Raw genomic sequence first — 54,204 nt, 5'->3', positions numbered from 1 at the left:
GACCTTCCCGTTCGAGTCGAAGCTCATGTCATCAGTCATGTTCATGTAACCGACTCCGGTAGAAAAACCCTCGGCTCCGCGGGAGGGGGCGCCCGGCGCGGCGAATACCGTCGAAGGCTCGCTACTTCCCTTCGAACTCGGGATCGCGGTCCTGCTGGAAGGCCGCGAGGCCCTCCCACACGTCGTCGGTGGTGAACAGCTGGCCGAAGGCGGAGGCCTCGTACTCCAGGCCGGCGTCGGTGTCGTCGCGGCCGGCGAGCATCGCGCGCTTGGTGAGCTTCTGGGCGATTGGCGGGCCAGCGGCGAGGTCGCGGGCGAGTTCCCACTTGCGGTCGTCGTACTCGTCGGGGGCGACGACCTCGTTGACGAAGCCGTAGTCGTACATCGTCTCGGGGTCGTAGTCGTTCTTGGCGGTGAAGATGATCTCCTTCGCGCGGCCCTCGCCGACGACGTGTTTCAGGCGCTGGGTGCCGCCCCAGCCGGGCAGGAGGCCGAGGTTGTGCTCGGGCTGGCCGAACTGGCCGCTCTCGCTGGATATCCGCATATCCGCCGCGGTGGCGAGTTCCATCCCGCCGCCGAGGCAGTAGCCGTCGATCGCGGCGACGACCGGCATCCCCACCTCCTCCAGGCGGCCGAAGACGCGCTGGCCCTTCCGGGACATCTCGGTGGCGTCGAGGCCGCTCTCGGGCGCGGCGCTGGCGGCGTCGAACCCGGCGGAGAACGCGCGGTCACCCGCGCCTTCGAGGAGTACCGTCCGGATCTCGTCGTCGCCCTCGAACTGGTCGACGGCGGCGTCGAGTTCGTCTAGCATCTGGACGGTGATCGTGTTCATCCGCGCCGGGCGGTCGAGCTGGATGTGGCCGACCGCGCCGTCGGTCTCGACGACGATCTGCTCGTACTCGACGGTCTCGCCCTCGTCGTCGCCGCCGTAGAAGCCGCCCTCGTCGGCGGCCGCGCGGAGGCCGTCGGAGACCTCGTAGCGGGCGGCGCCGGTCTCCTCGTGGAGGTCTTCGAGGGTCTCGACGAGGTCGTCCAGGCCGTAGGCGTCGGCGCGCTTGCCGGGGCCCTCGGGGAAGCCCGCGCCGAGCATCATCGCCTCGTCGATGTCGGAGACGGGCGCCACGTCGTTCTCGACGAGCTTGCCGACCTCGTTGGCCATGACGGCCAGCAGTCGGGCCTCCACGCCGTCGCGGCCCTCGTCGGCGGGGATTTCGACGCCCCCGTCCTCGTAGTCGTAGAAGCCCCGGCCGGTCTTCTTGCCGAGTTCCTCGGCCTCGACCTTCTCCTCCAGGAGCGGGCAGGGCTCGTAGGCGTCGCCGAGCACCTCGTGGAGGTACTCGAGGACGTGCAGGGTCACGTCGTGGCCGACCTGGTCGCCGAGTTCGAACGCGCCCATGGGCAGGCCCATGTCGAAGGAGGTGGTGGAGTCGACCTCCGCGACGGTGGCCACGTCGTCGTGGACGAGCCAGCAGGCCTCGTTCATCTGCGGGACGAGGACGCGGTTGACGATGAACCCCGGCGAGTCCTTGCGGACCCGGACGGGCGTCTTTTCGAAGGCCTCGGCGAGTTGCTCGATGGCGTCGAGCGTCTCGTCGGCGGTGTGGTCGCCGCGGATGACCTCGACCAGCGCCATCCGGACCGGCGGGTTGAAGAAGTGCATCCCGCAGAACTGCTCCGGTCGCTCCGTCACCTCCGACAGTTCGGTGACCGAGAGGCTGGAGGTGTTCGTCGCGAAGATGGCCTCGTCGGGCGCGTACTCCTCCAGTTCCCCGTACACGTCCTTCTTCACGTCCACCCGCTCGGGGACGGCCTCGATGACCACGTCGGCCTCGGCGACGGCGGCCTCGAAGTCCACGAGCGGTTCGACGCGGTCGAGTGCGGCGTCGGCCTCGTCCTCGGAGATCTGGCCGCTCTCCGCGAGTTTACCCAGCGACCACTCGATGTTCTCGTAGCCGTCCTCGACGAACTCCTCTTTGATGTCGCGCATCGTCACGTCGTAGCCCGCCAGCGCCGCGACCTCGGCGATCCCGTGGCCCATGTTGCCGGCGCCGAGTACCGCGACCTGCTCGATGTCCTCGAAGTTCATGACGTGTGCATCCTCGCTCGGCTCCCGTTTCAAGGTTTCTCTCGGCCGTAAACGCTCGGCGAGTTGATCGTTGATTACGAAGCGTTATGTGTGCGAGACGATGACAACCGAGGTATGGACTTCGCACTCACAGACGAGCAAGAGCAGGTCCGCGACGAAGTCCGGCGGTTCGCGGAGAACGAGATCCGGCCGGTCGCCACCGAGTACGACACCGAGGAGAAGTTCCCCCACGACCTCGTCGAGGAGGCCGCGGAACTGGGACTCGTGGGCGCCAACGTCCCGCTGGAGTACGGCGGCGTCGGCTACGACTACCTGACCAACATCGTCATCGTCGAGGAGCTGTTCGCCGCCGACCCGGGGATCGGCCTGTCCATCTCGTCGGCGGCGTTCGGCGCCGACGCCCTGGTCGAGTTCGGCACCGAGGAGCAGAAGGAGGAGTACCTCCGGCCGGTCGCGGAGGGCGAGGCCATCATGGGTTCGGCCATCAGCGAACCCGACGTGGGCTCGGACGTGTCCAGCGTCTCCACGAGCGCCGAGAAAGACGGCGACGAGTGGGTCATCGACGGCAACAAGATGTGGATCACGAACGGCTCCGTCGGCGACTTCTTCGTCGTCCTCTGCGAGACCGACCCCGACGCCGAGGGCCGCTACAATGGCTTCTCGCAGATCATCGTCGAATCGGACCGCGACGGCTTCGAGGCCGAGAAGATCACCGGGAAGCTCGGGATCCGCGCCTCCGACACCGCCGAGTTGCTGTTCGACGGCGTGCGCGTCCCCGAGGAGAACCTGCTCGGGACTCGCGGCGCGGGCTTCCTGCAACTGATGCAGTTCTTCGACGAGACGCGGACGGCGGTGGCCGCGCAGGGCGTCGGCATCGCTCGCGGCGCCGCCGAGCGCGCGCTCGACTACGCCCAGGAGCGCGAGCAGTTCGACCGGCCCATCAGCGAGTTCCAGGCCATCCAGCACAAGCTCGCGGACATGCACACCAAGACGGAGGCCGCGCGCCAGCTCACCTACAAGTCGGCCTGGAGCGTCGACCACGCCGACGACCGGCTCACGAAGCTCGCCTCGATGGCCAAGGAGTACGCCTCCCGGATCGCCGTCGACGTGGCCGACGAGGCCGTCCAGATCCACGGCGGCGCCGGCTACGTCAACGACTTCGACGTCGAGCGGTTCTACCGCGACGCCAAGATCACCCAGATCTACGAGGGCACCACCGAGATACAGAAGAACATCATCGCCCGCGAACTGCTCGGGAAGGGGATGGTCTGACCACCCAGCCGCCTCGGTTCCTGCCCGGGGAATCTTCTGGACGGCGCGCGCTGTCGAGCGTGCCCGCCTCCTGGCGGGCCGCTCGAAACAGTCGCGCGAGGGATGAGTAACGCAGGAGCTTGCGACGAGTAACGCAATCGGCTGGGGAGGCTCGTGGCTGTCTGCGGTGCTGTGCGGGGCGGGTGCGGTCCCTGGTGGACTGAAAGGGCGAGGCGCGCTCGCGCCGATAGTCGCCTGAGCGGGCTCTATCCGCGCGGGCGGTGCCGAGAGCGCGGATATCCCGCTCAGCGACCGCGAGCGCGCCGAGGGCTTTCACCGCCTGCTATCGAGTGTGGTAGAGGTCGGATAATTTAAGCCGCTGGCAGAGCGACACCGAAACATGGACTTCGGGCGCTCGCGCTCGTCCGGTCGCACGGCACACGACCAGCCGAACAGTGTTCGGCGTTGCCGTTGTTGAGCGCCCGCTCTTTCTCCGACGCATCGACCAGTTAGACCCACCGACCACGACACGGACCGACCACGACACGGACCAGACAATGTTCGACAGACTCCGCGAGGACGTACGCACAGCCCGCGAGACCGACCCCGCCGCCAAGAGCTCCGCCGAGGTACTGCTCTACGCCGGCCTCCACGCCGTCTGGGCCTACCGGCTGGCCCACTGGCTGTGGACCCACGGCTTCCACTTCACCGCGCGCCTCCTCTCACAGGTCACCCGATTCTTCACGGGCGTGGAGATCCACCCGGGCGCAGACCTCGGCCGCCGGGTCTTCATCGACCACGGGATGGGCGTCGTCATCGGGGAGACGGCGGAGGTGGGCGACGACGTGGCGATGTACCACGGCGTCACGCTCGGCGGGGACGACCCGCGGCCCGTCAAGCGCCACCCGACCGTCGGCGACGGCGTGACGCTGGGCGCGAACTCGACGCTCGTGGGCGACATCACGGTCGGCGACGACGCGACCGTCGGCGCCGGCGCCGTCGTCGTCGAGGACGTGCCGCCCGGCGCGACCGTCGTCGGCAACCCCGCCGAAGTCGTCGACGGGGGCGACGCCGAGTCGGAGACGGAATCCGCGACGGCACCGGACCACACCGAAGGAAGCAGCGCCGATCCCACCGCCGACGAACCGGCGAACGACGAGACGGCGACGCCCCCGGACCCGCCGGCCTGCTGCGGCGCGGCGGGCGCGAGCTGAGGGGCCGAGGACGGAACTGTCCGACCGACCGGCCCGACCGCGCCGCGGTCCTCCGAAACCCCCATGCCGTCCCGGCACCGAACACCTGAGCGATGACAGCGGACCCAATCGAGGAACTCGCCGCGGACGACGTGCTCGGGCCGGTCGTCGACGAGCACGGCCCCGTCGCGCTGGAGCCGGCCGACGATCTCTACGAGCGGCTGGTCGTCTCGCTGATCCGCCAGCAGGTGTCGATGGACGCCGCCGCGGCCATCCGCGAGCGGCTGTTCGACGCCGTCGAGGTCACGCCCGAATCTCTCGTCGAAGCCGACCACGCCGCCCTCCACGAGGCCGGCCTCTCCGAGGCGAAGGCCGACTACGTCAAAAGCGCCGCGAGCGCCTTCCTCACGCGCGAGTGGGACCGCGACACCTTCGCCGAGATGAGCGACGAGGCGGTCAAAGCGGAACTGACCGACATCCACGGCATCGGCCCGTGGACTGCCGATATGTTACTGATGTTTGGACTAGCCCGCGAGGACGTGTTCCCCGTCGGCGACCTGGGCATCCGCAAGGGGATGGACCGGCTGTTCGACGACGAGATGACCCGCACCGAGATGACCGACGCCGCCGAGCGCTGGAAGCCTTACCGGAGCTACGCCAGCCTCTACCTGTGGCGCGCCGTGGAGGGATGAGTCGTGGGCGACGACCCCAGCAGCGACGACTCCGGGAATGAGCCACTGGAGGCGCGCGTCGAACGACTCCACGCCGAACTCGAAGCGACCGAGGAGCGGCCGGTCGACCGGACGGCGAGCCGGTGGATCGGCGAGGCCCAGGCGGTCGCCGGCGACGCGGCAGACCTCGCCACCGAGGCCACGGACTCGACCGCCGACAAGTCGGCCGAGTCGACCGTCCGCGAGCGCGTCGGCCACGTCGCCGACCTGCTCGACAACGTCGAGGGGACCGGCGATCCGGGCGCCGACGAGCGCGTCGCGACGGCGAAGTCGCTCGCCGATGATATCGTAGCGGACGACGGCGAAAACTGAGAGCGGGCGAACGGCGGCGCTCGACTACTCCTCGGACTCGACTTCGGGGTCGGACTCGCGGTCGGCCTGCCGTGACACGTCGACCTGGTAGTCGCCGAGGATGTCGCGGCCGAGGATGACGGGGTAGTTCATGTGGCTGCGGTCCTCGACGCTGGCGGTGACGGTGTGGCGTGTGCCGCCGACGCCGACGACCACGTCGACGAGCGGCCGGCTCTTCGAGCTCTTCGACGACCCCGAGCGGACCTTCGTGATCGACTTGATCGGGCCGGCGCCGATGTTGGCCGCGAGCTGCGTGTCGATGCTCGTCCGCGCGGCGCCCGTGTCGGACTTCGCGACGACGGTCTCCGAACCGCTCGTCCCGATTATCTGGACCTCCTCGGTGTAGCCGATGACGACCTCCTCGTTCGGGCGGCTCGCGACCGGCGCCGGCTTGCACGCGGGCACCGAGTCGTCGAGCACGTTCGACAGCTCCGCGACCCGGTCGTCGTCGACGCTCCCGCCGGCCCGCTCGATGGCGAGTCGCGCGATGTGCGGCGCGGGGCTCTTCCCGGTCGCCTCGAACAGGCCCTTGAACCCCGCGGTCGGGTTGACTTCGAGGACGTACCAGCCGTCGGCGCCCTCCATGAGGTCGACCCCGGCGTAGTCGAGGCCGACCGCGTCGATGGCCCGCTCGGCCGTCTCGAGGACCTCGTCGGGGACGTCGCCGGCCGCGTCCTCGACGCGACCGCCCAGCGCCACGTTGGTCCGCCACTCGTTTTCGGGCGCGTAGCGGAACATCGACCCGACCACCTCGCCGTCGACGACGTAGACCCGCAGGTCGCGGGTCGGCGCGTCGCCCCGGTCGAGGAGCTTCTGGAGGAACGCGTAGCGGTCGCCGACGCGGGCGTTCACCTGGTCGCCGGCCCCGACCTTCCAGGTGCCGCCGCCGTTCGTCCCGATGGCGGTCTTGAAGACGGCCTCCTCGCCGAACGCCTCGCGCTCGGCGTTCAGGCGGTCCGTCGAGAGGGCGAGCAGCGCGTCGGGGACGCGGACGTCCGCGTCGGTCAGCGCCACCGCGGAGGCGACCTTGTGCATCGACGTGAGCGTCTCCGCGGGCTCGTTGAGGACCGGGACGATCTGTTCGAGCGTGTTCGCGAGCCCCAGCTCCTCGCAGGGTTCGCCCGACTTCGAGAGCAGCAGACGGTTCGCGATGACGTCGACGTCGGGTTCGAGGACCACCTCGTCGCCGTCGATCCGCACGACCGTGTTCTCCCGGCGCAGCCACTCGGGGTCGTGGCCCAGCGCCTCCACCGCGTTGAGTATCGCCTTGGTCTCCTTGCTGTTGTGCAGGCTCAACACCCCCACCGAAACGGCGTCAGAAGTCGCCATGCCGATCCGGTCGGCCGGACGGCCGAAAGTACTAACGGTCGCGAATCGCCGGCGAGGGACGTTTCTGACGGCGATCCGGAAAGAAGGGCGTCGGACATCGAACGCGAACGGGCGCTCACCCGAGCGGTTCTCCGCCGGGCGGAGCCCGCGGGTCGCCACACGTTTCAACCCCCGGGCGTAGAGGTGCGTATGGACGAGGCCGAACCGTTCACCTACGACGGCGGGCGGGTCGACCCGGGTGAGCGGGCCAACGTGCGCTACACGGTCAGCGAGACCTATCTCGGCGACCCCGTCAGGATCCCCGTCACCGTCGTCGTCGGCGAGCGGGCGGGACCGACGGCCTTTCTCAGCGCCGCTGCCCACGGGGACGAACTCAACGGCGTCGAGGTCGTCCGCGAAGTGGCCCACGAGTGGGACCTGTCGGACCTCCGGGGGACGCTCGTCTGTCTCCCCGTGCTGAACGTCCCCGGCTTCATCGCCCAGGAGCGCTACCTCCCGGTCTACGACCGCGACCTCAACCGCTCGTTCCCCGGGAAGGCGGGCTCGACCAGCGCCAAGCGGATGGCCCGGCGCATCTTCGACAACTTCGTCGCGCCCTGCGACTTCGGGCTCGACCTGCACACCTCCACCCGCGGCCGGACGAATATGCTCCACGTCCGCGCCGACATGGCCGACTCGTCGGTCGCCCGCGTCGCGAAGGCGTTCGCCTCCAACGTCATCATCGACGGCCAGGGCGCCGAGGGGACGCTCCGCCGGGAGGCCAGCGAGCGCGACACCTCGACGGTCACCGTCGAGATGGGCGAGGCCCACCGCTTCCAGCGGGAGTTCATCGACCGGGCCCTGGTCGGCGTCGAGAGCGTCCTCGCCGAGTTCGGCCTCCTGCCGACCGAACGGGTGCGCTGGCCCGGCTGGCGGATGGTCGTCGAGGGCTCCGGCGAGAAGACGTGGCTGCGGGCCGACGCCGGCGGCCTCGTCGACATGCACGCCGCCCGCGGGGGCGTCGTCCGCGAGGGCGAGACCATCTGCACCATCGCCAACCCGTTCAAGACCGAGCGGACCCACGTCGAGGCGCCGTTCACGGGCCTGCTCGTCGGCATCCTCGAGAACCCGGTCGTCTACCCGGGCAACCCGCTCTGTCACCTCGTCAAGCTCGACGACGACACGCTCGACGCCATCGAGCGCGACGACGGACCGACGACGCCCAGGGACCCGGTGCCCGACTCCGCCGCAGAGTGAGGAGCCGCGTGGGGTTCCGCGGGAGGGGATCCGCCGGCGACCGGCGGCCGCGCGCGAGCGGGCGACGCCGGCCCGCGGGCGCGACCCCTGACAGCCGGTTGGTACGTCCGCGCGGAGACCCGGCGAAAATCCCCGAAACACCCACCGAACCCGGCCGCCTGTGGACGCGCGTGAACGTGTTCGGCGGTCGAGACGGGGCGGTGTAGAAACTACTATACCCCCTGCTACCATTGCGCCCGTTGTATGAGCGGAACGTACGACCGCGGAGCGGTCGAGGATTTCGGCCGGTGGCGGGAGTTCCAGCCGGGCATGTGGGCCTGGATCTTCCACAAGTTCACCGGCTGGGTGCTCGTCGGCTACCTCTTTACGCACATCGCGGTGCTGAGCACCGCCACCGCCGGCGACCCGACGGTGTACACGAACACGCTCCAGGGACTCGAGGAACTGCTGATCGTCCGCGTGCTGGAGGTCGGCCTCCTGTCGGTGGCCGTCTTCCACATCCTCAACGGCGTTCGCCTGCTGTTCGTCGACCTCGGGTTCGGGCTGGAGAACCAGGACAAGAGCTTCTACGCGTCGCTCGTCGTGACGGCGGCCATCGTCGTCGCGAGCGTGCCGACGTTCCTCGCGGGGGTGTAACACATGGCACAGCACTACTCGTCGTTCGAGCGCGGCGGCATCAAGTGGCTCTTCCAGCGGCTGACTGCGGTCTTCCTGATCGGCGTGCTCGCCTTCCACTTCTTCCTCCTGCACTTCGTCAACCACGCCGCCGAGATCACCTTCGCCGGCACCCAGGCGCGGATGAGCCAGGTCGGCTACTTCGCGACGATGTGGCTGTTCCTCGTCACCGCGACCTTCCACGGCGTCAACGGCGTCTACAACGCCCTCGTCAACCAGGGCCTGAGCGGCACCCGCAAGACGGCAGTCGGGGCCGTTTTGACGCTGGCGAGCATAGCACTGATCGTTCAGGGAACCCGCGTGGCACTCGCGATGACCAACCTACTATGAGCACGCAAATCGAGCAAGAGCAGACCGAGGAGCAGACCGAGGCCGAGGCCGAAGCGACCGAACCGGCCGAGCAGTCCCCCCAGGAGCGCCGCCTCTCCGAGAAGAAGGCCCGCGCCGAGGCCCGCGAACGCGAACAGCAGGCCCGCGAGGAGGTCAGGGAGGCCGACGAGACCGTCCGGATCAAGGTGTTCCGCTACGACCCCGAGGTCGAGGGCAAGGAGGAGCCGCGGTTCGACGACTTCTCCGTCCCCTTCTTCAAGGGGATGACCGTCCTCGACGCGCTGATCTACGCGCGGGACCACTACGACTCGTCGCTGACCTTCCGCCACTCCTGCCGGCAGGCGGTCTGCGGGTCGGACGCGCTCTTCGTCAACGGCCAGCAGCGACTGGGCTGCAAGACACAGATGGCGGATCTGGACGACCCGGTCCGCATCGAGCCGCTCCCCCACCAGGACGTGGTCAAGGACCTCGTCGTGGACATGGAGCACTTCTACGAGCAGATGCACGCCGTCGAGCCGTACTTCCAGCCCGACGAGCTGCCGGAGGGCGAGCGCGAGGAACAGCGTCAGAGCCCCGAGAACCGCGAGAAGGTCAAGATGTCGACGCGGTGTATCTGGTGTGGCGCCTGCATGTCCTCGTGTAACATCGCCGCGGGCGACAACGAGTACCTCGGCCCGGCGGCCATCAACAAGGCCTACCGGTTCGCGATGGACGAGCGGGAGGGCGAGATCCAGAAGGAGGACCGTCTGGAGATCATCGAGCAGGAACACGGCGTCTGGCGCTGTCAGACCCAGTTCTCCTGCACGGAGGTCTGTCCGAAGGACATCCCGCTGACCGAGCACATCCAGGAACTCAAGCGCGAAGCGGTCAAGTCGAACCTCAAATTCTGGTAACCATGCACGAACACGACGTACTCGTCGTCGGCGCGGGCGGCGCGGGCCTGCGCGCGGCGATCGCGGCGCACGAAGCGGGAGCGGACGTGGCGATGGTCACGAAGCTCCACCCCGTCCGGAGCCACACCGGGGCGGCCGAGGGCGGCATCAACGCCGCGCTCCACCCCGAGGACTCCTGGGAACTGCACGCCTACGACACGATGAAGGGGTCGGACTACCTCGGGGACGCCCCCGCGGTCGAGACCTTCGCCCAGGACGCCCCGGACGAGGTCATCCAGCTCGAACACTGGGGGATGCCCTTCTCCCGCGAGGAGGACGGCACCGTCTCCCAGCGGCCGTTCGGCGGCCTCTCCCACCCCCGCACCACCTACGCCGGCGCCGAGACCGGCCACCACCTGCTGCACACGATGTACGAGCAGGTCGTCAAGCGGGGCATCACCGTCTACGAGGAACAGCAGGTTCTCGACCTCGCAGTGACGGATCACGACGACGTGGAGGACCGCGAGTGTCACGGCGTCGTCGCCTACGACATCGCCAGCGGCGAGATCGAGGGCTACCGCGCCACCGACGGCGTCATCCTCGCCACCGGCGGCCCCGGCCAGGTCTTCGACCACACCACCAACGCCGTCGCCAACACCGGCGACGGCTACGCGATGGCCTACCGCGCCGGCGTCCCGCTGGAGGACATGGAGTTCGTCCAGTTCCACCCCACCACGCTCCCCTCGACCGGGGTGCTCATCTCCGAGGGGGTCCGCGGCGAGGGCGGTATCCTCTACAACGAGGACGAGGAGCGGTTCATGTTCGAGCACGGCTACGCGAACAACGAGGGCGAACTCGCCTCCCGCGACGTGGTCTCGCGGGCGGAGCTCACCGAGGTCAACGAGGGCCGCGGCATCGAGGACGAGTACGTCCACCTCGACATGCGCCACCTCGGCGAGGAGCGCATCCTCGACCGCCTGGAGAACATCCTCCACCTCGCGGAGGACTTCGAGGGCGTCGACGGCCTCGACGAGCCGATGCCGGTCAAGCCCGGCCAGCACTACCAGATGGGCGGCGTCGAGGTCGACGAGAACGGGCAGACCTGCATCGACGGCCTCTACGCGGCCGGCGAGACGGCCTGTGTCTCCCTGCACGGCGCCAACCGCCTCGGCGGCAACGCCCTGCCCGAACTGCTCGTGTTCGGCGCCCGCGCCGGCAAGCACGCCGCGGGCGGCGACATGAAGGAGCCGGAGATCGAGACCGGTCCGAGCGCCGAGAGCGAGGCGGGCGACCTGCCCGACGACGTCGAGTTCGGCGCCGTCGGCGCCGGCGACAGTGCCGTCGCGGCCGACGGCGCGGCGGTCGACGCACAGAGCGTCGTCGAGGCGGAGGTCGAGCGCCAGCGCGAGCGCGTCGAGCGCCTCCTCGAGGAGGACGGGATCAACCACGCCCACGTCCGCGACGACATCCAGGAGACGATGACGGCCAACGTCAACGTCTTCCGCCGCGAGGACAACCTCAAGGAGGCCTTAGAGGACATCCGCGAGGCCCGCGAGCGCTACCAGCACGTCGCGGCCTCCGACCCCTCGCGCACCTACAACACCGACCTGATGCACACGATGGAGACCCGCAACATCATCGACATCGCGGAGGCCATCACGGTCGGCGCCCTCGCCCGCGAGGAGTTCCGCGGCGCCCACTGGCGCGAGCAGTACCAGGAGCGCCGGGACGACGAGTGGCTCAAACACACCATGCTCGCCTGGAACGAGGGCAGCCCCGAACTCTACTACAAGCCCGTCCTCCTGGAAGGCGAGAAGGAGTACGAACCGAAGGAACGCTCCTACTGACTCGCGGACTGTCCGCCCCGCCCGAGTTTTCTCGCTTCGCTCCGCACGAAACTACGGCCTCTTCGACCGCGTCCGCATCCCTCAGCTACGCCCGGAGCGACGCCCACGCGTCCCTCGGGACCGTCGATCGGTGAGAAGGAGACGATCACGTGAGAGGACACGGCCCGCCCTGCGAGAAGTCACGTTCCGAACCCCGAACGGTCGCCGCTCAGGATTCGTCGTCCGCTTCGGCGTCCTCGGCATCGTCCGCTTCCGTCTCGGCATCGTCGTCGCTGTCGTCGACGATCCAGTCCTCGCGGACGCGCTTGGTTCCGGAGTCGGTCTCGATGATGAGGATGTTGTAGTCCTCGGTACCGGTCTTGACGCCGGTGACGGTTCCGCTGTCGGTGCCGTAGACCGAGGAGTCGGGGCCGGCCACGTGGAAGGTGACCTCCTCGCCGCGCTCGACGGGTACGTCTCCGAACCCGACGGGCGAGCGGGGGACCGACTGCGCGCCGCCGCCGCGGTACAGCGGCTGAGTCTGCCCGGACCCGTCGTCGGACGCGGCCGCGTCGACAGCGGCGTCCTCGTCGGCTTCGCCGAGGCGACGGCCGAAGCCACAGCGCTTGGTCTCCTCGACGACCACCTGGTCGATCGTCAGCGTCGGGTGGGACTGCTGCCACTCCGCGAGCGCCGTCTCCATCCGCTCGGCCGTCAGGTCGTCGCGCGCCGACACGTCCAGCTCGAACGACCGCACCGACCGCTCGCCAGTCCGCGACTCGACGACCAGTTGAGCCTCGAAGACGCTCGCCGATCTGTTCTTCGCCTGTCTCTCGTACTCGAACTCTGATCCATCGACAGTTATCGTTGGCATATCGGTGGCTCGACTATTCGTATATTGGTGAGACGCAAGTGATATATCTTTTCCAAGTCGTTTGGTAGAATCGAACGGGCGATAGTATCGAGTGACAGTCCGGGGCGACCGATGGGAAATCCGTCACTACCGGGATACACGTAGATATAGCGGGAGGAGAGCGACCGAAAGTTGTTTTACCGCGTTCTCGCTGAGTGATGGCATGACGTACACCGTTGCCGTCATCGGAACGGGACCGGACCCGGAGAACCCGACGGTCGAGGGGTTCGCGATGGGGTATCGACACGCAGAGTCGTTCGAGAACGACGAGCGCTGCGAGGTGGTCGCCTGCGCCGACATCGTTCCGGAGAACGCCGAGGCGTTCGGGCGCACCTTCGATCTCCCCGACGAGAACGTCTTCGAGGAGTACGAGGCGATGCTCGGGGCGGTCGAACCGGACATCGTGACGGTCGCCGTCCCGCCGGCGATCCACGAGGACGTGGTCGTCGACTGCGCCCGCAGCGGCGTCGTCTCGGCGATCCACGCCGAGAAACCGATGGCCCACACGTGGGGGTCGGCCCGGCGGATGGCCGACGCCTGCTGGCGCCGCGACGTGCAGCTGACGTTCAACCGACAGCGACGCTTCGGCGAACCGTTCAGAGAGGCGAAACGGCTGATCGACGGCGGCGAAATCGGCGAACTGCGACGCGTCGAGACGACCTGGAGCGATCTGTACGACACCGGCGCCCACACGATCGACCTGACGGGGATGTTCGCCGGCGAGGCCGAACCCGAGTGGGTCATCGCCCAGATCGACTACCGCGAGGAAGACGTCCGCTTCGGCATGCACCAGGAGAACCAGGCCTGGGCGCTCTGGGAGTACGAGACCGGCGTCCAGGGCGTGATCTCCGGCGGGAAAGGGAGCGACTTCGCCGCCGCTGCCCACGTGATCCGCGGCACCGAGGGCGAGATCCGCATCGACAGCGACACCGGGAATATGCTGGAGATCCGGCGAGCCGGTGATGGGGCCTGGGAAGAGGTCGATGTCGACGGCGAGGATCTCCACGGCGCCAACGCCGACGGCCGGGAGTACGGCAGCGAGTACATCGACCGCGCGGCCAGCGAGGTCGTCGACGCGCTGGCGGAGGGACGGGAGTCCGAACTCGGCGCGAAGAACGGCCTGAAGACGGCCGAGATCATCTTCGGCGCCTACGAGTCGGCCCGCAAGCGCGGCCGGGTCGACTTCCCGCTCGACGCCGAGGACAACGCCTTCGAGGCGCTGGTCGAAGCGGGCGAGCTGGGGTACGTCCCCGAGGACGTGACGGACGGGTAGGAGTGACGGCGACCGGGGGAAGATCCGACCGCGCGCTTTCGTCCGTCAGAACAGCACGTACAGCATGAGGTAGACGACGACGCCCAGCGTGAACGAAACCAGCCACAGCGCCGCGGCGACGCGGCCGACGGTCGGGTGACGCGTCTCGCGCAACTCGGGCACCGAGTGGGTCAGCGCCAGCAGGAGGACGTAGATGACCAGCGGGACGCAGACGATGGCGAGGACGATGTGGACGGCGAGGATTCCGGGGTAGATCACGCCCTCCACGAGCGGCGGCCCGGAGAAGTCACTCGGCCCGAGCAGGGCCACCCGATAGAGGTAGGCGACGAGGAAGAGGGCGAACAGGCCGGTCGTCGACAGCATCGCCGCGCGGTGGCGGGCCACGTCGCCCCGGCGGATCGCCCGCCAGCCGACGGCGATGGTCCCGACCGCCGTCGCGCTCACGACGGCGTTGACGTGCGGGATCGCCGCCAAGACGGCGTCCGGTGCCCGCGGTAGCAGGCCCTGCGGGATCGCCTGCAACGCCGCTGCGAAGACGAGCGCGAGCGCGATGACCGAGAGGACGCCCGAGACCGCCGGGACGTGCTCGCTGACGTTCATCGGCCGGAACTGGGGACTCGACCGTCAACCCAGTTGCGCTTCCGGACGACGTGGCGTCGCTCACTCGGCGGGAGTCGAACTCGCGTGCCCCTCAAGGCCAGAGCCCGCGTGCCTCGTGGGCCTCGGCGATCCGCGAGAGCGCGACCGCGTAGGCGGCGTCGCGCCAGGTGCCGTCGCTCGCCTCGAACTCGTCGGCGACGGCCTCGAACGCGGCGAGCATCTCCGTCTCCAGCTCCTCGCTGACGCGCTCGGCCGACCACGACCGGCGGTTGATGTCCTGGAGCCACTCGAAGTAGCTGACCGTCACGCCGCCGGCGTTCGCGAGGATGTCCGGGACGACCGGGACCCCGCGGTCGGCGAGGATTTCGTCCGCGGCGAACGACACCGGGCCGTTCGCGCCCTCGACGACGATGTCCGCGCGGACCTCCGAAACGTTCGTCTCCGTGATGGCGTTGCCGACGGCCGCGGGGACGAGCACGTCCACGTCCAGCCCGAGCAGTTCCTCGTTCGTGACGGTGCGGTCGGCGTGGGCGGCGACGGCCTCGGGCTGTTCCTCGTGGGAGGGGATCGAGCGGGTGTCGAGCCCGTCGGGGTCGTAGGCGGCGCCGGTCACGTCGCTGACGGCGACGACCGTCGCCCCCCAGTCGTCGAGCAGGCGGGCGGCGTTCGCGCCGACGCTCCCGAACCCCTGGACCGCGACCGTCGCCTCCGAGAGCGGCGCGTCGTAGTACTCCGCGACCTCGCGGGTCACGATGGCGACGCTCCGGCCCGGCGCTTCGGCGCGGCCCTCGCTGCCGCCGATGACCGGCGGCTTCCCGGTGACGACCCCCGGGATCGTCTCGGCCTCCTGCATGCTGTAGGCGTCCATCATCCACGACATCGTCTCGGCGTCGGTCCCCATGTCCGGCGCGGGGATGTCCGTCGTCGGCCCGATGACGTCGCGGATCTCGTCGGTGAACCGCCGGGTGAGCCGCTCGCGCTCGTCGTCGCTCAGCTCCTTCGGGTCGACGACGACGCCGCCCTTGGCGCCGCCGAACGGGATGTCCATCACCGCGCACTTCCAGGTCATCCACATCGCGAGGCCGATCGACTCCTCGCGGGAGACCTCGGGGTGGTACCGCAGGCCGCCCTTGTACGGCCCGCGGACGCTGTCGTGTTGGGCTCGGAACCCGCGGAACACCTCGACGCTCCCGTCGTCGCGCTCGATGGGGACGGTCACCTCGTGGACCGCGTCCGGGTGGAGGAACCGCTCGACGACGTTCGGGTCCACGTCGACCAGCGAGGCCGCCCGCCGCAGCTGGCGGCGGGCCGTCGCCAGCGCCGAGGCCGGTTCGTCGGTCGGGGACTCGATACCGTCGGCTGTCGACTGGGTCGGTGTGTCGGAAGACATAATGAGTCCGTTACTCCAGCGACATCGCGCGGTTCTGGAACCCGCCGTCACAGTCCGGGCACTCCCCGGGATGGGAGTCCGCCCGCACGATGTTCCCGCAGACGAGACACTCGTAGGTCGATTTCGTCTCCGCGTCGTCGGCGATGTCCTGGTGGTGGGGCACGACGGATCCAACGGCTCGGACTAATATAGTATTAAGTATTTAGGGTATATTATGGCATATTAATACGCGTCATACCGAGCCGCGGCGTCGCGTCCGGTGAGCCGATCCGTCGAAAAAACGCTGTCGCGGGGCGTCAGTCCGCCCGCGTCCTCACTGGAAGGTGCGGCCGACCTGCTGCTCGTCGGGTTCGGGCTCGGCCGTGTCGAACCGCTCCTCGATCTCCTCGTAGCGCTCGCGGGTCTCCTCGTCGACGCTGGGGGAGACCTCGCCGAGGGCCTGCTCGAAGTGGTCCATCGTGACCTTCACGTTGCCGACCGAGTCGTCGATCTCCTCGGGGTCGACGCTGGCGATGAACTCGCGGGTCGCGGCCATCGACGCCTCGCGGGCGACCGCCTCGATGTCCGCGCCGACGTAGCCCTCCGTGCGGGCTGCCAGGTCGTCGAGGTCGACGCCCTCGGCCAACGGCTTGTTCCGCGTGTGGACCTCGAAGATCTTGCGGCGGGCCTCCTCGTCGGGGACGGGCACGTGGACGTGCCTGTCCAGGCGACCGGGCCGCAGCAGGGCCGAGTCGATGAGGTCCGGACGGTTCGTCGTCGCGATGACGACCACGTCCTCCAGCTCTTCGAGGCCGTCCAGCTCCGTCAGCAACTGGGAGACGACGCGCTCGCCGACGCCCGAGTCGGTCGTCGACCCGCCGCGTTCGCCGGCGATGGAGTCGATCTCGTCGAAGAACACCACGGTGGGTGCGTTCGCACGAGCCTTCTCGAAGACCTCGCGGACGCCCTTCTCGGACTCGCCCACGAACTTGTTCAGCAGTTCGGGGCCCTTGATCGAGATGAAGTTCGACTGGGCCTCGTTGGCGATGGCCTTGGCGAGCAGGGTCTTCCCCGTGCCCGGCGGGCCGTACATCAGGACGCCCTTCGCGGCGTCCATGTCCATGGCCTCGAACACCTCGGGGTAGTCCAGCGGCCACTGGATCGTCTCGCGGAGCCGCTCCTTGGTGTCTTCGAGCCCGCCGACCTCGTCCCAGGTCACGTCGGGGACCTCGACGAACACCTCGCGCAGCGCCGACGGCTCGATGCCCTTCAGCGCCTGCTTGAAGTCGTCCTCCGTGACCTCCAGGTGTTCGAGCACCTCGGCGTCGATCTCGTCCGATTCGAGGTCGAGTTCGGGCCTGATGCGCCGGAGCGCGTTCATCGCCGACTCCTTGGCCAGCGATTCGAGGTCCGCGCCGACGAAGCCGTGCGTGCTCTCGGCGTACTGCTCCAGGTCGATGCCGTCGACGAGGGGCATCCCGCGGGTGTGGACCTGCAGGATCTCCTTGCGACCGTTCTTGTCGGGGACGCCGATCTCGATCTCGCGGTCGAAGCGACCGCCGCGCCGGAGTGCGGGGTCGACGGCGTCGACGCGGTTGGTCGCGCCGATGACGATGACCTGCCCGCGCGACTCCAGCCCGTCCATCAGCGAGAGCAGTTGCGCGACGACGCGGCGTTCCACGTCGCCCTGCGTCTCGCCGCGCTTGGGCGCGATGGAGTCGATCTCGTCGATGAAGACGATGGCCGGGGAGTTCTCCTCGGCCTCGTCGAAGACCTCGCGGAGCTGCTCCTCGCTCTCCCCGTAGTACTTCGACATGATCTCCGGCCCGGAGATGTCGGTGAAGTACGCGTCGATCTCGTTGGCGACCGCCTTGGCCATCAGCGTCTTGCCGGTGCCGGGCGGGCCGTGGAGCAGGACGCCCTTCGGCGGCTCGATGCCGAGCGTCTCGAACAGCTCGGGGTGGCGCATCGGCAGTTCGATCATCTCGCGGACCTGCTCCAGCTCGTCGTCCAGGCCGCCGATGTCCTCGTAGGTGATGTCGGGCGCGCCGCCCTCGGGGGCGCCGGCCGCGTCGCCGGTGATCTGCTCGGCGGGCTGTTCCGCCACGTCGACCTCCGTCGAGTCGGTCACGACGACGGTCCCGGACGGCTCGGTGCCGGCGATCTTCAGCGGGATCTTCTGTCCGCTCATCGACGAGAGCGGGCCGAGCCCGAAGCTGACGGGCACGGTCTGTCCCTCGGTGACGGCCTGGCCGCTGAGGTTGTTGCGGATCATCGGACCGACGTTGCCGCGGACCCGGAGGTTCTGCGGGAGGGCGACGCTGACCCGGCTGGCCGGGTTCACGTCGGCCTTCTCGACGTCGACGTTGTCGTCGATGCCCACGTCGGCCTCCTGGCGGAGGCGGCCGTCGATGCGGATGACGCCGCGGCCCTCGTCCTCGGGGTAGCCCGGCCAGACCCGCGCGACCGCGCGGGAGCCGTCGCCGCCCTCGATGACGATGTAGTCGCCGTTCTCCAGGTCGAGCTCCGACATCGCCGCGCGGTCGATGGCGGCGAGGCCGCGGCCCGCGTCCTTCTGCTTGAGGGGCTTGACGGTGAGTCTCATGCGTTCACCTCGATAGTGAGCACGCCGTTGCGGATAAACGCTCGCGCGTCACCCGAAAGCTCCAGGTCGTACTGCTCGCCGTCGACGACGACGATGACGGTCTCGTCGAGCACGTCCACGGACGCGTCCCGACCGGGGCCGAGGTCCGCCGCCAGCACCGTCTCGTCGTCGCCGTACTCGTACCGACGCAGACCGACGTCGTCGGCCAGCTGTTGGGTTCCGGTCATACTAACTCAGAGTTAGCGCGATAAGTACTTAAATCTATCGCTAAACTACCCCGCACGTGGGGGGTATCAGCACGAACGGTAGAATTGCGGTTCACACTGACACCCGCCCGAGGGGTCGCGCCCGGACGGTCCGCCGACCGGCCCCGACGGCTTTGGTCGGGGCGGCCGAACGGGACGGCATGGAGACCGTTCGCCACGACGGCCGGGAGACGGCCTACCGGATCGCGGGCTGCGATGCCGACGCCGACACGACGGCCGGGTCCGCGTCGACGGGGGAGTCGGCGGGGAGCGCCGAAGTCCTGTACGTCCACGGCAGCGGCGCGACCCACCGGCTGTGGGCCGCCCAGTACGGCCCCGACGGTCCCGCTCGCCCGGCGGCCGCGCTCGACCTGAGCGGCCACGGCGATTCCGACGACGTAGCCACCGACCCCGGCCCGGAGACCCTCGACGCGTACGCACGGGACGTGATCGCCGTCGCCGAGGAGACGGGGGCGGACACCCTCGCCGGGAACTCACTCGGCGGCGCGGTCGTCCTCCGTGTCGCGCTGGAGGCCGACTTCGACCCGGCCGCGCTCGTGCTGGCCGGCACGGGCGCGAAGCTCGCCGTCGCCGAGGACCTCCGGGCGTGGCTGGCCGAGGACTTCGACCGCGCCGTCGACTTCCTCCACGGCGACGACCGGCTGTTCCACGACGCCGACGAGCGGGCGCTCGACCGCTCGAAGTCCCAGTTACGGGCCACCGGGCGGGCCGTCACCCGCAGGGACTTCCTGACCTGCCACCGGTTCGACGTTCGCGACCGGCTCGACGAGGTCGACGCCCCCGCGCTGGCGGTCGTTGGTGAACACGACTCGCTGACCCCGCCCGCCTACCACGAGTTCTTCGCCGACGAACTCCCGGACTGCGAGTACGCGGAGATCCCCGACGCCGCGCACCTCGCGATGGCCGAGCGGCCGGCGGCGTTCAACCGCGCGGTCGGGCGGTTCCTCGACTCGCTCGACGACTGAACGGGAACGCCGGGCACCAGCCGCACCGATCCGCGCCGACCGCGTCGAAAACGGGGGACTCAAGGCGTCGTCGGCGAAAGACCCGGACGTGCCTGCGCGCGTCGAGCGGACCGACCCGGACGGCGTCGACTACGGCCGGGTCATGCAGCTCACCTTCGTCGCCACGATCGTCGCGGGAGCGCCGCTGGTGGCCGCGCTCTCGCTGGCCGTCGAGCTGACGACCTGGACCGAGCGCGCGCTGTTCGCGGTCCGCGTCGGCGCCGTCGTCTGGATCGTCACCGCTCTCGCCGTCTACGCCTACGAGCGCCGGGTCAACGCCTGACCGCGCCGCCCGCCGTGGCCGCGAGCGACCGACCGCTCAGACTCGGTCCTCGACCCACTGGAAGTCCAGCCCGGCGGCCGCGGCGGCCTCCCTGTCGGAGTCGGAGTCGCCGACGAACAGCGTCGACGACGGTTCCGCGCCGAGCAGCTCGGCGGCGTGGACGAGCGGCTCGGGGTCGGGCTTGACCGTCTCGTGGGAGTCCCGGCCCACCACCGCGTCGACGTGCCCGTCGATGCCGTGGAGTTCCAGCGCGATCCGGCAGGCCGCCTCGCAGTTGAGCGAGCAGACGCCCACCGGCACCGAGTGGGGCAACTCGTCGGCGAGCGCGAGCCGGCGGGCGCTCCGGGCGCCGTCGCGCTCGAACTCCGCGATGGCCTCGTCGACGCGGTCGAGCAGGCCGTTGGCCGCCGCGACCTCGCGCATCTCCCAGATGTCCGCGCCCGACACGTCGTGGCCGCGGGCCCGCAACACCGCGGCGCACCGCTCGGCGACCGTCCCCCAGTCCACGTCGAGGCGGACGAGCGTCCCGTCCAGGTCGTAGACGATGGCGTCGTACTCCGTCACGCGTCGGGGTAGGGATCGAGCCAGCAAATGCGTGTCGACCGGCGACGACCCCGCCGGTGACAGGTAATCGACCCCCGCGGCGTCCGGCCCGCTGGCCGCGGTGTCGACCGCCCGTCACTCGTCCAGCAGGTCCCGCGCGACGATGTTCTTCTGGATCTGGCTCGTCCCCTCGTAGATGGTCGTGACCTTCGCGTCGCGGTAGAACCGCTCGACCGGGAACCCCGACGTGTAGCCGTAGCCGCCGTGGATCTGGACGGCCTCGCCGGTCACGTCGACCGCCGCCTCGCTCGCGAAGTACTTCGCGACGCTCGCGGCCGTGCGGGCGCTCTCCCCGCGGTCCTGGGCGGCCGCGGCCTCGTGGGTCAGCGCCCGCGCCGCGCGCACGTCCGTCTCCATGTCCGCCAGCTTGTGGCGGATCGACTGGATGTCGGCGATCGGCCGGTCGAACTGCTCGCGCTCGCTCGCGTAGGCGACGGCCTCGTCCAGCGCCGCCTGGGCGAGCCCGACCGACTGGGCAGCGATGCCGATCCGCCCGCCGGTCAGGATGGAGAACGCCGCCGCCAGCCCGCGTCCGGGCTCTGTCAGCCGGTAGCGCGCCGGCACCTCCACCTCGTCGAACACCAGGCTCGTCGTGTCGCTCGCCCGCAGGCCGAGCTTGTCCTCCTTCTCCCCGACTTCCAGCCCGTCGGCGTCGGTCGGCACCAGGAACTGGGTCACCGAGTCGGGGTCCGTTGGGTCGGTCTTCGCGAAGACGACGTAGACCCCGGCGCGCTCGCCGTTGGTGATCCACTGTTTCTTCCCGTCGAGGACGTAGGCCTCGCCGCCGTCGACCGCGCGGGCGGTCGTCGACATCTCCGCGGGGTTCGAGCCGGCCTCCGGTTCCGAGAGCGCGAACGCGCCCACGGGCCGACCGTCGACCATCTCCGGGAGCCACTCCTCGCGGACCGACTCGTCGCCGAACTCCGCGATGCAGGAGGTGGCGAGACAGTGGACCGACAGCGCCGTCGCGACGGCCAGCGACCCGTAGGCGACTTCCTCGTTGGCGACCGCGTAGGTCAGCCGGTCTGCGTCGAACCCGCCGTACGACTCGGGGACGGTCAACCCTGTCAGGTCCAGATCGGCCAGCCCGTCCCACACGGTCTCCGGGAAGGCGCTCTCGCGGTCGGCCTCGGCCGCGACCGGTCGGATCTCCGACTCGGCGAACTCGCGGACCGCCTCGCGGATCGCCGCCTGCGTCGACGATAGCTCCATGGGACTCTCTTGGACCAGCCCCGGCAAAAATTGCGCGGCCGGCGGGTGGGACCCGCGCGGACCGGCCGGCCCGTCGACCGGCGGCGCGGAGCTACTGCGATTCGACGAGGCGAACGTCCAGTTCCGCCTCGAGGGCGGCGATGAGCGAGCCGCCGACGTTGGCCTGGGTGGCCCGGCCCTGCTCGACGGCGAGCACGTCGGACTCGTCGGCGTCGACGGCCTCGGCCAGTTCGTCGGTCTGGAGCCCCGCCGCCTGACGGGCCTCGACGAGCGTCTCGCCGTAGTCGCCGACGAGGTAGGGCAGCTGGTCGTCGTCGTAGTCGGCGCCGTCCTCCCAGTGGCTGGCGTCGGCCGAGGCGGCGTCCTGCATCCGCGCCGTGTTCTGGGCCGCCTGGCGCTTGCGGTCGCGGTCGTCGCGACCCTCGTCGCCGCCGGACTCCCCGCCCGTCGTCTCGTCGTGCTGGGCGCACTCCGAGCAGACGCTGAGCGTCGCCCCCGCGACGCTCGCGGTCCGTAGGTCCACGTTCTCCGCCCCGCAGAGTTCGCAACTGTCGCTGGCGCTGGAGCCGGCGCCACCGGTCGAGTACTTGGCCATGCCCGGGGGTAGTGGAGGCCCGATATTTGAATGGCCCGTTTTCCCTCGTCGGGATGACCTGACAGTGCGTCTGAACCGATGCCGGGCGGTCGTCGCGCGGCCGGACCGGTCGGCTTCGACCGGCATCGGTCCCGCTGACGGCGTGGGGTCGGCCCCCACTGAGCGGCGAAACCGACAGTGATTTTAATGCCCCTCGGGAATGGACGAATGCGGAAAACCGCAAGAGCCGACGAGTGCGTGGGTAGCCAAGCCAGGCCAACGGCGCAGCGTTGAGGGCGCTGTCCCGTAGGGGTCCGCCGGTTCAAATCCGGTCCCACGCACTGCCGGCCCGTCACGGGCCAAGTGCAGGTGCGTCCCTCAGGGACTGCACCCACGCAAACTTCCTACCGAAGCCGACCGGCGAGCGACGGCTACGGTCGGTCGCGGTAGCGCGAGCGGGGTAACCATATTCGGGCGGCGGATCGATACTGTGTCGAGATGGTGGTCCCGGAACTCGAAGCGCGTCCGAACTGCGGGAACGAGGACATCTACTGTTACTCGCACTGCCTCGACGTTCACGACATCGAGAAGTACTGCCGCGAGTGCGAAACCCGGTTCACCCTTGGAGAGGCCATCTACGGGTGATTCGGGCCTCGAATCGGTCGCGAGGCTACCGGCCGCGGACGACCAGCCACAGCGCCAGCGCGAGCGCGACCGTCTCGATGCCGGCGAGGACCGCGAACAGCAGCCGCGCCGACCCGTAGGTGAGCGCCGCGCCGGTGATCGAGGCGCCGAGCGCGCCGATCCCGAAGATGGCGAGGTAGGTGTAGCCGAAGGAGAGCCCCCGGTGTTCGGCGGGCGAGTACTTCGCGATGGTCGCCTGGCTGAGCGGTTGCATCCCGAACAGCGTGAACCCGAGGGCGACGCTGACCGCCAGCAGCGCCGGCAGCGAGCCCGACGCGGGGACGAACAGGAGGGCGATGGCGACGAGCGCGCCGAGCAGGACCGCCAGCCCCCGCTCGGGCGCGACGGCGTCGGTGAGCCGGCCGCCGACGTACTGGCCGCCGATGCCGACGGCCAGCAGGCCGGCGTAGAGGTACCGCGAGAGGTCGAACTCGCGGGCGGCCGGCCCCTCCGAGAGCGGGCCGGGAGCGACCCCGCCGGTCCCGACCAGCGGTTCGAGGAAGTCGCTCAGCAGGCCGGGGAGGAAGGTCAAGGTGCCGCGGTAGTACAGGCCGTTGCACAGCACGAGCGCGAAGACGACGAGGAAGCCGACGGTGAACACCTCCCGCGAGGCGGCCAGGAACTCCGAGATCGACCCGATGTCCGTCTCGGGCGCGTCGCCGCCGTCGGCGGCCGCGTCCCGCCCGTCGACGGCCGCCGTTTCGTCGAACTCGACGCGGAGACCGGCGACGGCCGCGACGAGCGCGGGGACCGCCAGGGCGGCGACCGCGACCCGCCAGTCGGCGACCACGAGGAGGACTGCGGTGAGGAACGGGCCGGCGACGATGCCGGCGTTGCCGGCCATCCCGTGGTATGCGAAGGCGGCGCCCCGCTGTTCGACCCCCTTGCTGATGAGCGTCAGCCCGGCCGGGTGGTAGACGCTGGCGGCGACCCCCCACAGCGCGAGCGCGACGGCGATGCCGACGACGCCCGGGAGGACGCTCAACAGGAGGAAGGACAGTCCCATCCCGAGCGTGCAGCCGACGACGAGCACTCGCGAGCCGAAGCGGTCGACCAGGATCCCCGCCGGCAGTGCGCCGACGCCGAACAGCCCGTAGCCGACGGCGACGACGCTGCCGAGCGTGGCCGAGGTGACGGGGAACTCGACGAGCCAGACGGTCAGCAGGATCGGGACGGCCAGCTCGTAGGTGTGGACCAGCCCGTGGCCGACCATCGCGAACCCGGTGATCGCGCGGTCGTTGCGGTTCACGGCCTCGCCGGCCCCCCGTCGCTCCGTGTCTCCATGTCGGTTCGGACCGACGGCCGCCTCGTTCAATGCAGTTTCCGTTCCGGAACCGAGATCCGCGGGACGCCGAGCTTTCGGTCCCGAAGCCGTCCGCGGCCGAAGCGGACGGATCGACCGGGGAGCGGGGACTGCGACCGCCTCGCCACGGCCGGTCACTCCGTCCGGACGGGCTCGGAGTCCGCCGTGTCGACGATGTCGGGTTCGTCGCCCGCGACGACGCGCTCCAGGTCCGCCGTATCGAAGCCCAGCGATTCCCGCCGCTCGGCGAGGCGCTCCTCGACGCGTCGGTAGGCCTCGCTGTCGGCGAGGTCGTCGGCGTCGGCGCTCGCCTCGAGCGTCGCCTTCTTCGAGGCGAGCGCGAGGAACCGCCTGAGCGGGTCGTCGTACCTCGCCCGCCGGAACATCTCGTCGACGACGGCGACCAGCTCCGCCCGGCCGACCGGCTTGACGACGTACTCGTCGAAGGGGAGGTCGACGATGTCGACCCCCGGGTCGACCGCCGTCACCATCACGACCCGGAGGTCGACGGCGCGCTCCTCGATCCGGGCGAGCACCTCGTCGCCCGACAGCCCGGGCATCCGCCGGTCGAGCAGGAGGACCTCGACCCCGGGGTCGAGCGCCGCCAGTGCCTCCTCCCCGCCGTAGACCGCGTCGACCGCGTACTCGCCGGCGAGAAACGCCGCGTAGGTGTCGGCGACGACCCGGTTGTCGTCGACGACCAGGACCGACGGCCCCGCCGGATCAGTCAGGCCTTCCGTCATGCCCGATCCGCCCCTCTCGGACCCGCTCGCTCCCCGTCGCACGGTCGTTCGGGCCCCATCGGCGGATATTTCGACAGTTCGTGCAAATAGGTTATCCCCCCGTTCACAGAATTGATACCGTCCGGCCGCCGAGAGACCATCTCATAAATCCCCTCAGTACTGCGTTTCCCGATCCACAATCCGGGACGATATAATTTTTAGAACCAACCAAAATCAGAATCGAGAATTTGACGACAACATTTATTATGTGGCGGCCCCTATCCGTAGGTGCGGCACCAGTTCGGTGCCAACCCACCCACCCCCACACCCACCCACCCCACCTTTCTGCGGGAGTCACCTGCCGAGCGGTCGCGCCGTCGCTCGCACTCGCCGGAGCGTGTCGAAACCCCTGAGTAGCGACTGCCTGTACGGCCCGCTATGGTATCGGCCACCACCGCGGGGCTCGCCCTGCTGACCGGCTTTCTGACGGGCGCCGTCTTTCGATTTCTGAACGTCCCGATCCCGGCGCCGCCGAACGCGGCCGGCGTCCTCGGCATCGTCGGGATCTACCTGGGTTACGTCGTCGTCGACCACTTCGACGCGGGGATCGACCTGCTCAGTCACTTCTGAGCGGTCGAGACGGGCCGGCGAAAACCGAGCGGCGGGTCAGTCGTCGGCCGAGGAGTGGCCGACGGCGGGCCGCTGGACGTCCCGGTCGGTCCGCTCGCCGTCGATGTCGTAGGGGTACTCGCCGGTGACACAGCCGAGACAGAGGTCCGAGTCGGACTTGCCGAGCGCGTCGGCGACCGCCTCGATGGAGAGATACGACAGCGAGTCGGCCTGGATCTCCTCGCGGATCTCCTCGACCGACCTGTCCGCGGCGATGAGTTCGTCGCGGCTCGCCATGTCGATGCCCATGTAACAGGGCGCGATGATCGGCGGCGCGCCGATGCGGACGTGGACCTCCTCGGCGCCGGCCTCGTACAGGAGCTCGACCAGCTGCGAGGAGGTCGTCCCGCGGACGATCGAGTCGTCGATGACCGTGACGGTCTTGCCCTCGACGGTCGACCGGATGGGGTTGAGCTTCAGCCGGACGGCGCGCTCGCGCTCGTCCTGGGTGGGCATGATGAACGTCCGGCCGACGTACCGGTTTTTCATCAGTCCCTCGGCGAACTCGACGCCCTCGGGAGCCGCGTCCGCGTACCCGGAGGCGAACGCCCGTCCGGAGTCGGGGACGGGCATCACCACGTCCGTCTCGATGCCCGACTCCTCCCACAGCGCCCGGCCCAGGTCCCGGCGCACCTCGTAGACGAGTTCGTCGTCGATGACCGAGTCCGGCCGCGCGAAGTAGACGTGCTCGAAGAAGCAGTGAGCGGTCTGCTCGGTCTCGACGAGCTGGTAGGTGTCGAAGCCGCTCCCGTCGTCGTGGAGGACGACCAGCTCGCCCGGCCGCACGTCCCGGACGAGTTCGCCGTCCAGCGTGTCGATGGCCGCGCTCTCGGAGGCGAGGACGTAGCCGTCGTCGAGTTCGCCGATACACAGCGGGCGGTTGCCCTGGGGGTCCCGGACCCCGAGGACCGTCTCGTCGTGGGTGATCGTCAGCGAGTACGAACCGTGGATCCGGCTCATCGTCCGCTTGACCGCCCGGACGAGGTCCTCTTCGAGGAGGTTGCGAGCCAGGTCGTGGGCGATGACCTCCGTGTCGCCGTCGGAGGTGAACGCGTGGCCCAGCGCCGCGAGTTCCTCGCGGATCTCCTCGGTATTTATCAGGTTACCGTTGTGCGCGAGGCCGAGCGACCCGCTCTTGAACGAGACGGAAAAGGGCTGGGCACAGCAGTTGTTGACCGACCCCGAGGTGGGGTAGCGGACGTGGCCGATGCCGTTGGAGCCGTTCAGCGAGTCGAGGTCGTCCTCGTCGAAGGCGTCGCCGACCAGTCCCATCTCGACGTGTTCGTACTGCTGGAAGCCGTCGTGGGTGACGATGCCGGCCGACTCCTGGCCGCGGTGCTGGAGGGCGTAGAGCGAGTAGTAGAGGGGGCGGGCGACGTCTCGACCGTCAGTTGAGATGCCGACGACGCCGCACTTCTCGTGCATTCCTTACTCGCCCGCTTTGTCCTGCCAGGCGTAGTCACGTCGCTTGGCCGACTCGCCGAACCCGCAGGACGCACAGACTTTCTTCTTGGAGTGATACGATTTCTCGCCACACCGGCGACACTTGACGTGTGTCGTGGTGTTTTTCTTCCCCTGACTCGGGGTTCCTGCACCAGTCATGGGTTGATCGAGACGACGTTGTCGCCGCGTATAATCGTTGTGTCTTGGCCGTCCTCGAGGACCAGATTCATGTGCTGGTCGTACCCCGAGAGGTCGCCGACGTACTCCTCGCCGCCCTTCAGACGAACCGTGACCTCCTCGCCGAGCGACGCCTCCAGCACGTCCAGCGGTCGTCCACTCATACCCTGACTGCCTGCCGTCGCGTGCATAAACGTACCGCTTGCCCAATCGCCCGACGGACCGGCCCGCTCTCCCCTGGCGGCCCGACCCCGTTCATACGGTCGGTTGTAAGTCATTTCCGGGGTTCGCCGGACCGCCCGGCGAACCACCGGTAAACAGTTACAACCGACCGTATCAGATGTCGACGCCGAACGGGGCCTGGGAGTCGGCGGCGGCGCCGACGGCGCCCAGCAGGTCGGCCATCGCGTCGAGGTCGTCGGCGTCGATCACCTCGACCGGCGTGTGCATGTAGCGGTTGGGCAAGCCGAGGCTCAGCGTCGGCGTCCCGCCGCGGGCGGTGTAGAAGGCGTCGGCGTCCGTGCCGGTCCGCGAGCCGGTCGCCTGGAGCTGCACGTCAACCCCCCGCTCGTCGGCCACCTCGCGCACGGCCGCGACCAGTGCGGGGTGGTTCGCGCTCCCGCGGGCGACCACGGGTCCCTCGCCGAGTTCGACGCCGGTCGACTTCTTCCCCGGCACGCCCGGCGAGTCCGTCGCGTGGGTCACGTCGCAGGCGACCACCGCGTCGGGGTCCAGGTCGAACCCGACCATCTCCGCGCCCTGCAGCCCGACCTCCTCCTGGACCGTGCTGACGGCGTAGACCGTCGCGTCGGCGCCCGCCTCGACCGCCCGGCGCAGCCCCTCGGCGGCCGCCCAGACGCCCACGCGATTGTCCATTCCCCGGGCGGTCAGCCGGCCGTCTTCCAGTTCCCGGACGCGCTGTGCGAAGGTGACCGGGTCGCCCACCTCGACGAGTTCCTCGGCGTCCTCCCCGTCCTCGACGCCGATGTCGACGTGTTGCTCGGCGATGTCCGGCGCCGAGTCGTCGTCGGGGTCGCGCAGGTGGATCGCCGTCTGCCCGACGACGCCCGCGACCGGTCCGTCGTCGGTGTGGACGGTGACGTGCTGGCCCTGCGTGACGGTCTTGTCCGAGCCGCCGACGCGGCCGATGGTCAGGAACCCGTCGTCGGTGACCTCGCGGACGATGAACCCGATCTCGTCGCCGTGGCCCGCGAAGGCGATCGACGCGTCCACGTCGGCGTCGCCCTCGTGGACGGCGACCGCGTTGCCGTACTCGTCGACGCGCACGTCCTCGGCGAACGCCTCGACGTACTCGACCCAGACCCGCTGGCCCGGCACCTCGTAGCCCGACGGGCTCGCCGTCGAGAGCAGATCCTCCAGAAACGCCCTGTGTTCGCGCTCCATGCCCCTCCGTTCGGGCGAACGGTCTTGAATCGTGCGTCTGGTGACCGACGGGGCGGAGCCGGTGGCGACTCTCGACTCACCAGGACGTGATCTCCGCGTCCCGCAGCGGGCGGTCCAGCGGGATCGACACCTGCCCGCCGGTGTAGTGCGACAGGTAGAACCCGACGATGATCTCCAGCGAGCGCGTCGCCTCGCGGCCGGTCGAACGGTTCTCGGCGGTCCCGTCCAGCAGCTCCTGGACGTGACGGGCGGCGTTGGGGAACGCCCGCCGGTAGTCGTCGTCCCACGTCCAGGCGCCCTCGATGCCGTACTCGGTCAGATCCTCCTCGACGTGGTCGCCCTCGTCCAGCCGCCAGTAGCGCCACTCGCCGTCGTCGTTGTTCAGGTAGAGTTTGCCCTCCGTCCCGACGAACTGCATCGTCATCGAGGAGTCCGCCCGCGGGATCGTGCAGTCGACGGTCGCGAAGGTGCCGTCGTCGAGCACGACGAACCCGCCGCCGCCGGCGTCGTCGACCGCCTCCTCCGCTTCGAGGGTGTCGACGGCCTCGTTCTCGCCGGTGATGTACCCCGAGACGCGCTCGGCCCGGGCGTCGAGAAACGAGACGAGCATATCGAGCAGGTGCGTCGAGTTCCGCAACAGCTCCATCCGGAACTGCATCGACACGGCGTGTACGTCCCCGAGCAGGTCATCCTCGCGTACGAGGTCGCGCAGCCGCTCCTGTTTCTCGGTGAACCGGAACGAGTGGTTGACGAGCAGCTCGGTGTCGGTCTCCTCGCAGACCTCGACCATCTCCTCGGCGCCGGTGACGGAGGCGGCGATCGGTTTCTCGCACCAGACCACCTCCGGGTCGGCGGCCGAGCGGGCCGCGTCGACGACGTGGTCGCGGTGGAGGAAGGAGGGCGTGCACACGGAGACGGCGTCCAGGTCCTCGGCGTCGAGCATGGCCTCGTGGCCGACGTAGCGGCGCTCGGGCGGGATCTCCCAGGCGTCGCCGAAGCGGTCGAGCTTGTCCTCGTCCACGTCGGCGACCGCGACGAGTTCGATGTCGTCGGTCGCCGCGTAGCCGCCGGCGTGGCTGGCCGTGAACTTCTTCTCGCCGATGTCCTCTTCGTCGTGCATCCCGAGGATGCCGAGCCCGGCGATGCCGCCGGCCCCGACGATGCCCGCGCGGTAGGGTGCCATGTCGCCCGCATGGCGCGGAGGGGTCTTGGTGTTTGCCCGGCAGCTCGTCGCCGTGGCCGCTTCCCGGCGACCCGTCACCGCGGTCGCTTCCCGGCGACTCGTCACCGCGGTCGCTCCCCCGCACTCGTCAGCCCGAATCGTCGCGGTCGGTCAGCTCCGACAGGGCCGTGGCGCCGGTCAGATCCGCGACCGTGCAGTACCAGGCGCCGCGCAACCCCGAGAGGTCGTTCTCGACCGGCTCGGCCAGCTGTTCGAGGTCGGCCAGTTCGAAGACGACGGCGGCGTCGGTGTCGACGAACGGGTCGATAGTCGCCCGCCAGTCGCGCTCGGAGAGGGGACCGGGCTCGCCGCGGCGTTGCTCGACCCGGTCGGTCACCCTGGCGACGTGCGTGACCGCCGAGACGGGCGCCGTGCGGTAGAACGCCACGTACTCGAACGGCTCGTCGGTCCGGTCGTACGACGCCGGGGCGGGGTAGAACCCCTCGCGACAGCGCTCGAACGTCGCGGGCCGCGTCGCCACGACGCAGACGCGGGCCCCGGGGTCCGCCCCGGCCAGCACCGAGTCGTCGCCGTCGGTCATCGCTTCCCGAGCGCCCGCTCGGAAGCGTGCCGGCGAGCGGCGACGCGTTCGAGGCAGTCCGTTTCGCGGAGGAACGCGGGGGCGACCGGGCCGTCCGCCGCGGCGGTCGCCGGCCCGCGGCTGTCGCGGGGGCGGCGGTCCCGTCGGTGGCAGAGCAGGCGCATGGCGGCGTTCGGGACCTCGGCGGCTTAGTGGCTTCGACGGAGCCACCGCCGTCGGGCGGCCGAGCCCGGGACGGGGAAAGCATTTGTCGGTCCGGCGGAACCATCGGACGTGCTCCGCGCGCTCGCGAGGGGCGGTGCGGTCGCCGTCCCGCTCGTGGTCGTCGCCGCCGTCCTGGTCGGCTTCTGGCCGACGACCGTCCAGCCGGTCGACGACACCCTGGCCATCGACCACGCGCCCGACGACTACGGCCCCGCCCACTACTACCCGGAGAACGACACGGTCCGCTTCTGGGTGTCGGGCAGCGGCAACGAGCGTGCGGTCGAACCGTTCGAGGAGTACGCCTGCTGGTACGGCGAGGACGCGGCGCTGGACCGGCTGCAAACGCTCCTCGAGCGCCGCTTCCGGACGGGAGACAGCGGCGTCCGGTGGGACACCTGGTCCGACCGGGTCGTCGTCCGCGACGTACCGCTGACCGGCCCCACCCGCCGGGCGCTCCGCCACAGCCTGCCCGACCGTGTGAACGTCTCCGTGACGATGTTCGACCGGACGGCTCGCTGTTCGTTCCCCGTCGAGATCAGACGGCCGACGGGCGATCGACCACAGCCGGGCTAGCGACCCCCCAGACTACTCGTAGACGTGGACGCTCCCGGTCCCGTTGGCCTCGATGTGGTCCCAGTCGTAGTCGACGCCGAGGGCGAAACTGCCCCGACACGAAACGACGGCACTCCACGGCGCGTCACGTCCTGGGTTCGTTCGGCGGAGGAACTGTTTTGACCCTGCAACTGTCAACTCGGAGTATGGGTAGCTCCATCAATTCGTCGTACCCGTCCGACCCGCCTGACGACCGGGAGTCCGGCGAGGAGCACGAAGAACGGCCGGAACTGGGCGACTTGCTGTCCGGGCGTCTGTCGGACGTCGATATCGACTCGGTCGCCGCAGTCCGCGAGGAACGAGAGCGGGGATGACCGTTCTCGTCGATTCGAACGTCTTCGTCGCCAGCGTGACGGACGAGCCGTCCCGGGGTGACGTTGCGACGGAACTACTCAATCAGGACTTCGAGTTCTGCACGTCGATTCTGAACCTGATGGAGATCCGGTCGGTGCTGACGAAGAAAAAGCGGACTGAACAGGAGGCGGTCGAAGACGTGCTGGAGGACATCTACGAGGAGGTCGACATCTACGCACCGGAGATCAGCGACCAGATCACCGCGTACAGTATGCAACGGGAGTCACTTCTCTATACGGTAGACTGTGTCCTGCTCGCGCTCGCCGAAGACATCGACGCTACGCTCGTTACATTCGACGGGGAGTTGCTCGACAGCGGGGCGGTTAGTCCCGGCGAACTACTGGACCAGGTCTGAGCCGCTCCGTCACCAGTAGCACCGCCGTTTCGTCAGTGGGAGCGAACTTGTCACTCGTAGACGTGGACGCTCCCGGTCGCGTTGGCCTCGATGTAGTCCCAGTCGTAGTCGACGCCGAGGCCCGGCCCCTGGGGAACGGGGACGGTCCCCTCGTCGTCGACCGATTCGAGCTGGTCCTCGTAGTCGCCGGCGTAGACCGGCGGGGTGGTGTTGGGCGCGTCGGGATGGACGAGGGCCATCTCGTAGTAGTTGGAGTTGCGGACGGCGGCCATGCAGTGGCGCTGGGCCGGCCCGGGCGCGTGGAACTCCACGTCGAGGCCGTGGCCCTCGGCGACGCGGGCGCGCTTGATCGCGCCGGTGATCCCGCCGTCGTACTCCGGGTCGGCGCGGACGAAGTCGGTCGCCTCGGCGTCGATGAAGTCCGTGAACGGCTCCAGGCCGCGGACGTGCTCGGTCTGGAGGATCGGGGTGTCCAGCTGCTGGCGGAGCTTCCGGTGGGCGTGCTGGGAGATGCCGCCGTCGCGGTAGGGGTCCTCGTACCAGAAAAAGTCCTGCTCGTCGAGCGCGCGGCCGAGCTTGACGGCGTCGGCCAGCGTCTCCAGCTCGCAGGCCGGGTCGTGCATCAGGTCCATCTCGTCGCCGACGCGCTCGCCGACGGCGTGGACGGCGTCGAGTTCCCGCTCCAGGTCCCGTGACCCGTCGCTGCCGCCCCAGCCGTGGATCTTGAAGCCGGGGTACCCCATGTCGAGACACTCCTCGGCGAAGTCCGCGAAGTCTTCGGGTGTCTCGAGGCCGCCGTTCTCGTCGCCGTGGTAGGTCGAGGCGTAGGCGGGCAGGCGCTCGCGGTAGGTCCCGAGCAGCTCGTGGATCGGCGCGTCGTGGTACTTGCCGGCGAAGTCCCACAGCGCGATGTCGACCGGGCCGATGCCCATGCGGTCGTACTTGCGGAGGGCGCGCTTGATCTCCGACCAGTGTTTCTCGCGTTCGAGGGGGTTCTTCCCGACGAGGTAGTCGGCGAAGGTGTTGATCTGGGCGGCGCCGGGGGAGTTGCCGCCGACGTACTCGCCGGTGATCCCCTCGTCGGTGTGGACGGTGACGGCGAACAGCTTGCGCTCGACGCTGCCGCCGGGCTCGTAGACGAGGTTGAACCCGTGCTGGTCGGTCCCCATCTCGGGGATCTCGTAGGCGAACTCGACGCTCTCTATCTTCGTGATCGTCGGGGCCATACGTCCGCGTCGGTGGCCTCCCCAAAGAAGTGCCGGGATGCGGCGGACCGCGCCGGGGAACCGGGCGGCCGGCCGACGGCGAAAGGCGGCCGGACCACGGGGGTGCCCGGACGACAAGGAGTGGCCGGCCCACGGGGGTACCCGGCGACGAGAGGCGGCCAGGCGACGGCGCAGTCGCCGGCGAAACCCATTTCCGCCCGGTCGTCGAACGTCCTCCATGGCGAAGTTCACGTTTCTGGAAGTCCACCTCGACGGCGCGGAGTTCATGGCCAACGCACCCTTCAGCGGCGCCGAATCCGCCGAGGACGCCGAGGGTCTCGGCGACCTCTCGTTCGGTTCCGGCGAAGATCAGGAGGGCGAAACGGGCGACGAGGGCGGGAGCCCGTTCGGGATCGTCTTCGCGTTCGTCGGGCTGATTCTCTTCGCGGTCGCGGTCCGCCGGGTCCTCGGCGGGTCCGGCGAGCCGGCGCTCGACGAGGCGGAGTCCGAATCCGGGGGCGGCATCCGGGCGCGGCTCTGACCGACGGCCCCGGCATCGACCGCGAGGGGGCGGGGAGAAGGCCTATCCGGCCGCGTCGCCTGGTTCGGGTATGGGAATCTACGAGAGCGTCCGGGCGGTCACGGCGGCCTCCGGCGACGGGCCGGTCGACTGGACCGCCGTCGCCGACGCCGCGAAGTCGTCGACCGACCCCGGGTCGATAGCGCTCACGCCCGAGGAGGAGGCGGCCTACGCCGCGGACGTGCGCGACGCCCGCGACCGCGTCCGGTCGGTCGCCGCCGTGGAGTTCGACCTGCCCGAGGTCGTCGAGATCCAGAACCGCCACCACTGGATCGACGCCAACGTCGCCACCTTCGAGCGGGTCATGCGCCCGCTGGAGGAGCAGGTCACGATGTTCCCCGGCGCCAGCCGCGTCGTCAACACCGGGACGATGAGCGTCGCGCTCGCCTTCCTCGGCAACAACGTCCTCGGCCAGTACGACCCCCTGCTGCTCGCCGAGGGCGACGACCACGCCCTCTACTTCGTCCACCCGAACATCGAGAAGGTGGCCGACGCCCTCGACGCCGACTTCGACCGCTTCCGCCGGTGGATCGCCTTCCACGAGGTGGCCCACGCCGCCGAGTTCGGCGCCGCTCCCTGGCTCTCGGACCACCTCGAATCGACGATGGAGGGCGCCGTCGCGGCGCTCGGCGAGGGCACGCTCGACCGCGAGGCCCTGAAGGACCTGGACACCACGATGACCGCCGTGGAGGGCTACGCCGAACTCGTCATGGACCGGGCGTTCGACGACGAGTACGCCGACCTCCGCGAGAAGGTCGAGGCCCGGCGGCGCGGCCGCGGCCCGCTCTCGCGCGTGATGCGCCGGCTGCTCGGCCTCGGCATGAAACGCCGCCAGTACGAGCGCGGCAAGGCCTTCTTCGACGCCGTCGCCGACGAGCGCGGCCTCGCCGGCGCCGCCGCCGTCTGGGAGTCGCCCGAGACCCTCCCCACCGACGACGAACTCGACGATCCGGCGCTGTGGCTCGCCCGGGTCGGTCCGTAGAAACCGTTCTTTCGCCGGCCGCCCCCCTCAGCGGCGGCCGTAGTCGTCCGAGCGCGACCGCGTTCGTGAGTCGTCGTCGCCGCCCGAGCGGTCGCCGCCGGGGCCGTCGCCACCCGAACCGTCGCCGTCCGAGCTGCCGCTCCCGTCGCCGCCGTCGGCGAAAGGATTCTCCCGTTCGATCCGCCGTCGCTGGCGGTCCGCCGGGGCGGGGCCGGTCGGGACGACGTACTTCGCGAGCGGGTAGCCGACGAGCATCCCGAGCACGACCGCCCCCGCGGTCTGGACCGCCGTCGTCTCGATCTGCAGCGTGATGAGCCCGCCCGACAGGCCGACCAGCAGCGTCGTCCCGTAGACGACCTTCCGGTTGAACGCCGAGCGCTCCTCCTCGGGGATGGGGCCGACCATCAGCGCTCACTCCCCGAATGCGAGTTTCTCCGGCCCATCAGAGATCCCTCGCCGTGCTGACGTGCATCGAGACGAACTGCCACGGATCGGCGCTCCCGCCGTCCGTAGTAGCCCCGTCTTCGCCGGCCGGAGTCGCCTCGCTCCCGTCGACCCCGTCGGCCGACGAGTCCGGCGCCTCGCGCAGTTCGAGCGTCCCCGTCCAGCGGGTGTCGAACTCGTAGCGGATCCGCCGTTCGGTGTCGGTCCAGGCCAGCGAGACGCGGTCGCCGAACCAGGCGTGGCGGTCGCGCTCCGTGACCCGCAGGTCGCGGCTCCCGACGCTCCAGTCGGTCGTCCGCTCGGTCTGCTCGCGCAGGCCCTCGGCGACCGCGTCGCCGCCGACGAGCCGCTCCGAGATGCCGACCTTGACGGCGCCGTCGACCGGGGCGAAGAAGGGGGCCAGCGGCTCCCCCTCGCGGAGCGCGTCGTAGTACGCCCGGACCCGGTCGGCGGCGCCCATCACTGGAACCCTCTGTCGACGTTCTCGTCGATCAGGTCGTCCAGCTCCGAATCGAGCAGCTGTTCGGCCTCCTCGAAGGTGTCCGCGAGGTCGTCGACCCGGTCTGGGCGGCCGTACTGGTCGTACTCCATCGGGCCGTAGGCCGGCGAGTCCAGCGTGTCCATCACGTCCTCGAACAGGGCGTCGGGCGTCGTCGGCGCGTCGGCGTGGGCCTGCACGACCTCCTCCAGCTCGGAGGCCGCCTCCTCGGCCTCGTCCTCGTCGTCGACGGGCTGGCGGACGCCGAACATCCCGCCCTCGCCGGGCTCCGCCGGGAACAGCGGGTCCAGGTCGTCGTCGATCTTGCGGGCGACCTCGGCGCCGACCCCCTGGACCTCGTAGGGGTTCTTCGCGTAGGTCTTGACGTGGAACACCCCCACGGCGGGGTGGCCGAAGTACAGGTCCTCCCCGATGCCGTTCGCGCGGTCGCCGCCGGCCGCGCGCCAGCCGGCGGGGTCGGCGTCGCTCTCCACGACGTCTTCCAGGATGTCCTGCCAGTCGCGGACGCGCATGTCGGTCGCGGGTAGGCGCCCCCCGTGAATGAAGGCATCGGTCGCGGCCACTTCTCCCGTTGCGGTCCCGCGACCCCGCCCCGACTCCGACGACCGGACGTTTGATAATCGGCCCCACCTGACAGACGTACAACTGGCCGGCGGCCGCGACCGCCGCGGCGCCGGCCGAGGGGGCCACGACGGTGTCAGAGACCGAACCGACGGGCGAGACCGGCGACCCAGCCGCGGGTGTCGACCGCCGCCAGGCCGCGCTCGTCGGGCTCTGTCTGCTCGGGCTCGTCGTCGCCGCGTTCGTCGCGCCGGTCGCGCCCGACGCGGGCGTCTTCGGGACCGGCGGGAGCGGCGCCGGAACCGGCGACGCGGCCGGCGACGGTGGTGGAAACGGGGGGTCGGACAGCGGCGGGGGCGGCGACGGCGGCGCGGGCGGAGGTGGCGCCGGGGGCGAGGGGGACGGTGTCGGCGGCAGTGACGGCGGCGGGGGCGGCCGCGTCATCGCCGAGGACGGCGACCCGATCCCGGTCCCCGGCGACGACGCGCCCCCCACGGAGCGGGGCTGCGGCGTCGTCGTCGAGAACGAGCCGGTGCCGGGCGGGGTCGTCCGCGTCAGCGTCTACGAGGACCTGGAACCCGCCGACGGGGTCCCGGTCTGGTTCGGCGACCGGTTCGTCGGCCGGACGGGCCCGACCGGTAGCGTCAGCGGCCGCGCGCCCTACACCCGCGAGCTGAACGTCACCGTCCGGGTGCCGGGCGAGGACTGCGAGTTCTTCCGGCGCCCCTACGACACCGGCGGGGACGCCGGCGACGCGGCCGCCGGGAGTGCCGACCTGTCGGGGCTCCGTCTCGCGTCGCTCGCCGGCGGGCAAGTAGCCGCCGCCTGGACCCAAGACAGCGACGGGAACGACACCGCCGCCTACGAGGTCGACGGGGCCGTCGAGCTCTCGGTGGTCGGCGACCCCTACCCGGGAACGAACGTGACCCTCCTCGCGGAAGTGGAGGACGTGCCGATGCGGCGTGCGGCCGTCGCCGTCGACGGCGAGCGCGTCGGGCAGACGACCGCCGACGGCCGGTACGAACTCGCGGTCCCGTCCGACGCCGAGTCGGTGTCCGTGACCGTCGAGCGGGGCGACTTCTCGGGGTCGCGGACCGTCGACGTGTGGCTGCTCGACGCCGCCGTCCGTCCCCAGGAGGGACTGCCCGTCCCCGGCGAGCCGGCGCTGGTGAGCGCCGCCGCGGGACCAGAACCCGCAGAGGATGCCCGGGTCACTCTCGACGGGACGCGACTGGGACGCGCCGACGAGAACGGGACGGTCGGGTTCGCACTGCCGGCGGATCCCAGGGGCACGATCGCGGTCGAGACGGACCGGCAGTCGACGACGGTCCCGCTGTGGACCGCCTACGCGTCGACGATACTGGCGAGCGCGCTCCTGGTGGTCGGCGGCGTCGTCGGGACCGGGGCCGCCGCGCGCCGACGCGGCCGTGGCGCGGCCAAGCGCGTGGCGACGTGGTGGGTCGCGGCTGCCGTCCTGTTCGTCGGCCTCGCCGTCGGCGAGGGGCGCGGACTGTTCGCCGCGGCCGGGTTCGTCGCCCTCGTCGCCGCGGTCCGTCACCGCCGGGCGGTCGGAGCAGGCGGGCGGACGCTCGCCGAACAGTCGAGCGGGGCCGTCGCCTGGGCTCGCCGGACCGCGCTCGCGGTCGCCGACGGCGTGGCGGCCGGGCTCGACCGGCTCGCGGCGCTGCTCGGCCGGATCGCGGGCCGCGTCGCCGACCTCCCGCTGTCGGTCCGGGCGCTGGCCGCCCGGCTCGGGGCCTGGTTCCGGGCGTTCCCCGGGCGGACTCGCCGATATCTCGCCGCCCGTCTCACGCTCCGGCGGGTCGCAGCCGCCGCGCTGGCGACCGGACTGCTCGCGGGGCTCACGTATCGGTTCGGCCCCCTCGGCTTGCTCGCCGGTCTGGTCGCGCTCTGGGTCGCAGTCGTCGCCTACCGCCGGTGGACTCGCGAGGAACCGAACGCGGACGACGGGGACGGGACGGACGCCCACTCGACGGTCACGACCGGCCGGACGGCGACCGGTGGCGACGGAGCGAGTGCGACGGACCGCTCGATCCGGGCGCTCTGGCGGCGGTTCGCCCGGTGGGTCCTGCCGGGGCGGTGGCGCCAGTCGACGCCGGGCGAGGTGTCGCGGGCGGCCGTCGAGCGCGGGTGGCCCGAGCGGCCGGTGCGGGCGCTGACCGACGCGTTCCGCGAGGTCGAGTACGGCGACCGGAGCGCCGACGACCGGAGCGAGCGGGCCCGGGAGGCCTTCGAGACCATCGAGCGCGAGCGGGAGCAGAAACGTGAGCGGGACGGTGAGGAGTCGTGAACCGCTGGCTCGCGGCGGTGGTCGCCGCGCTGGGGACCGTCGCCATCGGCGCCGCGCTCCTGCTGGCGGTCGCGCTCACGCCGGTGACGGCGTCGGAGGCCGGCGGCGGCGCGCTGGCCGTCGCGCTGGTCGGCGTGGCGCTCGCGGCCGCCAAACTCTATCGCTCGGGCGCGAACGCCGAGGCGGTCGCGCCGGCGCCCTGGGAGGAGGGAGGTGAGCTGGTCGAGGGGACGCCGGAGGAGACCGCCGACCCGGCGGACGTGACCGGCGAGGAACTCGCGGAACTCGTCGACGAGGCGCGCGAGCGGGCCCGCGACGCCGAGACGGTCGAGGAGGGGTTCGCGGTCGTGCGCCGGCCGCTCCGGGAGGCGCTGACCCGCGTCCTCTCAGCCGGCGGCGCGGACCCCGACCAGGTGGAGGGGGCGCTGGCGACCGGCGCCTGGACGGACGACCGCGTCGCTGCGGCCGTCGTCGACGAGCGGGTCGACCTCCCGCGGCTGTCGCTGTGGGGGCGCCTGCGCGCCTGGCTGTTCCCCGAGCGGGTCGTCAGGCGCGGGACCGCCCGCGCGGTCGCGGCCATCGACGACGCCGCCGAGCGCGAACTCCCGCCCGTCGTCGGGGCCGACGCCCCGCGGACGACCCCGACGGTCGCGCCTGCCCTCGGGACTCTCAGGCGGGCAGCCGACGGGACCGTCCAGCGGGCCGACGCGGCCGCGCGACGACCGGGACGGGACGGCGGAGACCCGACCGACGGCGACGAGGACGCCGGTAGTGACGGATCCGGTGCCGACAGCGGCGGCGCGCCCGACGGCGACGGGACCCCGACCGAGGTGGACCAGGCGGACGAGGCGGATGACCTGATCGGGGAGGTGTGGGATGACGCGTAGGCGGCGGGTCCGCTGGCGCGGGGCGGTCGCAGCGGCGCTCGTCCTCGCCGTCGCGGGCGTCTGGAACCGCAGCGCGGCGCTCGTCCTCGGGGCCGCAATCCCGCTGGTCTTCGTCGCCTACGGGTCGCTCTCGACGGTGGACTCCCCCGACGATCTCTCCGTCAGCCGGACCGTGGACCCGACGCCGGCGCCCCCCGGACGCCCGGTCACGGTCACGCTCACGGCGACCAACGAGGGCGACCGGACGCTGTCGGACCTGCGGCTGGTCGACGGGGTACCCGACGACCTGCAGGTCGTCGACGGCTCGCCGCGAGCGGGCGCGACGCTCGACCCCGGCGAGTCGTGTGCCGTGGAGTACACGGTCGTCGCCCGCCGCGGCGAGTACGACTTCGCCCCGCCGCGGGCGCGCCTGCGGTCTGTCGGGGCGGGGACGGTCGCGACGACCGGGCTCCGGCCGGCGGGCGACGACCGGCTGGTCTGTCGGCTCGACGCCGACGCGCCGCCGCTGGCCGACCGGGGCGACGACTTCGTCGGTCGGCTCACCGCCGACCGGCCCGGACGGGGCGTGCAGTTCCACGCCACCCGGGAGTACCGCCACGGCGACGCCGCCGACCGCATCGACTGGCGCGGCTACGCCAGGCGGGGCGAACTCGCCACCGTCGAGTACGAGCGATGGGTCTCGACGACGGTCGTGGTCGTCCTCGACGCCCGCGAGCGCAACCGGGTCGCCGCTGGCCCCGGTCGCCCCACGGCCGTCGAGCGGTCGGCCTACGCCGCCGTCCGGACCGTCACGGCGCTCATGCGCGCCGGCCACGACGTGGGCCTGGCGGTCGTCGGTCGGAAGGCCCGGGGGCCGGGCGGGCTGGACTGGGTCGAGCCCGGAACCGGGTCGGACCACCGCTCGCGGCTGACGGCGAGCGTCGAGCGCGCCGTCGAGTACGACGTGGACACCCCCGTCGACGCGACCTACCAGTTCCGGAAGGTCGCCGAGCTCTCCGAACCGCGGGCGCAGTTGCTACTCGTCTCGCCACTGCTGGACGGGCGCCCGGTCGAGGCCGTCGAGACGTGGGCCTCGCTCGGCCGGGCGCAGACCGTCCTGTCGCCCGACGTGGTGTCGTCGACGACGGTCGGCGGGCGACTCGACGGTGTCCGCCGCCGGACCCGACTCGCGCGCTGTCAGTCGACGGGCGCCCGGACCGTCGACTGGCGCCGCGGGACGCCCCTGGCGCTCGTCCTGGAGTACGCGCTGGCGGTCGAGGCCAGGCGGTCGGCGGGGACTGCGGGGGGTGGCGCCTGATGCCGTTCGGGCCGCGCCTGGACCGCCCGTCGGCGGTCGGCGACGAGGGGCGACCCAGGGAGACGAGCCTCGCCGTCGCCGCCGCGACGGTCGTCGCGCTCGCGCTGGCGACCGGGTTCGTCCTCGGACAGCCGACGTTCCTGACGGGCCTCGGGTTCGTCGCCGGCCTCGCGACGGCCGGGGTCGCCCTGCTGGACCGCGACACGCTCGGCGAGACGGTCGTCGGCCACCTCCTCTTTCTCCCCGGCGCGACGCTGCTGGGCGTGCTCGTCGCCCTGACGCCCGGGAACCTCTACCTCGTCGGCGGCCACGCGCTCGCGCTGCTCGGGACGGCGGCCGCCTGGGCCGACGCCGCCGACGACGACGCGCTGGCGGGGGCGCTCTCGCAGGGGATCCGCTCGTACGCCTTCGGCCTGGTGTGGCTGTTCGGCGCCGTGGTCGCCATCGCCGCGGGGTATCTCGCCTGGCGGCTCGTCGACAGCACCGTCGCCGCCGAGGACCCCACCGTCGCCGCGGTCGGCTTCCTGTTCGTGCTCGGGGCCGTCCTCGGTGCCGTCCGCCTCTCGCTGGAGGGGATCCCGGTCGTCCAGCTGACGCCCAGGGGCCGGCGCGACGCCGTCCGGGCGCGGCTCGGGCGAACCAGACGGGTCCTCGCCGTCGCGGCCGCCGCGACCGTCGGGGTCGGGCTCCTCTCGCTGGTGTTTACCGCCACCGACTCCCCGGCGCTGGCGCTCGTCCCCGGGGCGACCGCGGTCGTGGCGGCGCTCACGTCGGCGTTCGTCGTCGGCCCGCTGCTGGTCGCCGGCGCCCTCGCGATCCTGGCTGCGGGCGTCGCCGTCGCCGCCCGGCAGATCACCCAGCGCTACGACGAGCGGAGGACGGAGACGGTCGCGGCCGCCGTCGCCGGCGGGGGCTATCTGGTCGTCCTCCTGTTCGGCGTCGTCCCGGAGGCGGCCGGCCTCCTCGCCCTCAGCCCGTTCGTCTTCCTCGCCGGTGTGTTGCTCGCGCCGCTGGCGGTGTTTCTCGCGGTCGGCCTCGCGCTGGTCGCCGTCCGGATCGACCTGTTCCCCGAGCGGGCCGGCGGCCCCGCGCTCGCGGCCGCCGGGCTCGTCGTCGCCGCCGTCGGCGCCGACTCGATGGGCCTGCCCGCGCCGCTCGTGTTCGCGACCGTCGCGGGCGCGCTGGTCGTCTGGGACGCCGGCTCCTTCGGCCTGGGCCTGACCGCCGAACTCGGCCACCGGCCCGAGACCAGGCGGCTCGAACTGTACCACGGCGTCTTCGCCGTCGGGATCGGCGCGGCAGCCGTCCTCGGCGCGACGGCGCTGTACGCCGTCCGAACGAGCGCCGGCGGCGGCCACACCCTCGCCATGACCGCCGCCGTCGTCGGGACGCTACTGCTCGGCGCGCTGTTGCGCGGGTGAGTCGGAGACGGCGACGGAACGCATAGATTCTTGTCGGTGGGGTCACAGGCGTCGGTATGGCCGAGACGGAACTGACCGTCGACGAGGCGACCGAGGTCTGTCTCGACGTGGTCGAGCGCGTCGAGGAGGCCGTCGTCGTCGAGCGGTCGGTGCTGTTCGAGACGCTCGCGGCCGTCGTCGCCCGGGGCCACGTCCTCGTCGAGGACGTGCCGGGCACGGGCAAGACGGTGCTGGCCCGCGTCCTCGCGGAGTCGCTGGGCCTGGGGTTCACCCGCCTGCAGTTCACGCCCGACCTGCTCCCGGCGGACGTGACCGGCTCGAACGTCTACAACGAGCACGAACGCGAGTTCGAGTTCGCGGAGGGGCCGGTGTTCACCAACGTCGTCCTGGCCGACGAGATCAACCGCGCGCCGCCGAAGACCCAGGCCGCCCTGCTGGAATCGATGGAGGAGGGGCAGGTCAGCGTCGACGGGACGACCCACCCGCTGCCGGAGCCGTTCGTCGTGATCGCCACGCAGAACCCCGTCGAACAGGAGGGGACCTTCCGGCTGCCCGAGGCCCAGCGGGACCGGTTCGCGGTGAAGACCTCGATGGGCTACCCCGACGTGGACGGCGAGATGGACCTGCTGGACAAGCGGGCCGGCAGGCGGTCGCTCGCGCCCAGCGTCGACCCCGTGGTCGATCCCGACACCGTCCTCGCGCTACAGGACCTCGCCGAGGACGTGCGCGTCGACGACAAGGTCAGGCGGTACATCATCGATATCGCACGGGAGACACGCGAAGACGGCCGGACCGACATCGGCGTCTCACCGCGGGGCATCCAGCGCGTCTTCGAGGCGGTGCGGGCGGGCGCCGTCGTCGCGGGCCGCGACTACGCGACCCCCGACGACGTGAAGCGGCTCGCCCGGGCGACGATGGCCCACCGGCTCGTGCTGACGACCGAGGCGACCGTCGAGGGCGTCGACCCCGAGGCGGTGGTCTCCGATGCCCTCGCTGCGGTCGACGTGCCCGCCGTCTCGCCCGACGCGCCCGATCCGGGCGGGAAAGAGGGAGAGAACCGAAACGGGGCCGAGCCAGGCGAGCCGGACCGACCGCGCGTCGACGGCGGGGACGATGGTCGCGGGATCGGCGACGCCCGGCGCGACGACCGCGAACGCGGGACCGGCGAAGACGACGACCGCGGCGGACCCGACCCGGGCGACCCCCTGTAACCGACAGCGTTTTTCCCGCGGCCCGCCCGTGATCGGAGCGTGACTATCCGCGGCGTCGTCGTCGACGTGAGCGACCCGAAGACGGTCTCGACGCAGTACGGCGAGAGCGAACTCGTCGAGGTGGACCTGCGGCCCGACCGGGGCCGGGGCGAGCCGACGACCGTCACGCTGTGGGACAAGTGGACCGAGACGGCGACGTACCTCGAAGCCGGGATGGAACTCGCCGTCACGAACCCCGAGGAACGGGAGTACCGCGGCGAGCAGCAGTTCTCGACGACCGGCGACTCGATGGTCGTCGTCGAACCGGACTTCCTCGTGGACGTGACCGACGTGCGCTCGTGGGTGCAGTGCCCGCGGATGTACTACCTCAACAAGATCGGCGGCACGCCCAACGCCTACCCGGTCGTCAAGGGGACCATCGTCCACGAGGTGTTCGGCGACCTGCTTCGTGGTCGGGATCTTGACGAGTCGATCGACGAGCGCGTCGAGGAGGCGGGCCTCGAACTCGGGATGCTCGGCCGGAGCGCCGACGAGGTCCGCGAGGAGGTGCGACAGAACGCCTCGGCCATCGAGGGGTGGCTCCAGCAGGGCACCCTGACCGACGAAGACGAGTGGCGCTCGGAGATGACCTTAGTCAGCGAGACCTACGGGCTGAAGGGGCGAGCGGACGCCGTCCGCCGGGGGATGCCCGTCGAGCTGAAGACGGGCAAGAACACCAAGCGCGACCCCCGCTTCCACGACAAGGTACAGGCGACCTGCTACGCGCTCATCCTGGGGGAGCGCCGGGGCGAACCGCCCGACACGGGCACCCTCCTCTACACGAAGAACGCGGCCGTCGAGCGCACCGAGGAGAGCGGCGACCTCTCGCCGGCCAAGGAGTTCTCTATCGGCTCGGGCTTCCTGAAGTTCGTCCTCCGCACCCGGAACGCGCTGGCGGCGATGGAGTACGGCGTCGACGTGCCGACCGGCTACGAGGCCGACGCCAAGTGCGAGTACTGCTTCGAGCAGGACACCTGCATGGCCGTCTCCGGCCGGCTGGACCAGGAGTCGAAGGCCGGCCGGGTCGGCTCGCCGATCCCCGAGGAGGAACGGGAGTACTTCGACCGCGTCTACGAGTCCATCGAACGCGAGCGGCGCGCAGTCCACCGCGAGTACGCGAAGCTCTGGGAGCAGAGTCCCGAGGAGCGGGCCGACGACGACCGCGCACTGGTGGACCTCGAACCCACCGAGCGGGCCGAACTCGACGGCGGCCGCTGGGAACTGCGCGCCCGCGGAACCGGCGCCGTCTCGAAGATCCGCGAGGGCGACCTGGTACTGGCCAGCGACGGCGACCCGATCCGCGGCGAGGCCGAACTCGCTCGGGTCGAACGGCTCGGCGGCGGCGTCGACGATCCCGAGTCCGACGAGAAGGGTCCGGAGATCGTCGTCACGGCCGACGAACCTGTCGAACTGCGCCGCATCGACGTGTACCCCTCCGAACTCTCGACCGACCGGATGCTCACCGCCCTGCACGACGCCGTCCTCACGCAGTCGCCCGACGAGAAGGACGTGCTGTTCGGCCGCCGCGAGCCCGAGTTCTCGGCCGTCGAGGAGACGTTCGTCCCGAACAACGACGCCCAGGACGAGGCCGTCTCGCTCGCCGTCGGCTGCGAGGACTGCGCGCTGGTCCACGGGCCGCCCGGGACCGGCAAGACGTATACGCTGGCACACATCGTGCAAGCGCTGGTCGACCGGGGGGAGCGCGTCCTGCTCTCGGCGTTCACGAATCGCGCGGTCGACAACGCGCTCGAAGCGCTCGTCGAGCAGGGCTTCGACGAGTTCGTCCGCGTCGGCACCGAGAGCGGGGTCCGCGACGACATGGGGGAGTACCGGCTGGAGCGGGCCGGCGACCCCGACGAGCGCGTGGCCGAACTGCGGGACGCGGATGTCGTCGCGGCGACGACGGCCACCTGCGGCTCGCGGATCATGCGCGAGCAGGAGTTCGACGTTGCCGTCGTCGACGAGGCGGGTCAGCTCACCGAACCCGGGACGCTCGCCGCGACGAACCTCGCCGAGCGGTTCGTCCTCGTGGGCGACCACCAGCAACTGCCGCCCGTGGTCCAGGCCGACGAGCCCGAGCCCGACGACCTCCCGACCGGCGACGACGGGAATCCCGCTCCCGGCGCCACGCTCTCCCGGTCGCTGTTCCAGCGGCTCATTGAACGATACCCCGACGCCGGCGTGATGCTCGACCGCCAGTACCGCATGGCCCAGCGCATCCAGGCGTTCGCCTCCCGCGAGTTCTACGACGGCCAGCTACGCCCGGCGACGGGCGAGGTGGCCGGTCAGCGCCTCAGCCAGCTCGACGGCGTCGACGTGGCGGCGCTTCCCGACCACCTCCGCGAGCAGGTCGCGTTCGTCGATCCCGACGGGAGCGCGAGGGGCAACACGAACCCGACGGAGGCGGACGCGGTCGCCGAGACCGTCGCGGCCTACCGCGAGGCGGGCGTCCCGGCCGGCGAGATCGGCGTCATCGCGCCGTTCCGCGCGCAGGTCGCGGAGATCGGCAAACGGCTCCCCGACGCGGTCGCCGTCGACACCGTCGACCGCTTCCAGGGCTCCAGCAAGGAGGTCATCGTCATCTCGTTCGTCGCCACGGGCTCGCTCGACTCCCCGATCTTCGAGGACTACCGCCGCGTCAACGTCGCGCTCACGCGAGCGAAGAAGGCGCTCGTCCTCGTCGGCGACGCCGACGCGCTCGCCACCGACGACACCTACGGCCGCATGGTCGAGTGGGCGCGCTGACCCCACCGACCCGATATCCGCCTTCGAACCCGTCACTCGCCGAGTTCCACTTCCGCCCCGTGGCTATCACTTTTGACTAGCGAATCGTCGCTCCACTTTCACCGTGTGGCCGGGTTTTATCCCTAGTTCCGTACCGTTTCAGTTTCACTCCGTGGCGGAGATTTTAGTAGTGGTATCGCCGCCGAGAGATGTCGCCGCTGTGGGAAGGTATAAGCGGGCGGCGGACTCGGAGGCGGGTATGTTCCGGCTGGTCGCGGCGAGCGAGGCGATCCGCGGGGCGGTCCCGGCGGAGCTGGTGCCGGTGTTCGGGTTCGTCACGGTCCTCGGAGGGTCGAAGTTCCTGATGGTCGCGCTGTCGCTGGCGTACTGGAACGACGGGTCCCGCCGACGGGAACTGCTGACGGTGGTCGGCGTGGCGTTCGTCGCGGTGTCGGTGACCCTGGCGCTGAAGTACGGATTCGGCCTGCCGAGGCCGCCGGCGGCCGCCCGGCGGGTCGCGGTCGACCCCAGCCCGGTCGGGTTCCCGAGCGGCCACGCCATCGCGGCGACGACCGTCTACGGCGGCGTGCTGGTCGCGCTCGACCGCTACCGCGACCCGAAGCTCCTCGCGGGAGCCGGCGCGCTGGTGGCGCTCGTCGGCCTCTCGCGGGTCGTCATCGGCGTCCACTACCTCGGCGACGTGCTGGCCGGCTTCGCCGTGGGACTGGTGATGGTCGGCGTGGTCGCCGTCGCCCTCGACCGCGGGCCGACCTCGGTGTTCGGCCTCGCGGTCGTCTGCTCGGTCCCGGCGGTGCTCCTGGCTGCGGCCCCTGGTGATGCGGCGCTCGCGATGGGCGGCAGCGTCGGCGGCCTGGCGGGCGCGGCGTGGCGGACCGGCGCCGAGCGGTTCCGCTCGCTGGTCGAGCGCGTCGCGGTCACGGCCGGCGGGGTGGCGTACCTCGTGGCGGCCATCGCTGTCGTCGAGACCGTGGAACCGCTGTTTCTCCCCGCGGCGGCCGCCAACGCCGCGCTGACCTTCGGGATCGTCGCGCTCCCGTCGCTCGTCGGCCGGTTCGACGCGTTCGCGGGGGCGAGCGCGGCCGACTGAGCCGGTGGGCGGCGCCGAGACGCCAGGGGGCCACCGACCGGCAGGTTCTCGGCGACGGCCGTGCTACGGGCGGTCATGCCGGTCGAACTCCCACTGGGCGAGGGGACCGTCTCCGTCTCGCTCCCCGACTGCGACGTGACCGTCTGCCGACCGCCCGGCGGCGGGGCGGTCGACCCGCGCGAGGCCGCCGAGGCGGCGGTCGCCGACCCGCACGGCCCGCAACTCGCCCGCCGCGTCGACCCCGACGACACGGTCGGGATCGTCGTCACGGACGTGACCCGCGCCACCCCCGACGACGTGCTGCTGGACGTGCTGCTCGACGAACTCCGGACGGCCGGTGTCGCCCGCGAGCAGGTGACCGTGATCATCGGCCTCGGCCTCCACCGGCCGATGAGCGACGCGGAGATCGAGCGCGCGCTCGGCGACCACGCCGATCTGGCCGTCAACCACGACCCCGACGCGACGGTCGAGGTCGGGACGGTCGAGGGGACAGCCATCGAGATCAACGAGACGCTGACGCGGGTCGACACCGTCCTCGCGACGGGGATGGTCGAGCCCCACCAGTACGCCGGCTTCTCCGGCGGCGCGAAGACCGTCGTCGTCGGCGCCGGCGGCGAGTCGCAGATCGGCTACTCCCACGGCCCCGAACTGCTCGCGCGCGACGGCGTCCGCCTCGGCCGCGTCGAGGACAACCCCTTCCGCGCGTTCGTCGACGAGGCGGGCGATCTGGTGGATGTCGCGTTCTCACTGAACGTCACCCACGGCCCGAGCGGCATCCTCGGCGCCGCCGCGGGCGATCCCCGGAGCGTGGTCCGCGACCTGGCCGACACGGCCCGCGACGCGCTCGCGACGCCCGTCGAGGACGGCTACGACGCCGTCGTCGCCGGCGTCGGCGCGCCGAAGGACGCCAACCTCTACCAGACCACGCGGGCCGCCACGTACGTCGTGCTGGGGGCGCACAACCCGCTCCGGGAAGGCGGCCGGGTCGTGATCCCGGCGGCGCTGCCCGAGGGCGCCGGCGAAGGGACGGGCGAGCGACGGTTCTACGACTGGCTCTCCGGCGCCGAGAGCGCCGGGGTGCTCTACGACGAGATGCGCGAGGGGTACGAACCCGGCGCTCAGCGGGCGTTCGTCGTCGCCCGCGCGCTTCGGGACCACGACATCTACATCACGGACAGCGAGGCGCCCGAGGTGGTCGAAGAGTGCCTGATGTACGCCCGCGACTCCGTCACCGACGCCGTCGAACCCGGCAGTGACGTGCTGGTCGTCCCCGACGCGCTCGACACGCTGCTGGTCTGAACAGCACGGCGGCGCGCGTCCGGCTCGACTCCGTTCGGTCCGTTCCCGCTCAGTTCGCGCCGAGCCCGGTCTCTGCGCTCTCTCCGCCGATCTCCTCCATCACGCGCTCGTGGAAGCGCTGGAGCACCTCGCTCTCGTCCTCGGCGAGGACCACGTCCGAGGCCATCAGCGTCGCGAGCCCGAACGCCCGCGGCGACGGCGACTGCACGCGGAAGTGCTCGACGGCGACCTCTCCGTGCTCGATGGCTTCCAGTACGTCCTCGATGGCGCCGACGTTGAGCTTGTCCTCCAGGATCTCGCGGTAGGTCTCCTCGATCACGGCGAACCCGTCGAGGTCCTCGGCGAACCCCAGCAACATCTCGGAGTTCATCTGCTGCTCCGCCGCGGACTTCTCGTAACCCTTGTACCGCTTCAGGATCATCAGCGCCCGCGTCGCGTTGATGCGGAAGTACCGCTGGAGGAGGTCGGTCCCCTCCAGGCTCGCTCGCAGGTCATCGCGTACGTCGGCGGGGCGGATGTCGTCGATCACCCCCAGCACGTCGACCTTCCGGTTCAGCGGCATCGAGAGGGTAAAGCCGTTGTCGGCGACGGCGACCTGGACGTTCGCGTTGGCCTCGCGGGCGATCCGGTAGGCCAACAGTCGGGAGAACCCGTCGTTGAACCGCCGGCCGTAGTTCGAGTGGACGTAGTAGCGGCGCTCGTACTCCTCGCGGTCGAGCTCCTCCTCGACGGCCAGCCGCTCGTCGGTGCTGACGCTCTCGAAGCCCGCGTACTTCACCTGCTCCTCGAACATCCGCGCGACGGCGCGGACGCTGTTCTCGTCCAGCGGGAACTCCCGCAGCCAGTGGCGCACGGCGCCGGCACCACCCCGGTCGAGCTTGTCCAGCAGTTCCCGCTGGAAGGTCAGAATCTCCCGGCCGAGGTCGTAGGAGAGCGGTAGCCGCTCGGAGAACCACGACGGGACGGTCGGGCGAGCGCTCGTCGGGTCGACGTACACCTTCGACCCGCGGCGGTAACGGTACTCGAAGTTCTGCCCGCCGAGGACGAACACGTCGCCCGATTCGAGGGTGTCGAGGTACTCCTCGTCGAGCTGGCCGACCCACTCGTCGCCCGAGCGGGTGAACACGTCGCAGGTAAAGGAGTCGGGGATGGTACCGATGTTGGTCATGTAGATGACCCGCGCGAGCCGCCCGCGCTTGCCCATCAGGTCCTCGCCGACGGGGTAGTCCTCGTAGTGGTGTTCCCCGTCGGGGGCGTCGTTGGTGTCGCGCCACACCTTCGCGTAGACGTTCTTGTCCTCCATCCCCGCGTAGTCGGCGGTGAGATAGCGCAGCAGCGACTCCCACTCCTCGTCGGTGTAGTTCCGGTACGGATAGGCCCGTTCGAGGATCCCCCGGATCTCCGCCTCCGGCCGGACCTCGGCGATGGCCATGCCGTAGACGTGCTGGGCGGCCACGTCCTGGGCGCGCTCGGGGACGAACACGCGGTCGACGAACCCCGCCTCGGCCTTCTTGAGCATCACCGCGCACTCGACGAGTTCGTCCCGGTCCAGCGCGACGACCCGCCCCGTGACGGTCTCCCCGAGCTGGTGGCCGGCCCGACCCACCCGCTGGAGCAGGGCGGCGACCGATTTGGGCGAGCCGACCTGCACCACGAGGTCGATGTACGGCATATCGATGCCCAGTTCCAGGCTCGTCGAGGTCGTCACCACGTCGAGTTCGCCCTCCTTGAGCTTCCGTTCGATCTCCTGGCGGCGCTCCTTCGAGAGGCTGCCGTGGTGACAGCCGGAGTTGTCCTCGTCGTACTCGTCGTTGCGCTCCCGGAGGTTGTGCAGGACGCGCTCGGCGCCCGACCGGGTGTTCGTGAACACCAGCGTGTTGGTGTGGTCCTGAATGAGGTCGTGCAGGTCGCGGTAGAACCTGTCGTTGACCACGTCCGGCGGCGTGTTCACCAGGTCGTCGGTCGGACAGACCAGTTCCATGTCGAACTCGCGAGCGAACCGAGCGTCGACGAGTTCGTAGTCGCGCGGGTCGCCGCCGGGCGCCTCCTGCCCCACGAGGAACTCCGCCATCGCGTCGAGCGGTTCGACCGTCGCCGAGCAGCCGATGCGGGTGGGCGACCCGTCGGCCAGGGCCTCCAGCCGCTCCAGCGACACCGAGAGGTGCGTCCCCCGCTTGTTCTCGGCGAGGCTGTGGATCTCGTCGACGACGACGTACTCGACCGTTCGGAGCTTCTCCCGGAACTTGGGGCTGTTGAGGAGGATCGCGAGCGTCTCCGGCGTCGTGTTGAGGATGTGCGGCGTCTCCGTCAGCATCTTCTGCCGGTCGGCGTCGCTGGTGTCGCCGTGACGGATCGCGTGGCGGATCTCCGCGTCCTCGCCGCGCTCGTCCAGTTTCTCGGTGATGCCGTCGAGCGGCACCTCCAGGTTGCGGTGGATGTCATTGGCGAGCGACTTGAGGGGAGAGACGTACAGGCAGTAGACGGAGTTGTCCAGTCCCTCGGCGCGCTCGCGGCGGAACAGCTCGTTGATGATCGCACAGAACGCGCTCTGAGTCTTGCCGGATCCCGTCGGCGCCGCGACGAGCGCGTTCTCGCCCTCGTGGATGAGCGGGACGGCCTCCTTCTGGGGCGGCGTGAAGAAGCCGCCGTTCTCGGGGACGAACGCGCCGAACTGCTCGACCCACCACTCCCGGACCGGCGGCTCCAGCAGGTCGAGCACGTGGCCGTCGTCGATCTCGGCGTCGGCGGCGTCGACACCCACGTCTGCCGCGTCCAGCAACTCGCGTCCTCCCATGTGGCCTCGGCTCTCCGGTTGGGACCCCGCCGTCAAGTGGGTTTGGACCGTGGACTGAAAGTGGTCGCGGGGCAGGGACGCGTTCGGACCGGCGGCGGCACGACACGACTTTTCAGCGCCCCGCCCGAGGGAGCAGGTATGCGCGTCACCTTCCTCGGTACCGGGAGCGCCATGCCGACCGGCGAGCGCTTCCAGACGGGGCTGTTGCTGGGGTCGGACGGCGGGAACCTGCTGGTCGACTGCGGCAGCGGCGTCATCCACGGCCTCCAGCGGACCGACGTTGGATACGAGGGCGTCGACGCCGTCCTGCTGACCCACCACCACCTCGACCACGTCTCCGACCTCATGCCCCTGCTGAAGGCCCGCTGGCTCGCCGGCGCGACGGAGTTGACGGTCGCCGGTCCCGAGGGCACCGAAGAGCTGGTCACTGACCTTCTGGGCGTCCACGACTATATGCGGGACCGGATGGACCTGTCCTTCCGGGAGGTCGGCCCCGAACCGTTCTCGCTCGCCGGCTTCGACGTGACCGGCTTCGAGGTCCGCCACTCGATGTACTGTCTCGCCTATCGGTTCGAGGAGTCGGAGTCGTCGGTGTCGGACGAGGGCGACCGCCCGGCGTTCGTCTTCAGCGGCGACACCGAGGCGTTCCCCGGACTCGTCGACTTCGCGGACGGCGCTGCCGTGCTGGCTCACGACTGCTCGTTCCCCGACAGTGTCGACGTGGACAACCACCCCACGCCGAGCGAGTTGGGTGCGGTGCTGGCCGAGGCCGAGGGAGAGGTCGGCCGTGTCTACCTGACCCACCTCTATCCGCACACCGACGGCCACCACGACGAGATGCTGGATTCGATCGGCGACAACTACGACGGCGACGTTCGCTTCGCCTCCGACGGCCTCTCGCTCGATATCGACTGACCCGTTCGTCGCACCCGGTCGGTTCTCGATCGGGGCCCGACTCGTTCGCTCGCTGGAGTCGCTACCGTACTCGACAGCGAGCGCTGAAAGCCCTCGACACGCTCGCGGTCGCTGACCGGGATATCCGCGCTCGGACAGCCGCACCGCCCCGCACTCGCGCGGATAGTGCCCGCTCAGACGACTGAACTGCACGCGAGCGCGCCTCACCCTTTCAGTCCACCAGGAGAGCAAGCTCTCCTGAGCCCTGCCTCGCTTCGCTCGGCAGGACGCCAGGAACAGCACAGCGCGGCACCGCGACCGCCCCGCACGGCACCGCAGACGGCCACGAGCCTCCCCAGCCGATTCGGTGTCTGCGGGCGACCCGAGCGTCGCCCGCACGGCCCGAGGGACCTCCGGTCCCTCGCTGCTCGTCGCAAGCTCCTGCGCGCCTCATCCCTCGCGCGATTTCTGTCGCGAAACGAGACTCGCGACAGCGCACGCCACTGTGTGTGGTCCCATAGCCACAGTCAATCCCCACCGCCCATCCGGTCGGAGAAGTCCCAGGTGTAGGCCCGGTCGATATCGACTCGGATGCGCACCTCGTCGCGGTCGGGCGAGAGCAGTCGCCGGGCGAGTTTCGAGTCGGTGTCCCCGAGATACCGCTCGACGAGGTCGCGGAGCACCGCCTTGTCCTCGTCGGGTGCGATGTCGGCGGTACCCGCGCCGCGGACGCCGCGGTAGGGCACGTCGTTGGTCGAGATCTCGAAGGCGACTTCGGGGTTCTCGCGGAGGTACCGGACGACCTTGGCGTTCGCGCCGGTGGCGCACTCCAGGTGACCGTCGCGGTAGCGGTACCACAGCGAGAGCATCCAGAGGCCGCCCCCGGGCGTGTGGGTCGCGAGCCGTACCGGGATGGTCCGCTCGTCGAGGAACTGTTTGGCCCGCTCGCGGTCCCAGTCGCCGGTGACGGTCTCCATGGGGATCGTGTGAGAGTCCGGACGCCAGCGGGATAAATCCGGGTTCGGGCGTCGGAGGTGTCGGTCAGCGGGCCGGACCGCCGCGACGCAGCGGCGTCCCCGAGCGCTCCGAGTGCCGGAGGGTATGCGATCACCCTCGTACGCGGACCTTTCTCGGAGACGGCCACCAGCGACGGTGGGCGTAACCTGAGCATAACGAAGGTTCACAGTACGTATTCCGGGCGTATGACGAACGACGACACCGGCACCGGGATCGACAGGCGAGGAGTGCTGAAGACGATCGGCGGGGCGACGGCCGGAATCGGTCTCCTGTCGGGCACGGCGAGCGCACACAGGTGGGCGTTCGACGGCTGCGAGTCGGTCTGCACCGACACCGACGGCAACTACGCGGTCGTCGAAGCGGGCGTGCGATACGAGGGTCGGAAGCTGCCGGCCGCTCCCGAGCGCGACGCGCCGTGGGGCCACGACAACACGTTCTGCTACACCGCGGCGGACGACGAGCGGGTCGTCGCCTTCATCGAGGAGGACGAGTACAGGAAAGGCGAGGGCTGCACCCTCCACGTGAACCCGAACGACTGCGTCAGCGTCGGGGCCGACGAGATACTGAGCCTGATAGACCGCGACACCATCGGCGCGTGCGACGACGTGCTCTACCCGGCCTGCGACCCGACGCTCCCCGAGGCCGACTGGGTCGACTTC

General features: G+C 70.6%; 56 protein-coding genes, 1 tRNA gene and 1 pseudogene (2 of these 58 only partly in view). 30 read left to right on the top strand and 28 right to left on the bottom strand.

Annotated features, from left to right (window positions below; all coding sequences use genetic code 11):
- Both ACMGFI_RS14135 and ACMGFI_RS14130 read right to left on the bottom strand, forming a co-directional pair.
- A protein-coding gene (locus ACMGFI_RS14135) for a hypothetical protein (protein ID WP_436910461.1) crosses the window boundary here: on the bottom strand, positions 1-39 show its beginning. It extends 237 nt beyond the left edge of the window; only the first 39 of its 276 coding nucleotides appear in the window; the start codon lies at positions 37-39; its stop codon lies beyond the left edge, outside the window.
- An 82-nt stretch (positions 40-121) separates the two neighbouring features.
- Positions 122-2,086 (bottom strand): 3-hydroxyacyl-CoA dehydrogenase/enoyl-CoA hydratase family protein, encoded by a 1,965-nt coding sequence (locus ACMGFI_RS14130; protein ID WP_436910460.1) that lies wholly within the window; start codon positions 2,084-2,086, stop codon positions 122-124.
- A 114-nt stretch (positions 2,087-2,200) separates the two neighbouring features.
- Between ACMGFI_RS14130 and ACMGFI_RS14125 the strand changes: the two genes are divergently transcribed.
- The 4 genes and pseudogenes from ACMGFI_RS14125 (at position 2,201) to ACMGFI_RS14110 (ending at position 5,573) form a co-directional block, all read left to right on the top strand.
- Positions 2,201-3,358, top strand: coding sequence for an acyl-CoA dehydrogenase family protein (locus ACMGFI_RS14125; RefSeq protein WP_436910459.1), 1,158 nt, complete (start codon positions 2,201-2,203; stop codon positions 3,356-3,358).
- A gap of 536 nt (positions 3,359-3,894) precedes the next feature.
- A pseudogene (gene cysE, locus ACMGFI_RS14120) lies at positions 3,895-4,398 on the top strand (serine O-acetyltransferase); the annotation flags it as partial.
- Positions 4,399-4,643: 245 nt separating this feature from the next.
- Positions 4,644-5,222 carry a DNA-3-methyladenine glycosylase family protein gene (locus ACMGFI_RS14115; RefSeq protein WP_436910458.1) on the top strand — a complete coding sequence of 193 codons (579 nt, stop codon included), beginning with the start codon at positions 4,644-4,646 and terminating at the stop codon, positions 5,220-5,222.
- 3 nt (positions 5,223-5,225) lie between these two features.
- Entirely contained in the window at positions 5,226-5,573 is a 348-nt protein-coding gene (locus ACMGFI_RS14110) for a DUF8152 family protein (RefSeq protein WP_436910457.1), read from the top strand.
- 24 nt (positions 5,574-5,597) lie between these two features.
- Here the strand turns inward: ACMGFI_RS14110 and ACMGFI_RS14105 are convergent, their stop codons facing one another.
- Positions 5,598-6,941: an ATP-grasp domain-containing protein gene (locus ACMGFI_RS14105; RefSeq protein WP_436910456.1), complete on the bottom strand. Its 1,344-nt coding sequence runs from the start codon at positions 6,939-6,941 to the stop codon at positions 5,598-5,600.
- Positions 6,942-7,130: 189 nt separating this feature from the next.
- On the opposite strand from ACMGFI_RS14105, the gene ACMGFI_RS14100 reads away from it, so the two are divergent.
- The 5 genes from ACMGFI_RS14100 (at position 7,131) to ACMGFI_RS14080 (ending at position 11,901) form a co-directional block, all read left to right on the top strand.
- Positions 7,131-8,177 (top strand): succinylglutamate desuccinylase/aspartoacylase family protein, encoded by a 1,047-nt coding sequence (locus ACMGFI_RS14100; protein ID WP_436910455.1) that lies wholly within the window; start codon positions 7,131-7,133, stop codon positions 8,175-8,177.
- A gap of 243 nt (positions 8,178-8,420) precedes the next feature.
- Complete coding sequence (sdhC, locus tag ACMGFI_RS14095; RefSeq protein WP_135363036.1) at positions 8,421-8,813, top strand: succinate dehydrogenase, cytochrome b556 subunit; 393 nt, start codon at positions 8,421-8,423, stop codon at positions 8,811-8,813.
- A 3-nt stretch (positions 8,814-8,816) separates the two neighbouring features.
- A complete protein-coding gene (locus tag ACMGFI_RS14090; protein ID WP_436910454.1) occupies positions 8,817-9,182 on the top strand; it encodes a succinate dehydrogenase hydrophobic membrane anchor subunit in 366 nt (121 codons plus the stop codon).
- Positions 9,179-10,075: a succinate dehydrogenase/fumarate reductase iron-sulfur subunit gene (locus tag ACMGFI_RS14085; RefSeq protein WP_436910453.1), complete on the top strand. Its 897-nt coding sequence runs from the start codon at positions 9,179-9,181 to the stop codon at positions 10,073-10,075. Before ACMGFI_RS14090 ends, ACMGFI_RS14085 begins: the two co-directional genes overlap by 4 nt.
- A 2-nt stretch (positions 10,076-10,077) precedes the next feature.
- Positions 10,078-11,901, top strand: coding sequence for an FAD-binding protein (locus ACMGFI_RS14080; RefSeq protein WP_436910452.1), 1,824 nt, complete (start codon positions 10,078-10,080; stop codon positions 11,899-11,901).
- Between the two features lie 208 nt (positions 11,902-12,109).
- On the opposite strand, the gene ACMGFI_RS14075 is transcribed toward ACMGFI_RS14080, so the two are convergent.
- Complete coding sequence (locus ACMGFI_RS14075; RefSeq protein ID WP_436910451.1) at positions 12,110-12,754, bottom strand: hypothetical protein; 645 nt, start codon at positions 12,752-12,754, stop codon at positions 12,110-12,112.
- 202 nt (positions 12,755-12,956) lie between these two features.
- On the opposite strand from ACMGFI_RS14075, the gene ACMGFI_RS14070 reads away from it, so the two are divergent.
- The gene (locus tag ACMGFI_RS14070) at positions 12,957-14,066 is read left to right on the top strand and encodes a Gfo/Idh/MocA family protein (protein WP_436910450.1); all 1,110 of its coding nucleotides are present in this window, start codon (positions 12,957-12,959) and stop codon (positions 14,064-14,066) included.
- A gap of 45 nt (positions 14,067-14,111) precedes the next feature.
- Here the strand turns inward: ACMGFI_RS14070 and ACMGFI_RS14065 are convergent, their stop codons facing one another.
- From ACMGFI_RS14065 to ACMGFI_RS14045, 5 genes are all read right to left on the bottom strand, one after another.
- Positions 14,112-14,666 carry a DUF420 domain-containing protein gene (locus ACMGFI_RS14065; RefSeq protein ID WP_436910449.1) on the bottom strand — a complete coding sequence of 185 codons (555 nt, stop codon included), beginning with the start codon at positions 14,664-14,666 and terminating at the stop codon, positions 14,112-14,114.
- A 91-nt stretch (positions 14,667-14,757) separates the two neighbouring features.
- Positions 14,758-16,056 (bottom strand): glutamate dehydrogenase GdhB, encoded by a 1,299-nt coding sequence (gdhB, locus tag ACMGFI_RS14060; RefSeq protein WP_436910448.1) that lies wholly within the window; start codon positions 16,054-16,056, stop codon positions 14,758-14,760.
- A 10-nt stretch (positions 16,057-16,066) separates the two neighbouring features.
- Positions 16,067-16,219 (bottom strand): rubrerythrin-like domain-containing protein, encoded by a 153-nt coding sequence (locus ACMGFI_RS14055; protein WP_436910447.1) that lies wholly within the window; start codon positions 16,217-16,219, stop codon positions 16,067-16,069.
- Positions 16,220-16,369: 150 nt separating this feature from the next.
- Complete coding sequence (locus ACMGFI_RS14050; RefSeq protein ID WP_436910446.1) at positions 16,370-18,640, bottom strand: CDC48 family AAA ATPase; 2,271 nt, start codon at positions 18,638-18,640, stop codon at positions 16,370-16,372.
- Positions 18,637-18,867 (bottom strand): DUF7127 family protein, encoded by a 231-nt coding sequence (locus ACMGFI_RS14045; RefSeq protein ID WP_135363049.1) that lies wholly within the window; start codon positions 18,865-18,867, stop codon positions 18,637-18,639. Before ACMGFI_RS14045 ends, ACMGFI_RS14050 begins: the two co-directional genes overlap by 4 nt.
- 179 nt (positions 18,868-19,046) lie before the next feature.
- Between ACMGFI_RS14045 and ACMGFI_RS14040 the strand changes: the two genes are divergently transcribed.
- Both ACMGFI_RS14040 and ACMGFI_RS14035 read left to right on the top strand, forming a co-directional pair.
- Positions 19,047-19,871 (top strand): alpha/beta fold hydrolase, encoded by an 825-nt coding sequence (locus tag ACMGFI_RS14040; RefSeq protein WP_436910444.1) that lies wholly within the window; start codon positions 19,047-19,049, stop codon positions 19,869-19,871.
- An 88-nt stretch (positions 19,872-19,959) separates the two neighbouring features.
- Positions 19,960-20,193: a DUF5822 domain-containing protein gene (locus ACMGFI_RS14035; RefSeq protein WP_436910442.1), complete on the top strand. Its 234-nt coding sequence runs from the start codon at positions 19,960-19,962 to the stop codon at positions 20,191-20,193.
- Between the two features lie 36 nt (positions 20,194-20,229).
- Here the strand turns inward: ACMGFI_RS14035 and ACMGFI_RS14030 are convergent, their stop codons facing one another.
- The 3 genes from ACMGFI_RS14030 to ACMGFI_RS14020 all read right to left on the bottom strand — a co-directional run bounded on the left by ACMGFI_RS14030 (position 20,230) and on the right by ACMGFI_RS14020 (position 22,603).
- Positions 20,230-20,757: an HAD family hydrolase gene (locus ACMGFI_RS14030; RefSeq protein ID WP_436910440.1), complete on the bottom strand. Its 528-nt coding sequence runs from the start codon at positions 20,755-20,757 to the stop codon at positions 20,230-20,232.
- Between the two features lie 114 nt (positions 20,758-20,871).
- Positions 20,872-22,008, bottom strand: coding sequence for an acyl-CoA dehydrogenase family protein (locus ACMGFI_RS14025; RefSeq protein ID WP_436910438.1), 1,137 nt, complete (start codon positions 22,006-22,008; stop codon positions 20,872-20,874).
- A gap of 91 nt (positions 22,009-22,099) precedes the next feature.
- Positions 22,100-22,603 (bottom strand): helix-turn-helix domain-containing protein, encoded by a 504-nt coding sequence (locus ACMGFI_RS14020; RefSeq protein WP_436910436.1) that lies wholly within the window; start codon positions 22,601-22,603, stop codon positions 22,100-22,102.
- 235 nt (positions 22,604-22,838) lie between these two features.
- Between ACMGFI_RS14020 and ACMGFI_RS14015 the strand changes: the two genes are divergently transcribed.
- Together ACMGFI_RS14015 and ACMGFI_RS14010 are read left to right on the top strand one after the other, a co-directional pair.
- Positions 22,839-22,923: transfer RNA gene (locus tag ACMGFI_RS14015), tRNA-Leu, on the top strand.
- 157 nt (positions 22,924-23,080) lie between these two features.
- The gene (locus ACMGFI_RS14010; RefSeq protein WP_436910434.1) at positions 23,081-23,227 is read left to right on the top strand and encodes a hypothetical protein; all 147 of its coding nucleotides are present in this window, start codon (positions 23,081-23,083) and stop codon (positions 23,225-23,227) included.
- 25 nt (positions 23,228-23,252) lie between these two features.
- Here ACMGFI_RS14010 and ACMGFI_RS14005 read toward each other — a convergent pair whose 3' ends face one another.
- A complete protein-coding gene (locus tag ACMGFI_RS14005; protein ID WP_436910432.1) occupies positions 23,253-24,515 on the bottom strand; it encodes an MFS transporter in 1,263 nt (420 codons plus the stop codon).
- Positions 24,516-24,703: 188 nt separating this feature from the next.
- Positions 24,704-25,312 carry a response regulator gene (locus ACMGFI_RS14000; RefSeq protein ID WP_436910430.1) on the bottom strand — a complete coding sequence of 203 codons (609 nt, stop codon included), beginning with the start codon at positions 25,310-25,312 and terminating at the stop codon, positions 24,704-24,706.
- Between the two features lie 417 nt (positions 25,313-25,729).
- On the opposite strand from ACMGFI_RS14000, the gene ACMGFI_RS13995 reads away from it, so the two are divergent.
- Positions 25,730-25,921, top strand: a complete 192-nt coding sequence (locus ACMGFI_RS13995; protein WP_436910429.1) for a XapX domain-containing protein — start codon at positions 25,730-25,732, stop codon at positions 25,919-25,921.
- Between the two features lie 36 nt (positions 25,922-25,957).
- On the opposite strand, the gene purF is transcribed toward ACMGFI_RS13995, so the two are convergent.
- From purF to ACMGFI_RS13960, 7 genes are all read right to left on the bottom strand, one after another.
- On the bottom strand, positions 25,958-27,385 hold the full coding sequence (gene purF, locus ACMGFI_RS13990) for an amidophosphoribosyltransferase (RefSeq protein WP_436910427.1): 1,428 nt from the start codon (positions 27,383-27,385) through the stop codon (positions 25,958-25,960).
- A gap of 3 nt (positions 27,386-27,388) precedes the next feature.
- Positions 27,389-27,562, bottom strand: coding sequence for a 50S ribosomal protein L37e (locus ACMGFI_RS13985; RefSeq protein WP_436910425.1), 174 nt, complete (start codon positions 27,560-27,562; stop codon positions 27,389-27,391).
- On the bottom strand, positions 27,559-27,744 hold the full coding sequence (locus ACMGFI_RS13980; RefSeq protein ID WP_135363064.1) for an LSM domain-containing protein: 186 nt from the start codon (positions 27,742-27,744) through the stop codon (positions 27,559-27,561). The genes ACMGFI_RS13985 and ACMGFI_RS13980 overlap by 4 nt, the downstream gene beginning before the upstream one ends.
- Before the next feature lie 172 nt (positions 27,745-27,916).
- On the bottom strand, positions 27,917-28,984 hold the full coding sequence (locus tag ACMGFI_RS13975; RefSeq protein WP_436910423.1) for a M20/M25/M40 family metallo-hydrolase: 1,068 nt from the start codon (positions 28,982-28,984) through the stop codon (positions 27,917-27,919).
- A gap of 76 nt (positions 28,985-29,060) precedes the next feature.
- Positions 29,061-30,167, bottom strand: coding sequence for a Gfo/Idh/MocA family protein (locus tag ACMGFI_RS13970; RefSeq protein WP_436910421.1), 1,107 nt, complete (start codon positions 30,165-30,167; stop codon positions 29,061-29,063).
- A 127-nt stretch (positions 30,168-30,294) separates the two neighbouring features.
- On the bottom strand, positions 30,295-30,747 hold the full coding sequence (locus tag ACMGFI_RS13965; protein WP_436910419.1) for a DUF8743 domain-containing protein: 453 nt from the start codon (positions 30,745-30,747) through the stop codon (positions 30,295-30,297).
- Positions 30,744-30,911 carry a hypothetical protein gene (locus ACMGFI_RS13960; protein WP_436910417.1) on the bottom strand — a complete coding sequence of 56 codons (168 nt, stop codon included), beginning with the start codon at positions 30,909-30,911 and terminating at the stop codon, positions 30,744-30,746. The genes ACMGFI_RS13965 and ACMGFI_RS13960 overlap by 4 nt, the downstream gene beginning before the upstream one ends.
- 109 nt (positions 30,912-31,020) lie before the next feature.
- Here ACMGFI_RS13960 and ACMGFI_RS13955 point away from each other — a divergent pair, with 109 nt between their 5' ends.
- Positions 31,021-31,524, top strand: a complete 504-nt coding sequence (locus ACMGFI_RS13955; RefSeq protein WP_436910415.1) for a hypothetical protein — start codon at positions 31,021-31,023, stop codon at positions 31,522-31,524.
- Between the two features lie 12 nt (positions 31,525-31,536).
- Here the strand turns inward: ACMGFI_RS13955 and ACMGFI_RS13950 are convergent, their stop codons facing one another.
- On the bottom strand, positions 31,537-31,701 hold the full coding sequence (locus tag ACMGFI_RS13950; RefSeq protein ID WP_436910413.1) for a hypothetical protein: 165 nt from the start codon (positions 31,699-31,701) through the stop codon (positions 31,537-31,539).
- A gap of 8 nt (positions 31,702-31,709) precedes the next feature.
- On the opposite strand from ACMGFI_RS13950, the gene ACMGFI_RS13945 reads away from it, so the two are divergent.
- Positions 31,710-31,877: a hypothetical protein gene (locus ACMGFI_RS13945; protein ID WP_436910412.1), complete on the top strand. Its 168-nt coding sequence runs from the start codon at positions 31,710-31,712 to the stop codon at positions 31,875-31,877.
- Positions 31,874-32,272: a type II toxin-antitoxin system VapC family toxin gene (locus ACMGFI_RS13940; protein ID WP_436910411.1), complete on the top strand. Its 399-nt coding sequence runs from the start codon at positions 31,874-31,876 to the stop codon at positions 32,270-32,272. The genes ACMGFI_RS13945 and ACMGFI_RS13940 overlap by 4 nt, the downstream gene beginning before the upstream one ends.
- Before the next feature lie 50 nt (positions 32,273-32,322).
- On the opposite strand, the gene ACMGFI_RS13935 is transcribed toward ACMGFI_RS13940, so the two are convergent.
- Positions 32,323-33,498, bottom strand: a complete 1,176-nt coding sequence (locus tag ACMGFI_RS13935) for an enolase C-terminal domain-like protein (RefSeq protein ID WP_436910409.1) — start codon at positions 33,496-33,498, stop codon at positions 32,323-32,325.
- Between the two features lie 217 nt (positions 33,499-33,715).
- Between ACMGFI_RS13935 and ACMGFI_RS13930 the strand changes: the two genes are divergently transcribed.
- Positions 33,716-34,018 carry a hypothetical protein gene (locus ACMGFI_RS13930; protein ID WP_436910407.1) on the top strand — a complete coding sequence of 101 codons (303 nt, stop codon included), beginning with the start codon at positions 33,716-33,718 and terminating at the stop codon, positions 34,016-34,018.
- Positions 34,019-34,088: 70 nt separating this feature from the next.
- Positions 34,089-35,039, top strand: coding sequence for a zinc-dependent metalloprotease (locus ACMGFI_RS13925; RefSeq protein WP_436910406.1), 951 nt, complete (start codon positions 34,089-34,091; stop codon positions 35,037-35,039).
- Positions 35,040-35,066: 27 nt separating this feature from the next.
- On the opposite strand, the gene ACMGFI_RS13920 is transcribed toward ACMGFI_RS13925, so the two are convergent.
- From ACMGFI_RS13920 to ACMGFI_RS13910, 3 genes are read right to left on the bottom strand one after another with little or no spacing between them, the layout of a single operon-like run.
- On the bottom strand, positions 35,067-35,444 hold the full coding sequence (locus tag ACMGFI_RS13920) for a DUF8527 family protein (RefSeq protein ID WP_436910404.1): 378 nt from the start codon (positions 35,442-35,444) through the stop codon (positions 35,067-35,069).
- A 37-nt stretch (positions 35,445-35,481) separates the two neighbouring features.
- On the bottom strand, positions 35,482-35,943 hold the full coding sequence (locus ACMGFI_RS13915; protein ID WP_436910402.1) for a nuclear transport factor 2 family protein: 462 nt from the start codon (positions 35,941-35,943) through the stop codon (positions 35,482-35,484).
- Positions 35,943-36,494, bottom strand: a complete 552-nt coding sequence (locus tag ACMGFI_RS13910) for a hypothetical protein (protein WP_436910400.1) — start codon at positions 36,492-36,494, stop codon at positions 35,943-35,945. Before ACMGFI_RS13910 ends, ACMGFI_RS13915 begins: the two co-directional genes overlap by 1 nt.
- 182 nt (positions 36,495-36,676) lie before the next feature.
- Between ACMGFI_RS13910 and ACMGFI_RS13905 the strand changes: the two genes are divergently transcribed.
- The 8 genes from ACMGFI_RS13905 (at position 36,677) to ACMGFI_RS13870 (ending at position 48,840) form a co-directional block, all read left to right on the top strand.
- Positions 36,677-38,854, top strand: a complete 2,178-nt coding sequence (locus ACMGFI_RS13905; RefSeq protein WP_436910398.1) for a DUF4129 domain-containing protein — start codon at positions 36,677-36,679, stop codon at positions 38,852-38,854.
- Positions 38,851-39,741 (top strand): DUF7269 family protein, encoded by an 891-nt coding sequence (locus ACMGFI_RS13900; RefSeq protein WP_436910396.1) that lies wholly within the window; start codon positions 38,851-38,853, stop codon positions 39,739-39,741. Before ACMGFI_RS13905 ends, ACMGFI_RS13900 begins: the two co-directional genes overlap by 4 nt.
- The gene (locus ACMGFI_RS13895; protein WP_436910394.1) at positions 39,731-41,038 is read left to right on the top strand and encodes a DUF58 domain-containing protein; all 1,308 of its coding nucleotides are present in this window, start codon (positions 39,731-39,733) and stop codon (positions 41,036-41,038) included. Before ACMGFI_RS13900 ends, ACMGFI_RS13895 begins: the two co-directional genes overlap by 11 nt.
- Positions 41,038-42,459 (top strand): DUF7519 family protein, encoded by a 1,422-nt coding sequence (locus ACMGFI_RS13890; RefSeq protein ID WP_436910393.1) that lies wholly within the window; start codon positions 41,038-41,040, stop codon positions 42,457-42,459. The genes ACMGFI_RS13895 and ACMGFI_RS13890 overlap by 1 nt, the downstream gene beginning before the upstream one ends.
- 56 nt (positions 42,460-42,515) lie before the next feature.
- Positions 42,516-43,670, top strand: a complete 1,155-nt coding sequence (locus tag ACMGFI_RS13885) for an AAA family ATPase (protein ID WP_436910391.1) — start codon at positions 42,516-42,518, stop codon at positions 43,668-43,670.
- 39 nt (positions 43,671-43,709) lie between these two features.
- A complete protein-coding gene (locus ACMGFI_RS13880) occupies positions 43,710-46,454 on the top strand; it encodes an AAA domain-containing protein (RefSeq protein WP_436910390.1) in 2,745 nt (914 codons plus the stop codon).
- A gap of 238 nt (positions 46,455-46,692) precedes the next feature.
- On the top strand, positions 46,693-47,541 hold the full coding sequence (locus tag ACMGFI_RS13875; RefSeq protein WP_436910388.1) for a phosphatase PAP2 family protein: 849 nt from the start codon (positions 46,693-46,695) through the stop codon (positions 47,539-47,541).
- 75 nt (positions 47,542-47,616) lie between these two features.
- A complete protein-coding gene (locus ACMGFI_RS13870) occupies positions 47,617-48,840 on the top strand; it encodes a lactate racemase domain-containing protein (protein WP_436910386.1) in 1,224 nt (407 codons plus the stop codon).
- 49 nt (positions 48,841-48,889) lie between these two features.
- On the opposite strand, the gene ACMGFI_RS13865 is transcribed toward ACMGFI_RS13870, so the two are convergent.
- A complete protein-coding gene (locus ACMGFI_RS13865; RefSeq protein ID WP_436910384.1) occupies positions 48,890-51,634 on the bottom strand; it encodes an ATP-dependent helicase in 2,745 nt (914 codons plus the stop codon).
- 138 nt (positions 51,635-51,772) lie between these two features.
- Here ACMGFI_RS13865 and ACMGFI_RS13860 point away from each other — a divergent pair, with 138 nt between their 5' ends.
- The gene (locus ACMGFI_RS13860; protein ID WP_436910382.1) at positions 51,773-52,549 is read left to right on the top strand and encodes an MBL fold metallo-hydrolase; all 777 of its coding nucleotides are present in this window, start codon (positions 51,773-51,775) and stop codon (positions 52,547-52,549) included.
- Between the two features lie 506 nt (positions 52,550-53,055).
- Here the strand turns inward: ACMGFI_RS13860 and ACMGFI_RS13855 are convergent.
- The gene (locus ACMGFI_RS13855) at positions 53,056-53,505 is read right to left on the bottom strand and encodes a pyridoxamine 5'-phosphate oxidase family protein (protein ID WP_436910381.1); all 450 of its coding nucleotides are present in this window, start codon (positions 53,503-53,505) and stop codon (positions 53,056-53,058) included.
- 225 nt (positions 53,506-53,730) lie between these two features.
- Here ACMGFI_RS13855 and ACMGFI_RS13850 point away from each other — a divergent pair, with 225 nt between their 5' ends.
- Positions 53,731-54,204 carry the beginning of a hypothetical protein gene (locus ACMGFI_RS13850; RefSeq protein ID WP_436910380.1) on the top strand. The gene runs 1,074 nt beyond the window's last position, so the window shows 474 of its 1,548 coding nt (coding positions 1-474); its start codon is at positions 53,731-53,733; the stop codon falls past the right edge of the window.

Origin of the sequence: Halosimplex marinum, from assembly GCF_051414075.1 — an archaeon.
In the GTDB taxonomy this organism is placed as follows: domain Archaea; phylum Halobacteriota; class Halobacteria; order Halobacteriales; family Haloarculaceae; genus Halosimplex; species Halosimplex marinum.
The sequence above is the reverse complement of the archived record's forward strand: the minus strand, read 5'-3'. Positions and strand labels throughout refer to the sequence as shown.

Coding starts and splice junctions, on each gene's coding strand:
- ACMGFI_RS14100 (WP_436910455.1), top strand. CDS start 7,131: ATGGACGAGGCCGAACCGTTCACCTACGACGGCGGGCGGGTCGACCCG.
- ACMGFI_RS13870 (WP_436910386.1), top strand. CDS start 47,617: ATGCCGGTCGAACTCCCACTGGGCGAGGGGACCGTCTCCGTCTCGCTC.
- ACMGFI_RS14105 (WP_436910456.1), bottom strand. CDS start 6,941: ATGGCGACTTCTGACGCCGTTTCGGTGGGGGTGTTGAGCCTGCACAAC.
- ACMGFI_RS13995 (WP_436910429.1), top strand. CDS start 25,730: ATGGTATCGGCCACCACCGCGGGGCTCGCCCTGCTGACCGGCTTTCTG.
- ACMGFI_RS13860 (WP_436910382.1), top strand. CDS start 51,773: ATGCGCGTCACCTTCCTCGGTACCGGGAGCGCCATGCCGACCGGCGAG.
- ACMGFI_RS13920 (WP_436910404.1), bottom strand. CDS start 35,444: ATGGTCGGCCCCATCCCCGAGGAGGAGCGCTCGGCGTTCAACCGGAAG.
- ACMGFI_RS13980 (WP_135363064.1), bottom strand. CDS start 27,744: ATGAGTGGACGACCGCTGGACGTGCTGGAGGCGTCGCTCGGCGAGGAG.
- ACMGFI_RS13975 (WP_436910423.1), bottom strand. CDS start 28,984: ATGGAGCGCGAACACAGGGCGTTTCTGGAGGATCTGCTCTCGACGGCG.
- ACMGFI_RS14065 (WP_436910449.1), bottom strand. CDS start 14,666: ATGAACGTCAGCGAGCACGTCCCGGCGGTCTCGGGCGTCCTCTCGGTC.
- ACMGFI_RS13960 (WP_436910417.1), bottom strand. CDS start 30,911: ATGCGCCTGCTCTGCCACCGACGGGACCGCCGCCCCCGCGACAGCCGC.
- ACMGFI_RS14090 (WP_436910454.1), top strand. CDS start 8,817: ATGGCACAGCACTACTCGTCGTTCGAGCGCGGCGGCATCAAGTGGCTC.
- ACMGFI_RS13895 (WP_436910394.1), top strand. CDS start 39,731: ATGACGCGTAGGCGGCGGGTCCGCTGGCGCGGGGCGGTCGCAGCGGCG.
- ACMGFI_RS13885 (WP_436910391.1), top strand. CDS start 42,516: ATGGCCGAGACGGAACTGACCGTCGACGAGGCGACCGAGGTCTGTCTC.
- ACMGFI_RS13940 (WP_436910411.1), top strand. CDS start 31,874: ATGACCGTTCTCGTCGATTCGAACGTCTTCGTCGCCAGCGTGACGGAC.
- sdhC (WP_135363036.1), top strand. CDS start 8,421: ATGAGCGGAACGTACGACCGCGGAGCGGTCGAGGATTTCGGCCGGTGG.
- ACMGFI_RS14000 (WP_436910430.1), bottom strand. CDS start 25,312: ATGACGGAAGGCCTGACTGATCCGGCGGGGCCGTCGGTCCTGGTCGTC.
- ACMGFI_RS14010 (WP_436910434.1), top strand. CDS start 23,081: ATGGTGGTCCCGGAACTCGAAGCGCGTCCGAACTGCGGGAACGAGGAC.
- ACMGFI_RS13925 (WP_436910406.1), top strand. CDS start 34,089: ATGGGAATCTACGAGAGCGTCCGGGCGGTCACGGCGGCCTCCGGCGAC.
- ACMGFI_RS14025 (WP_436910438.1), bottom strand. CDS start 22,008: ATGGAGCTATCGTCGACGCAGGCGGCGATCCGCGAGGCGGTCCGCGAG.
- ACMGFI_RS14125 (WP_436910459.1), top strand. CDS start 2,201: ATGGACTTCGCACTCACAGACGAGCAAGAGCAGGTCCGCGACGAAGTC.
- ACMGFI_RS13930 (WP_436910407.1), top strand. CDS start 33,716: ATGGCGAAGTTCACGTTTCTGGAAGTCCACCTCGACGGCGCGGAGTTC.
- ACMGFI_RS13890 (WP_436910393.1), top strand. CDS start 41,038: ATGCCGTTCGGGCCGCGCCTGGACCGCCCGTCGGCGGTCGGCGACGAG.
- ACMGFI_RS14075 (WP_436910451.1), bottom strand. CDS start 12,754: ATGCCAACGATAACTGTCGATGGATCAGAGTTCGAGTACGAGAGACAG.
- ACMGFI_RS14130 (WP_436910460.1), bottom strand. CDS start 2,086: ATGAACTTCGAGGACATCGAGCAGGTCGCGGTACTCGGCGCCGGCAAC.
- ACMGFI_RS13915 (WP_436910402.1), bottom strand. CDS start 35,943: ATGGGCGCCGCCGACCGGGTCCGGGCGTACTACGACGCGCTCCGCGAG.
- ACMGFI_RS14045 (WP_135363049.1), bottom strand. CDS start 18,867: ATGACCGGAACCCAACAGCTGGCCGACGACGTCGGTCTGCGTCGGTAC.
- ACMGFI_RS14085 (WP_436910453.1), top strand. CDS start 9,179: ATGAGCACGCAAATCGAGCAAGAGCAGACCGAGGAGCAGACCGAGGCC.
- ACMGFI_RS13985 (WP_436910425.1), bottom strand. CDS start 27,562: ATGACTGGTGCAGGAACCCCGAGTCAGGGGAAGAAAAACACCACGACA.
- ACMGFI_RS13935 (WP_436910409.1), bottom strand. CDS start 33,498: ATGGCCCCGACGATCACGAAGATAGAGAGCGTCGAGTTCGCCTACGAG.
- ACMGFI_RS13875 (WP_436910388.1), top strand. CDS start 46,693: ATGTTCCGGCTGGTCGCGGCGAGCGAGGCGATCCGCGGGGCGGTCCCG.
- ACMGFI_RS14070 (WP_436910450.1), top strand. CDS start 12,957: ATGACGTACACCGTTGCCGTCATCGGAACGGGACCGGACCCGGAGAAC.
- ACMGFI_RS13855 (WP_436910381.1), bottom strand. CDS start 53,505: ATGGAGACCGTCACCGGCGACTGGGACCGCGAGCGGGCCAAACAGTTC.
- purF (WP_436910427.1), bottom strand. CDS start 27,385: ATGCACGAGAAGTGCGGCGTCGTCGGCATCTCAACTGACGGTCGAGAC.
- ACMGFI_RS13945 (WP_436910412.1), top strand. CDS start 31,710: ATGGGTAGCTCCATCAATTCGTCGTACCCGTCCGACCCGCCTGACGAC.
- ACMGFI_RS13965 (WP_436910419.1), bottom strand. CDS start 30,747: ATGACCGACGGCGACGACTCGGTGCTGGCCGGGGCGGACCCCGGGGCC.
- gdhB (WP_436910448.1), bottom strand. CDS start 16,056: ATGTCTTCCGACACACCGACCCAGTCGACAGCCGACGGTATCGAGTCC.
- ACMGFI_RS14115 (WP_436910458.1), top strand. CDS start 4,644: ATGACAGCGGACCCAATCGAGGAACTCGCCGCGGACGACGTGCTCGGG.
- ACMGFI_RS13910 (WP_436910400.1), bottom strand. CDS start 36,494: ATGCGCGTCCGCGACTGGCAGGACATCCTGGAAGACGTCGTGGAGAGC.
- ACMGFI_RS14040 (WP_436910444.1), top strand. CDS start 19,047: ATGGAGACCGTTCGCCACGACGGCCGGGAGACGGCCTACCGGATCGCG.
- ACMGFI_RS13865 (WP_436910384.1), bottom strand. CDS start 51,634: ATGGGAGGACGCGAGTTGCTGGACGCGGCAGACGTGGGTGTCGACGCC.
- ACMGFI_RS14050 (WP_436910446.1), bottom strand. CDS start 18,640: ATGAGACTCACCGTCAAGCCCCTCAAGCAGAAGGACGCGGGCCGCGGC.
- ACMGFI_RS14080 (WP_436910452.1), top strand. CDS start 10,078: ATGCACGAACACGACGTACTCGTCGTCGGCGCGGGCGGCGCGGGCCTG.
- ACMGFI_RS14020 (WP_436910436.1), bottom strand. CDS start 22,603: ATGGCCAAGTACTCGACCGGTGGCGCCGGCTCCAGCGCCAGCGACAGT.
- ACMGFI_RS13970 (WP_436910421.1), bottom strand. CDS start 30,167: ATGGCACCCTACCGCGCGGGCATCGTCGGGGCCGGCGGCATCGCCGGG.